This is a genomic window from Verrucosispora sp. FIM060022, assembly GCF_003977705.1.
Lineage (GTDB): Bacteria > Actinomycetota > Actinomycetes > Mycobacteriales > Micromonosporaceae > Micromonospora > Micromonospora gifhornensis.
In genome coordinates, this window is sequence record NZ_RQIV01000001.1 from 230,687 (window position 1) to 288,145 (window position 57,459).

At 70.2% G+C, this 57,459-nt stretch carries 57 protein-coding genes and 1 tRNA gene (2 of these 58 only partly in view); 35 read left to right on the top strand and 23 right to left on the bottom strand.

Annotation, left to right across the window (positions count from 1 at the left end):
• The 7 genes from gltB to EG812_RS01040 all read left to right on the top strand — a co-directional run.
• On the top strand, positions 1-661 hold the end of the coding sequence (gene gltB / locus EG812_RS01010; RefSeq protein ID WP_126710481.1) for a glutamate synthase large subunit. The gene continues 4,079 nt to the left of window position 1, outside the view; only the last 661 of its 4,740 coding nucleotides appear in the window; its start codon lies off the left edge, out of view; it ends in the stop codon at positions 659-661.
• Positions 654-2,162: a glutamate synthase subunit beta gene (locus tag EG812_RS01015; protein WP_126710482.1), complete on the top strand. Its 1,509-nt coding sequence runs from the start codon at positions 654-656 to the stop codon at positions 2,160-2,162. Before gltB ends, EG812_RS01015 begins: the two co-directional genes overlap by 8 nt.
• A gap of 200 nt (positions 2,163-2,362) precedes the next feature.
• Positions 2,363-3,166 carry an SGNH/GDSL hydrolase family protein gene (locus tag EG812_RS01020; RefSeq protein WP_102660591.1) on the top strand — a complete coding sequence of 268 codons (804 nt, stop codon included), beginning with the start codon at positions 2,363-2,365 and terminating at the stop codon, positions 3,164-3,166.
• 155 nt (positions 3,167-3,321) lie between these two features.
• Positions 3,322-5,934 carry an FtsK/SpoIIIE domain-containing protein gene (locus tag EG812_RS01025; protein WP_126710483.1) on the top strand — a complete coding sequence of 871 codons (2,613 nt, stop codon included), beginning with the start codon at positions 3,322-3,324 and terminating at the stop codon, positions 5,932-5,934.
• Between the two features lie 2 nt (positions 5,935-5,936).
• Entirely contained in the window at positions 5,937-6,812 is an 876-nt protein-coding gene (locus EG812_RS01030) for a hypothetical protein (protein ID WP_126710484.1), read from the top strand.
• Between the two features lie 154 nt (positions 6,813-6,966).
• Positions 6,967-7,230 (top strand): DUF6244 family protein, encoded by a 264-nt coding sequence (locus tag EG812_RS01035; RefSeq protein ID WP_126710485.1) that lies wholly within the window; start codon positions 6,967-6,969, stop codon positions 7,228-7,230.
• Between the two features lie 34 nt (positions 7,231-7,264).
• Positions 7,265-7,672, top strand: a complete 408-nt coding sequence (locus EG812_RS01040) for a hypothetical protein (RefSeq protein WP_126710486.1) — start codon at positions 7,265-7,267, stop codon at positions 7,670-7,672.
• Between the two features lie 21 nt (positions 7,673-7,693).
• Here the strand turns inward: EG812_RS01040 and EG812_RS01045 are convergent, their stop codons facing one another.
• From EG812_RS01045 to EG812_RS01065, 5 genes are all read right to left on the bottom strand, one after another.
• Positions 7,694-8,179, bottom strand: a complete 486-nt coding sequence (locus tag EG812_RS01045; protein ID WP_126710487.1) for a hypothetical protein — start codon at positions 8,177-8,179, stop codon at positions 7,694-7,696.
• A gap of 134 nt (positions 8,180-8,313) precedes the next feature.
• Positions 8,314-8,859, bottom strand: coding sequence for a Fic/DOC family protein (locus tag EG812_RS01050; RefSeq protein WP_126710488.1), 546 nt, complete (start codon positions 8,857-8,859; stop codon positions 8,314-8,316).
• A 28-nt stretch (positions 8,860-8,887) separates the two neighbouring features.
• Positions 8,888-9,484: a type II toxin-antitoxin system antitoxin SocA domain-containing protein gene (locus EG812_RS01055; protein ID WP_126710489.1), complete on the bottom strand. Its 597-nt coding sequence runs from the start codon at positions 9,482-9,484 to the stop codon at positions 8,888-8,890.
• Positions 9,485-9,642: 158 nt separating this feature from the next.
• Entirely contained in the window at positions 9,643-9,894 is a 252-nt protein-coding gene (locus EG812_RS01060) for a flavin reductase (protein WP_233579330.1), read from the bottom strand.
• A gap of 2 nt (positions 9,895-9,896) precedes the next feature.
• Positions 9,897-10,292, bottom strand: a complete 396-nt coding sequence (locus EG812_RS01065; protein WP_233579331.1) for a hypothetical protein — start codon at positions 10,290-10,292, stop codon at positions 9,897-9,899.
• A gap of 235 nt (positions 10,293-10,527) precedes the next feature.
• On the opposite strand from EG812_RS01065, the gene EG812_RS01070 reads away from it, so the two are divergent.
• Together EG812_RS01070 and EG812_RS01075 are read left to right on the top strand one after the other, a co-directional pair.
• Entirely contained in the window at positions 10,528-11,337 is an 810-nt protein-coding gene (locus tag EG812_RS01070; RefSeq protein ID WP_013735025.1) for a helix-turn-helix domain-containing protein, read from the top strand.
• On the top strand, positions 11,325-11,519 hold the full coding sequence (locus EG812_RS01075; RefSeq protein ID WP_126710491.1) for a DUF397 domain-containing protein: 195 nt from the start codon (positions 11,325-11,327) through the stop codon (positions 11,517-11,519). The genes EG812_RS01070 and EG812_RS01075 overlap by 13 nt, the downstream gene beginning before the upstream one ends.
• An 81-nt stretch (positions 11,520-11,600) precedes the next feature.
• On the opposite strand, the gene EG812_RS01080 is transcribed toward EG812_RS01075, so the two are convergent.
• Together EG812_RS01080 and EG812_RS01085 are read right to left on the bottom strand one after the other, a co-directional pair.
• On the bottom strand, positions 11,601-12,704 hold the full coding sequence (locus EG812_RS01080; protein WP_126710492.1) for a M14 family zinc carboxypeptidase: 1,104 nt from the start codon (positions 12,702-12,704) through the stop codon (positions 11,601-11,603).
• A 556-nt stretch (positions 12,705-13,260) separates the two neighbouring features.
• Positions 13,261-13,899 carry a TetR/AcrR family transcriptional regulator gene (locus EG812_RS01085; protein WP_126710493.1) on the bottom strand — a complete coding sequence of 213 codons (639 nt, stop codon included), beginning with the start codon at positions 13,897-13,899 and terminating at the stop codon, positions 13,261-13,263.
• A gap of 128 nt (positions 13,900-14,027) precedes the next feature.
• Between EG812_RS01085 and EG812_RS01090 the strand changes: the two genes are divergently transcribed.
• The 3 genes from EG812_RS01090 (at position 14,028) to EG812_RS01100 (ending at position 16,856) form a co-directional block, all read left to right on the top strand.
• A complete protein-coding gene (locus EG812_RS01090; RefSeq protein ID WP_502697169.1) occupies positions 14,028-14,867 on the top strand; it encodes an SDR family NAD(P)-dependent oxidoreductase in 840 nt (279 codons plus the stop codon).
• 107 nt (positions 14,868-14,974) lie between these two features.
• Positions 14,975-15,778, top strand: a complete 804-nt coding sequence (locus tag EG812_RS01095; RefSeq protein ID WP_126710494.1) for a TerC family protein — start codon at positions 14,975-14,977, stop codon at positions 15,776-15,778.
• A gap of 226 nt (positions 15,779-16,004) precedes the next feature.
• Positions 16,005-16,856 (top strand): esterase/lipase family protein, encoded by an 852-nt coding sequence (locus tag EG812_RS01100; protein WP_126710495.1) that lies wholly within the window; start codon positions 16,005-16,007, stop codon positions 16,854-16,856.
• 191 nt (positions 16,857-17,047) lie between these two features.
• On the opposite strand, the gene EG812_RS01105 is transcribed toward EG812_RS01100, so the two are convergent.
• A complete protein-coding gene (locus tag EG812_RS01105; RefSeq protein WP_126710496.1) occupies positions 17,048-17,920 on the bottom strand; it encodes an aldo/keto reductase in 873 nt (290 codons plus the stop codon).
• 194 nt (positions 17,921-18,114) lie between these two features.
• Between EG812_RS01105 and EG812_RS01110 the strand changes: the two genes are divergently transcribed.
• The 5 genes from EG812_RS01110 (at position 18,115) to EG812_RS01130 (ending at position 23,140) form a co-directional block, all read left to right on the top strand.
• Positions 18,115-18,483 (top strand): YciI family protein, encoded by a 369-nt coding sequence (locus EG812_RS01110; RefSeq protein WP_013735016.1) that lies wholly within the window; start codon positions 18,115-18,117, stop codon positions 18,481-18,483.
• A 243-nt stretch (positions 18,484-18,726) separates the two neighbouring features.
• On the top strand, positions 18,727-20,175 hold the full coding sequence (gene pyk, locus EG812_RS01115) for a pyruvate kinase (protein WP_043721498.1): 1,449 nt from the start codon (positions 18,727-18,729) through the stop codon (positions 20,173-20,175).
• Entirely contained in the window at positions 20,172-21,056 is an 885-nt protein-coding gene (locus EG812_RS01120; RefSeq protein WP_013735014.1) for an acyl-CoA thioesterase, read from the top strand. The genes pyk and EG812_RS01120 overlap by 4 nt, the downstream gene beginning before the upstream one ends.
• An 84-nt stretch (positions 21,057-21,140) precedes the next feature.
• Positions 21,141-21,602: an RrF2 family transcriptional regulator gene (locus EG812_RS01125; RefSeq protein WP_013735013.1), complete on the top strand. Its 462-nt coding sequence runs from the start codon at positions 21,141-21,143 to the stop codon at positions 21,600-21,602.
• A gap of 569 nt (positions 21,603-22,171) precedes the next feature.
• Positions 22,172-23,140: a sulfite exporter TauE/SafE family protein gene (locus EG812_RS01130; protein WP_013735012.1), complete on the top strand. Its 969-nt coding sequence runs from the start codon at positions 22,172-22,174 to the stop codon at positions 23,138-23,140.
• 21 nt (positions 23,141-23,161) lie between these two features.
• Here the strand turns inward: EG812_RS01130 and EG812_RS01135 are convergent, their stop codons facing one another.
• Complete coding sequence (locus tag EG812_RS01135) at positions 23,162-24,589, bottom strand: pyridoxal-dependent decarboxylase (RefSeq protein WP_232510839.1); 1,428 nt, start codon at positions 24,587-24,589, stop codon at positions 23,162-23,164.
• A 212-nt stretch (positions 24,590-24,801) separates the two neighbouring features.
• Between EG812_RS01135 and EG812_RS01140 the strand changes: the two genes are divergently transcribed.
• Positions 24,802-27,084, top strand: coding sequence for a rhamnogalacturonan lyase family protein (locus EG812_RS01140; RefSeq protein WP_126710497.1), 2,283 nt, complete (start codon positions 24,802-24,804; stop codon positions 27,082-27,084).
• Positions 27,085-27,374: 290 nt separating this feature from the next.
• Here the strand turns inward: EG812_RS01140 and EG812_RS01145 are convergent, their stop codons facing one another.
• Positions 27,375-28,379 carry an LLM class flavin-dependent oxidoreductase gene (locus tag EG812_RS01145; protein WP_013735009.1) on the bottom strand — a complete coding sequence of 335 codons (1,005 nt, stop codon included), beginning with the start codon at positions 28,377-28,379 and terminating at the stop codon, positions 27,375-27,377.
• A 55-nt stretch (positions 28,380-28,434) separates the two neighbouring features.
• Entirely contained in the window at positions 28,435-28,914 is a 480-nt protein-coding gene (locus EG812_RS01150) for an Lrp/AsnC family transcriptional regulator (RefSeq protein WP_013735008.1), read from the bottom strand.
• A 102-nt stretch (positions 28,915-29,016) separates the two neighbouring features.
• Here EG812_RS01150 and EG812_RS01155 point away from each other — a divergent pair, with 102 nt between their 5' ends.
• A complete protein-coding gene (locus tag EG812_RS01155; RefSeq protein ID WP_086011293.1) occupies positions 29,017-30,174 on the top strand; it encodes a trans-sulfuration enzyme family protein in 1,158 nt (385 codons plus the stop codon).
• Positions 30,175-30,207: 33 nt separating this feature from the next.
• Here EG812_RS01155 and EG812_RS01160 read toward each other — a convergent pair whose 3' ends face one another.
• Entirely contained in the window at positions 30,208-30,957 is a 750-nt protein-coding gene (locus EG812_RS01160) for a transcriptional regulator (RefSeq protein WP_126710498.1), read from the bottom strand.
• A 31-nt stretch (positions 30,958-30,988) separates the two neighbouring features.
• Positions 30,989-31,071 (bottom strand) — tRNA-Leu (locus EG812_RS01165).
• A gap of 82 nt (positions 31,072-31,153) precedes the next feature.
• Here EG812_RS01165 and EG812_RS01170 point away from each other — a divergent pair.
• From EG812_RS01170 to polA, 11 genes are all read left to right on the top strand, one after another.
• The gene (locus EG812_RS01170) at positions 31,154-31,774 is read left to right on the top strand and encodes an ANTAR domain-containing response regulator (RefSeq protein WP_013735005.1); all 621 of its coding nucleotides are present in this window, start codon (positions 31,154-31,156) and stop codon (positions 31,772-31,774) included.
• Between the two features lie 51 nt (positions 31,775-31,825).
• On the top strand, positions 31,826-32,977 hold the full coding sequence (locus EG812_RS01175; RefSeq protein ID WP_126710499.1) for a hypothetical protein: 1,152 nt from the start codon (positions 31,826-31,828) through the stop codon (positions 32,975-32,977).
• Positions 32,978-33,250: 273 nt separating this feature from the next.
• Positions 33,251-34,417, top strand: coding sequence for a branched-chain amino acid ABC transporter substrate-binding protein (locus EG812_RS01180; protein WP_126710500.1), 1,167 nt, complete (start codon positions 33,251-33,253; stop codon positions 34,415-34,417).
• A 102-nt stretch (positions 34,418-34,519) separates the two neighbouring features.
• Positions 34,520-35,473 carry a branched-chain amino acid ABC transporter permease gene (locus EG812_RS01185; RefSeq protein WP_043721490.1) on the top strand — a complete coding sequence of 318 codons (954 nt, stop codon included), beginning with the start codon at positions 34,520-34,522 and terminating at the stop codon, positions 35,471-35,473.
• Entirely contained in the window at positions 35,470-36,579 is a 1,110-nt protein-coding gene (locus EG812_RS01190; RefSeq protein WP_013735001.1) for a branched-chain amino acid ABC transporter permease, read from the top strand. The genes EG812_RS01185 and EG812_RS01190 overlap by 4 nt, the downstream gene beginning before the upstream one ends.
• Positions 36,572-37,420, top strand: a complete 849-nt coding sequence (locus EG812_RS01195) for an ABC transporter ATP-binding protein (protein WP_013735000.1) — start codon at positions 36,572-36,574, stop codon at positions 37,418-37,420. Before EG812_RS01190 ends, EG812_RS01195 begins: the two co-directional genes overlap by 8 nt.
• The gene (locus EG812_RS01200) at positions 37,404-38,120 is read left to right on the top strand and encodes an ABC transporter ATP-binding protein (RefSeq protein ID WP_013734999.1); all 717 of its coding nucleotides are present in this window, start codon (positions 37,404-37,406) and stop codon (positions 38,118-38,120) included. Before EG812_RS01195 ends, EG812_RS01200 begins: the two co-directional genes overlap by 17 nt.
• Positions 38,121-38,153: 33 nt before the next feature.
• Complete coding sequence (locus EG812_RS01205) at positions 38,154-39,065, top strand: ABC transporter substrate-binding protein (protein ID WP_013734998.1); 912 nt, start codon at positions 38,154-38,156, stop codon at positions 39,063-39,065.
• 1 nt (position 39,066) lies between these two features.
• On the top strand, positions 39,067-40,047 hold the full coding sequence (locus EG812_RS01210; protein WP_013734997.1) for an amino acid ABC transporter permease: 981 nt from the start codon (positions 39,067-39,069) through the stop codon (positions 40,045-40,047).
• Positions 40,044-40,853, top strand: coding sequence for an amino acid ABC transporter ATP-binding protein (locus EG812_RS01215; protein ID WP_043721485.1), 810 nt, complete (start codon positions 40,044-40,046; stop codon positions 40,851-40,853). The genes EG812_RS01210 and EG812_RS01215 overlap by 4 nt, the downstream gene beginning before the upstream one ends.
• 121 nt (positions 40,854-40,974) lie before the next feature.
• Positions 40,975-43,674 (top strand): DNA polymerase I, encoded by a 2,700-nt coding sequence (gene polA / locus EG812_RS01220; protein ID WP_126710501.1) that lies wholly within the window; start codon positions 40,975-40,977, stop codon positions 43,672-43,674.
• A gap of 58 nt (positions 43,675-43,732) precedes the next feature.
• Here polA and EG812_RS01225 read toward each other — a convergent pair whose 3' ends face one another.
• The 6 genes from EG812_RS01225 to EG812_RS01250 form a co-directional block, all read right to left on the bottom strand.
• On the bottom strand, positions 43,733-43,945 hold the full coding sequence (locus tag EG812_RS01225; protein WP_232510838.1) for a MerR family transcriptional regulator: 213 nt from the start codon (positions 43,943-43,945) through the stop codon (positions 43,733-43,735).
• Positions 43,843-44,478 (bottom strand): SDR family oxidoreductase, encoded by a 636-nt coding sequence (locus EG812_RS01230; protein WP_126710502.1) that lies wholly within the window; start codon positions 44,476-44,478, stop codon positions 43,843-43,845. Before EG812_RS01230 ends, EG812_RS01225 begins: the two co-directional genes overlap by 103 nt.
• Positions 44,479-44,516: 38 nt before the next feature.
• Positions 44,517-44,939: a DUF3140 domain-containing protein gene (locus EG812_RS01235; protein ID WP_126710503.1), complete on the bottom strand. Its 423-nt coding sequence runs from the start codon at positions 44,937-44,939 to the stop codon at positions 44,517-44,519.
• Positions 44,926-45,144, bottom strand: a complete 219-nt coding sequence (locus tag EG812_RS01240; RefSeq protein WP_013734991.1) for a hypervirulence associated TUDOR domain-containing protein — start codon at positions 45,142-45,144, stop codon at positions 44,926-44,928. Before EG812_RS01240 ends, EG812_RS01235 begins: the two co-directional genes overlap by 14 nt.
• 50 nt (positions 45,145-45,194) lie before the next feature.
• Entirely contained in the window at positions 45,195-45,416 is a 222-nt protein-coding gene (locus EG812_RS01245; RefSeq protein ID WP_126710504.1) for a PDDEXK family nuclease, read from the bottom strand.
• A gap of 101 nt (positions 45,417-45,517) precedes the next feature.
• Complete coding sequence (locus EG812_RS01250; protein ID WP_013734989.1) at positions 45,518-46,324, bottom strand: class I SAM-dependent methyltransferase; 807 nt, start codon at positions 46,322-46,324, stop codon at positions 45,518-45,520.
• Between the two features lie 324 nt (positions 46,325-46,648).
• On the opposite strand from EG812_RS01250, the gene rpsA reads away from it, so the two are divergent.
• Complete coding sequence (gene rpsA, locus EG812_RS01255; RefSeq protein ID WP_013734988.1) at positions 46,649-48,136, top strand: 30S ribosomal protein S1; 1,488 nt, start codon at positions 46,649-46,651, stop codon at positions 48,134-48,136.
• Between the two features lie 196 nt (positions 48,137-48,332).
• A complete protein-coding gene (gene coaE / locus EG812_RS01260) occupies positions 48,333-49,514 on the top strand; it encodes a dephospho-CoA kinase (RefSeq protein WP_126710505.1) in 1,182 nt (393 codons plus the stop codon).
• A gap of 7 nt (positions 49,515-49,521) precedes the next feature.
• Here the strand turns inward: coaE and EG812_RS01265 are convergent, their stop codons facing one another.
• Entirely contained in the window at positions 49,522-51,105 is a 1,584-nt protein-coding gene (locus EG812_RS01265; RefSeq protein WP_233579332.1) for a hypothetical protein, read from the bottom strand.
• Between the two features lie 301 nt (positions 51,106-51,406).
• On the opposite strand from EG812_RS01265, the gene uvrB reads away from it, so the two are divergent.
• Both uvrB and EG812_RS01275 read left to right on the top strand, forming a co-directional pair.
• Positions 51,407-53,515 (top strand): excinuclease ABC subunit UvrB, encoded by a 2,109-nt coding sequence (uvrB, locus tag EG812_RS01270; protein WP_013734985.1) that lies wholly within the window; start codon positions 51,407-51,409, stop codon positions 53,513-53,515.
• A 122-nt stretch (positions 53,516-53,637) separates the two neighbouring features.
• Positions 53,638-54,492 (top strand): helix-turn-helix domain-containing protein, encoded by an 855-nt coding sequence (locus EG812_RS01275; protein ID WP_043721481.1) that lies wholly within the window; start codon positions 53,638-53,640, stop codon positions 54,490-54,492.
• A gap of 136 nt (positions 54,493-54,628) precedes the next feature.
• On the opposite strand, the gene EG812_RS01280 is transcribed toward EG812_RS01275, so the two are convergent.
• Positions 54,629-54,922: an antibiotic biosynthesis monooxygenase family protein gene (locus EG812_RS01280; protein WP_013734983.1), complete on the bottom strand. Its 294-nt coding sequence runs from the start codon at positions 54,920-54,922 to the stop codon at positions 54,629-54,631.
• Between the two features lie 244 nt (positions 54,923-55,166).
• Between EG812_RS01280 and EG812_RS01285 the strand changes: the two genes are divergently transcribed.
• A complete protein-coding gene (locus EG812_RS01285; RefSeq protein WP_013734982.1) occupies positions 55,167-56,165 on the top strand; it encodes a TerC family protein in 999 nt (332 codons plus the stop codon).
• Between the two features lie 22 nt (positions 56,166-56,187).
• On the opposite strand, the gene EG812_RS01290 is transcribed toward EG812_RS01285, so the two are convergent.
• Positions 56,188-57,063 carry a serine hydrolase gene (locus tag EG812_RS01290; protein ID WP_126710506.1) on the bottom strand — a complete coding sequence of 292 codons (876 nt, stop codon included), beginning with the start codon at positions 57,061-57,063 and terminating at the stop codon, positions 56,188-56,190.
• A gap of 82 nt (positions 57,064-57,145) precedes the next feature.
• Positions 57,146-57,459, bottom strand: the end of a protein-coding gene (gene typA / locus EG812_RS01295; protein ID WP_013734980.1) for a translational GTPase TypA. 1,555 nt of this gene lie beyond the right edge of the window; only the last 314 of its 1,869 coding nucleotides appear in the window; its start codon lies off the right edge, out of view; it ends in the stop codon at positions 57,146-57,148.

The following is a 57,459-nucleotide window of genomic DNA, read 5'->3' on the forward strand; positions in this document are numbered from 1 at the left end:
GTCGCCGTTCGTCGCCCCCGACGCCGCACCGGGTGGCCGTGCCGAGGACCAGATCATCGCCGGCAACACCATCCTGTACGGCGCCACCGGCGGCGAGGTCTTCCTGCGCGGTCGGGTGGGGGAGCGGTTCGCGGTCCGCAACTCCGGTGCGGCAGCCGTCGTCGAGGGCGTCGGCGACCACGGCTGCGAGTACATGACCGGCGGCACGGTGGTGGTGCTCGGCGCGACCGGGCGCAACTTCGCCGCCGGCATGTCCGGCGGTACCGCCTTCGTCTGGAATCTCGACCGGCGGCGGGTCAACACCGAACTGGTCGACCTGTCCGCGCCCAGCGAGACCGAGCGGGCCCGACTGCACGAGCTGGTGCAGCGGCACTTCGCCGAGACCGACTCGGCGGTCGCCGAACAGCTGCTCAAGCGCTGGCCGGAGGCGGTGGAGGAGTTCACCGCAGTGGTACCCCGGGACTACCGCCGGGTCATGGAGATCATGCAGGCCGCCGAAGCCGCCGGCCAGGACGTCGACGACGCGGTGATGAGCGCCCTGGCGGCGCCAGCCGCCACACAATCGCAGCCGGCGCCCACCGAGGCGTCGCAGCCGACGCCCGGTGAGGTGTCGCTGGCACCCGCGAACCGGGTGGTCGCCCAGGAGGTGGCTCGTGCCTGACCCGAACGGTTTCCTGCGCTACCCCCGCCGGGTGCCGGCGCGCCGGCCGGTGCCGGTGCGCATCAGCGACTGGCGGGAGGTCTACCCACCGGCCGGTGAGGAGCTGATCCGCGAGCAGGCGGCCCGGTGCATGGACTGCGGCATCCCCTTCTGCCACAGCGACACCGCCGGATGCCCGCTGGCGAACCGGATCCCGGACTGGAACGACCTGGTCCGCACCGGCAACTGGGACGCGGCGGTGGATTCGTTGCACGCCACCAACAACTTCCCCGAGTTCACCGGTCGGCTCTGCCCGGCGCCCTGCGAGGCCGCGTGTGTGCTCGGCATCGCCGGGGGTGACCCGGTGACCATCAAGCAGGTCGAGGTGGAGATCGCCGACGCCGCGGTGGCCCGGGGGCTGACCCCGCGTGCGGTGCCGCCACCGACCGGGCGGTCCGTCGCCGTGGTCGGTTCCGGCCCGGCCGGGCTCGCCGCCGCGCAGCAACTGGCCCGCGCCGGTCACGCCGTCACCGTGTACGAGCGCGACGACGCGATCGGCGGCCTGCTGCGGTACGGCATCCCCGACTTCAAGCTGGAGAAGCGGCACATCGACACCCGGCTGGCCCAGCTCACCGCCGAAGGGGTGCAGTTCCGTACCGGGGTCAACGTCGGCGTCGACATCACCGCCGAGCAGTTGCGCGAGCAGCACGACGCGGTGCTGCTGGCCTGCGGTGCGTTGCAGGGCCGCGAGACCGACACCCCGGGCCGGCAGCTGCGGGGCGTACACCAGGCGATGGCGCATCTGGTGGCGGCGAACCGGGTGGTGGCCGCGGCCGGTGAGGGGCGGCCCGCCCTGGCCGTCCTGGCCGACGGTACGCCTATCGACGCGGCCGACAAGCACGTGGTCATCATCGGCGGCGGCGACACCGCGGCGGACTGCCTCGGGGTGGCCCACCGGCAGGGTGCGGCCGGCGTACACCAGTTGGACCTGTACCCGCAGCCACCTCGGGCCCGCGACGAGGCGCGCGACCCGTGGCCGACCTGGCCGTGGATCCTGCGCGAGTACGCGGCCCACGAGGAGGGCGGCGAGCGGGTCTTCGCGGTGGCGGTGCAGGAGTTCGTCGACGACGGCACCGGGGCGGTCCGGGCGGTACGCATCGCCGAGGTGACAGTCGAGAAGCGCGACGGCCGGCGGATCGTCACCGCCGTGCCGGGCACCGAGCGGGAGTTGCCCGCCGACCTGGTGCTGCTGGCGATCGGCTTCGAGGGCACCGAGGAGCAGCCGCTGCTGGCGCAGTTCGGGGTTGCCCGCAACGCCCGGGGCGCGATCGACTCGCGGGCCGACTGGCAGACCGGGTCCGACGGTGTCTTCGTCGCCGGTGACATGCACCGGGGCGCCTCGCTGATCGTCTGGGCGATCGCCGAGGGCCGGGCCGCCGCCGCGGCGATCCACACCTACCTCGGCGGGGTGGGCGCGCTTCCTGCGCCCGTGCACGCCGGCTCCCGCCCACTCGCGGTGTAAGGAAGGGCCCCCTTTTAACGTCTCGTGTAGAGCAGGGGTCCCCTGTTAACAGCACACCGACGGCACCCGGCTGGATCAGGCGGGTGCCGTCGGCTATTCCCTTCATTCACTTGTTTCGATAGCATTACCGCCCAGTAACAACCCTTGGCCACGCGCGCGGTTCTCGGGCTCCACCACCACCCCCCTGTGGAGGTCCGTCCATGCCCCACCGTCCGCTGGCCCGCGCCCTCGCAGCGCTGGTCGCCCTCGCCACCGCCACCCTCGGCGCGCTGGCCGTCCCCGCCGCCGCCCAGGCAGCCGCCGCCCCCATCCACTATGTCGCCCTCGGCGACTCGTACTCCTCCGGGGTCGGCGCCGGCCCGTACGACCTGTCCACCTGCCTGCGCAGCCAGAAGTCGTACGCCCCGCTGTGGGCCGCCGCCAACAACGTGGCCAGCTTCCGCTTCCCCGCCTGCGGCGGCGCGGTCACCGCCGACGTGCTCAACAACCAGCTCAGCTCGCTGAGCAGCACCACCACCATGGTCACCATCACCATCGGCGGCAACGACGCCGGGTTCGCCGACGTGATGACCAGCTGCCGCTTCGGCAGCACCTCCAACTGCACAAACGCGGTCAACGAGGCGAAGGCCTTCGCCACCGGTACGCTCCCGGCCCGGCTGGACCGCACCTACGCCGCCATCCGCGACCGGGCCCCCAATGCCCGGCTGATCGTGCTCGGCTACCCGCGTCTGTTCGAGACCGGCTCCTGTGGCCTGCTGGCGATGAGCAGCCAGAAGCGCATTCTGCTCAACGAGGCCGCCGACGTGCTCGCCCAGGTGACCGCCGACCGGGCCGCCGCAGCCGGTGCCACCTTCGCCGACACCCGGCCCACCTTCGCCGGTCACGGCGTCTGCGCCGCCCAGCCGTGGATCCGCGACGTCACCGGCGTCATCGAGGCGTACCACCCGAACGCCGACGGCTACCGCCACGGCTACCTGCCGGCGCTCAACGCGGTCACCGGCTGACCGCCCACCCTCGACGGCCGGCGGTCCGCACCCGCGTACCGCCGGCCGACGTCGTCCACCGTGGAGCCGACACGTCCGGGTGCGGACACGTGCCCGCCTCGCCGCGGTCCGTTAGGGTTTCACCGACCAGACGGCCGTCGGCGGAGGGGCAGACGTTGGGCAGGCTCGCGTCGGCGTACGGGCAGGCGATCGGCGCACACCGGGCCGCCCGGGCCCACCTCGACGCCGCTCGGCACGCGTTGCAGCAGAGCACACCCACCGCCCCGACGGTCGACCCCGACCTGCTGGCCCTGCTGGCCCGGGTCGGTGGCACCCTGGCCACCCCGACGCCGGGCACCCCGCTGGCCGGACAACCGGTGCCGGTACGCCTCGGCGAGGCGGTCACCGCCGGTGGCGGCTTCCCCGTCCTGGTGCCCCTCGGCGCCGGACATCATCTCGCCGTCGACACCGACGCCCGCGACCCGGCCGTGGCCGCACTGCTGCGCGCGGTCGTGCTGCGCCTGCTCGCCACCGCCGCACCCGGCGGCGTCCGGGTCGCCGGGTGCGACAGCGCCGCCCTCGGCGCCACCTTCGGTCCACTGCGACCCCTGCTCGACGCCGGCGTCATCGACTCACCGGCCACCACCGAGCCGGAGGTCGCCGCGCTGCTCGACGCCGCCGAACAGCACGCCCGTACCGCCCGGCAGGCCGCCCGGCCGGACCAGGAACTGCTGGTGCTGGTCGCCGCGTCGGTGCCGTCGCCACGGGACGCCGCCCGGCTCGCCGCGCTCACCCACGCCGGTCCGGCCGCCGCCGTCTGCGTCCTGCTCGCCGGCTGGCGGGCGGCCGGTCCGGGCGAGCCGGCGCCGCCGCTGGGCGCCACCACCGTGCTCCGGATGATCGACGAGTACGCCCGCGTCGGCGACCCGCCGCACGCACCGTTCAGCGCCGACGGCAGCGGCCTGGCCGTCCCGGTACGGCTCGACGGCGACCCGCCACCGGCCTCGGTCGCGGCGCTCGCCACCCACCTCGGCGAGGCGGCCCGCCGGGGCGCGACGATCGGCTTCGCCGACCTGCTGCCGTCGCGACGATGGGCTGACTCGGCCCGCGCCGGACTGCGTACCGTGGTTGGTCGGGCCGGTCGCGAACCGTTCACCATCGCCTTCGACGACACCACCCCGCACTGGCTGGTCGGCGGGCGCACCGGCGCCGGCAAGACGGTGTTCCTGCTCGACGTGCTCTACGGGCTGGCCGCCCGCTACGCCCCGAGCGAGTTGCAGCTCTACCTGCTCGACTTCAAGGAGGGGGTGAGCTTCACCGAGTTCGTCCCCACCGGCCGCGACCCGTCCTGGCTGCCGCACGCCCGCGCCGTCGGCATCGAGAGCGACCGCGAGTACGGCGTGGCCGTGCTCCGCGAACTGCGCCGCGAACTGCAGCGGCGGGCCACCGCGCTGAAACGTCACGGCGTCACCAAGCTGGCCGACCTGCCCCCCGACACCGCAGTGCCACGGATCATCGCCGTGATCGACGAGTTCCAGGTGCTGCTCGCCGGCAACGACCCGATCTCCCGCGAGTCGGTGGACCTGCTGGAGGAGTTGGCCCGCAAGGGCCGCTCGTACGGCGTGCACCTGGTGCTGGCCAGCCAGAGCACGACGGGCATCGAGGCACTCTACGGCCGCGCCGAGGCGGTGTTCGGGCAGTTCGCGTTGCGGGTGGCGCTGCCCGGCGGCGGGGGAGTGCTCGACCCGCTCAACGACGCCGCGGCCACCCTGCCGGTCGGCTCGGCCGTGATCAACACCGCCGCCGGCGTGACCGGCGCGAACACGGTGATCCGCTTCCCCGACGCCTACGCCGCCGTCGACGAGTTGACCCGACTGCGGCACGAGCTGTGGCAGGCCCGCCCGTCGGATGCCCGGCCACCGTCGGTGTTCCGAGGCTACGAGACCGCCCGCGTCGAGGACGACGCCACCTTCACCGGCCTGCGCCCCGGCGGCCGACGCCCCCTGGCCCTGGTCGGCCGCACCGTCGACGTGGACGGCACCAGCGCCCTGTTCATCATGGACACCGCACCCGGCCGGCACCTGGCCGTGGTGGGCACCTCCGCCGCCGGTGCCGAGGTGCTGCGCGCCGCCACCCTGAGCCTGGCCCGGCAGCACACCCCCGGCGAGGCGACCTTCCTGCTCGCCCCGCTGGTCGCCGCCGCCGACCCGGCGGCCGACGACACCGCCGCCAGGCTGACCACCGCCGGCCACCCCGTGGTACGCCTCGACGCCGCCGCCCTGCGCCGGCACCTCGCCACCCTGGCCGCAGCCGGCGGCCCCGGCCCGACCGCTGAACCGACGGTGGCGAGTGGATCGGCAGGGGACGCCGGGGCGGTCGGAAGCGACATGCCTGGTGCCGCGCCGGGGCGTAGCTACCTGGTGGTGTTCGGGATGGACGCGGCAGCCGGGCTGCTCGCCGAGTCCGATCCGGCCACCTTCCGTTCCGGCCACGACGACCTGCGTACCCTGCTGCGCCAGGGCCCCGGCCACGGGGTGCACCTGCTCGGCTGGTGGCGTGGGCTGCGCCGGCTCGCCGACGACCTCGGCGGGACGCAGAACCGCGACGACGTCGCCTGCCTGGTCGCGCTGAACGTGCCCGGCGCCGACCTCGGCCTGCACCTCGGGGTGCACGACCTGGCGTACACGCCCCGAGCCGACCGGGCCCTGCTGGTCGACCGGCACGATCAGCGGATCCGGCTGATCGTGCCGTTCGCTCGCGATGGGTACACCGCCGAGGGGCAGGAGTGAACGTGTCCACCTTCGACGAGTACGCCGCGCTGGTCCGTCACCTGTCCACCCAGCAGCGCGCCAGCGAACAGGGTGTCGCCGCCGACGAGCAGCGGCGACGGGATCTCGGCGCGACCGTGGAATACCTCGATCGTCGACTGCTCGCCCAGGGGCAGCGCCTCGACCAACTCGGCCGCACCATCGGCGTCACCTCGCCACCCCCCGGCCCACCGGGCAGCGTGCCCACCTCCGGCCCGCCAGGTCCACCCGGCGTGCCCACCTCCGGTCCGCCTGCGCCGTCTGGTCACGCGGGAGCAGGTGGCTCGGGACCGGGGACGGGGTGGGACGGCGGCGCAGCCGCCGCGCCGGGGCGGTCGGGGGTCGGGGCGTACCCCCAGGTGGGTGTGGGGGAGGCGGAGCGGGCGTTGCCGGTGGCGGTGAGTGCGACGGCGGCCGGGGTGCCGGGGCAGCGGGCCGGGGAGGTCGATGCGGCGACGGAGCTGGAGATGGCCCGGCGGTGGGCCGACGAGGCCGACCGGTACGCGCAGCAGACGGAGGTGCTCGCCCAGCAGCCGGCGCTGCTGCCGACCTGGTCGCCGATAGCCCGGGCGTTCGCCGTCTACCTCGCGTTCGCCGCCGTGTCGGTGCTGATCATGCTGGTGATGGTGCTCGCCTCCGGGGTCGGCGTGGTCGGCGGATGGACGCTGTTCTCCTGGATGTGTGCCGGCCTGCCCGCTGCCTCGCTGATCGGTGGCTGGCTGGTGCTCGGCCGCTGGGGTCGGCCCGCTGTCGGCGCGATGACCGCACCCCGCTACCCGGTGATCGGCTTCCTGCTCTGCTTTCTCGCCGTCCCGCTCGCCTACTGCGGCTACCTCATCCTGATCCGCACCCTGCGGTGAACCTCCGTCGAGATCTTGGAACGTCAGCGCCCCTCCAGGGGCACTTTCGTACCAAGGTCTGCGCGGAGGTTCAGGGTGTCGCGGCGGGTGCGGGAGTCTCGTAGGCTCCTCTGTGGTTGCTCGTGGTGGCAAAGGGTCAGGCGGGGGAGGGCTTGTGAGTGCAGCGGAGATGATCGCCAGGCTGGCGGCAGCGGCGCAGAAGCTGGACGAGGCGAAGGCGAAGACGGCCGCCGCCGCGCAGGACGCGGCCGAGGCACGGCAACTCGTCGCGGGCGCGTTGCAGGGCGTCGCCGCCGGGCCGCTGATCAACATGATCGATTCGTACCGGCAGGCGCTCGCGCAGGCCGCCCAGGGCGGTGAGCCCGCCAAGCAGCAGGTCCAGGAAACCATCGCGAAGGTACGCGCACTGGGCAACTGACCGCCGACGGCGGGACGAGGGTGGAGGTGGCGCAGTGGGTGACGGCGGGATGCTTGACGGGTTCCACATCGGACATCTGCCGGACGGGCTGGGCGATCTGGTCTCCGACTTCGCCAGCGAGTGGGAGGACGTGCAGATCACCAGCCGGGTCTGGGAGCGGCAGACCGCCGACGGATACCGGGTGGATCTGCGGGTGCATGTGCTGCGCGGGCCGCGGCTGAGTGACCTCGATGGGCTACGTGAATTCCTCGTCGACTATCACGAGCGGGAACTCGACGATTCGCAGTTGGTCGACTTCCCGCACCCCGACGGGCCCGGTCGGGCGACCGATGCGCAGGCGTTCTGGCTGACCGAGCCGGGGGTCGCGGTGACCGTGCTTGTCGACCCTGAGCAGGTAGGTCAGGACGACCTGTTCACCGTTGCGCGGGGCATCGTCCGGTAGGGCGCGCCGACGGCTTGAGCGCTACGCCGACGGCTCGTACCGGTCCTCGGCGGCCTCCGTCAGGTGACACCGGACGATCGCCCGGCAGGAGGTGGCCAGCAACAACCCGATGCCAGCCGCCATGATCGGCAGCCCGACACCGAAGGACCGCTCGGCCACCGCATTCAGGCTGCTCTGTTCGCCCAACATGGCGAAGCTCGCCGCCACCACCGCAAGCGCGTTGACCAGGGTGCCCACGGCGGCCACCATGCCGGTCATCGCCGCCACCACGCTCCGCCCTGCCCACAGTGCCGCCCCGGCAGCCAGCAGCAGCCACGCGAAGGTGATCAGAGTCCAGCCACCCCCGCTGCTGAGCGACGCGTACTCCCAGCCGGAGAACGACCACACGGCCCGATTCTTCTTGAACCAGGGCATCAGGTATCCGATGAGAGTGACCAGAGTGGCCACGAGCATGCCCGTGTCGACGGCGACCAACCGGAGCGATGAGGCCTGCGGTGTCGTGGACATGATCCTCCTCGTCATCGAATTACGGAGCAGCATCGTACGCGCGCTCCATGATCGCGACTTGGTCGCGCGTGGCCTCGGCACCTGGCGGAAGTGAAAGCACTGTGGACACTGCCTTGGTCACGCTGCGTGATGCCTCAGGTCAGCCGTCGCACGACAGGGCGCAGCACTGTGATCAGCGGGTCGAGGTCGGCCGTGATGAGGTGCTGCTGGCAGGCGGTGATGTTCGCTTCCGCGTTCAGTTCGGACCAGTCGAGCAGGTAGCCGGCTGCCGCCGCTAGCTGCCGCAGGAACGAACGGATGGTTCGTCCGTTGCCTTCACGGAAGGGGTGACACACGTTCAGCTCACCGTAGTAGTGCGCGAGGGCTTCGACGAACGCGTCCGGACGCAGACCGAGCAAGAAGCTGTCCTCGGGGAGCCGGCTGAGGATGGCGCTTACTTGATCGTCGATGAAGCGCCAGTGACAGAACCTTGCACCGGGCTTGCTGATGTCTACTGTCCTGGTTTCTCCGGCCCACGGGTACACGGCCGCGAAGAGGTGTCGGTGAAAGTCTTGGAGGTGCTCCAAGCCGTAATTGCCCGGAAGGATCATCCGGGAGGCTTGGACCTCACGGATCGAGGCCAGCCTGGATTCGACCTCGTTCAGTTGCTTGATATCGGAGATGCCCAGCTTGTTCTTCAAGCAGTCTGAGCCTGGCCAGCAGTACGGGTCAGTCTCGGTCACCGCAGATCCGGGCGATCTCTTGAGCGATCAGCTCGTCGGCGTCGATGACGCCGGAGGCGACATCGCGAAGCTTGTCCTGCCAGTCCTCGTCGAACTCGACGCCTTCAAGTGCGGCGTTCGCGGATGCGAGGGTGACGGCGGTCTCGACGCTTGCCACCTGCCGGGCGAAGTATGTCCGCATCAGGTCGGTGCTGAGTTGTTCGGTCGAACTAGCGGACTCGGGAAGGGCGCCGCGGGCGACGCGCCAAGGAAGCTCGTTGTGGGTCATGGTCGACAGTTCGGTGGCTGAGAATTTGCCGTAGCTCTCGGTCACCCAACGGACCGTGGCCGCCTGGGCCGGTGTCAATTGAGACGGCTCGCCGTGCGGCCACTCGGACACGATGAGCTGCCGTCGGTGGTGGCGGTAGAGGAGCGGCACCACCGGGCCCTCGCGCCATGCCTCGATCGGCTCCTGAAAGAGGGGGTGGCCCTCGCGCGCCAGGTGCCAGCCCTGGCAGTAGTAGACGAGCTTCTCCAACTTCATGGCGGTCATGGGGCCGAGTTCGCTCAACACCGCCGCCGCAACGTCGTGTGCGTTGGCCATCGGCGGTACCTCCTTCCCAGCTCCTCAATTCCCGCCCTGAGCCTGCTTGCCACAAGCCTAGCGACCAGGGGAGACAATTCCGCCCCACCCTGGCCGACCATCTTCTCCGACCTGCTGCGTCACGGCGGCAATCAGCCTTATTCACCTGGACTGGCCGTTTAAGGCTCGGTGTGGACCGGGACCCAGTCGGTGAAACGTTGGTGCAGGTTCGTCGGGTAGGCGTCGGGGTGCAGGTCGGCGAGCTGTTCGGTGGCCTGTTCGCGCAGGGTCACCAGGTGGACCAGCAGCCCTGGCATGTTGTTGCGGTACTCGGCGAGCAGGCGCAGCTTCGCCGGGGAGCAGGGCCAGGCGGCCCCGCAGCCCCGGCAGCGCCACGTCGGGCGGGACGGGACGTGATCACGCAGGTGCACCCTCACTGCGCGGCCTTCGCAGTGGGGTGCCGGGCCGCAGCGCCGGTTGCGGTCGACGGTGGTACGGGTCGCAGCCCGTCGGGGCGTACGTAGAGTTCGCGCCGGTCGACCGCGGTGCCGCGGGCGTCGAGTTGGTAGACCTCGATCCACGTCCACCCGCAGTAGGGATGCCGGTCGGTGCGCTCGCGGATCAGCCGTACCGTGATCGGCTTGCTGAACTGCGGCGACGCCGCACTGGTCAGCAGGTAGACCCCGGGGGCCACCCGAGGCGTGCCGTCCTCGCGGACCGGCGCTGCGCTCGGGCGTGCCGGTGCTGCGGTCGAGCGTGCCGGTGTTGCGCTCGGGCGGGAGGCCCAGCGGGACGCGGGCACGGCATTCGTGGGCCTCGGCACGGCCACGGGCATTCTCCTTCCACCGGGTCTGGAGCGGGGGTCGCTGCGGTGGGGACATCCGGCAGCGACCCCCGGGACGTACGCGCCTGCCGGGTCGGGGGGATCGACCTCCACCAGGCACGCCGTGCTACTTCCACCTTGGACGTACGCCCCATACGGTGTGAATAGTCAGCACTCGATCGCGGAACGTAGCGGCCGGGTCCGGGTTTGGGTGGAGTCGGGCAGAGCGTCGGGGAAGGGTGTGGAAGTCGTGGGAATCTCGCCGTCGGAGTACCTACTTCGTGAGCTGCGGCGTCGGCGTGGGGCCGCCGGGCTGACTCAGGCGCAACTCGGCGAGCGGGTCTTCTGCTCGGATTCGCAGGTGAGCGCCATCGAGACCGGCACGAAGCCGCCGACCCTGCCCTACCTGACCGCTGTGGACGGCGCGTTGGAGACCGGCGGCTACTTCGCGACCCTCTGGGACGAGTTGGTCAAGGGCGATTCCTCACCGGTCTGGCTGCGCGAATGGATTCAGATCGAGCGGGAGGCGACGGCGCTGCGCTGGTACGAGCACTCGTTCGTGCCGGGGCTGCTCCAGACCGAGGCGTACGCCCGCGCGACGTTCCGGGCGGCGCGGACGCCCGCTGCCGAACTGGATCGGCGGGTCGCGGCACGGTTACAGCGACAGGCGGTGCTCGCCCGTGACCCGAGTCCGCAGTTGTTCGTGGTGTTGGACGAGATGGTGCTGCGGCGGGCCTGCGGTGGCCCGGAGGTGATGGCCGAGCAGGTCGCCCACCTGATCAGTTGCGCCGAGCAGCCGCATATTCAGTTGCAGGTCGTCCCGCTGTCGGCTGGCATCTATTCGGGACTGGCCGGGGCGTTCATCCTGGCCGATCTGCCTGACGGAGCCCGTGCGGCCTGCGTGGACCATCAGCTTGAATCGCAGACCACTGGGCAGCCGGATCCGATAGCGCGCGTCGGTTTGGAGTGGGACGCGGTCCGGGGCGAAGCGCTCCCGTTGGGGCAGACACTCCACATGCTCAAGGAGGCGGCGAAGACATGGACAACCTGACCGGCGCACGGTGGCGTACCTCGTCGCGCTCCTCCACCAACGGCGGTGTCTGCGTCGAGGTCGCCGACAATCTGCCCGGGGTGATCGGCGTACGCGATTCGAAGGATCCGACCGGCCCGGCGCTGACCTTCACCCCGGCCGCCTGGCGGGCTTTCCTCACCCGGTTCCCCGCGCGTCCCTGACCGCGCGCCCTCGGCCCACCGGCTGCTGAAACGGGTGTCGCCCCGGCCGCGACGGCCGGGGCGACAGTGTTGCTACTCGGTTCAGGTGCGCGGGACGTTGCGGCGCTCGGGGATGAGCTCGTACCGCTCCGGGTCGATGGTGTTCAGGGTCCCGTCGGTGATCGCGTTGAAGATGCCGAAGAGGCCGTCCTCGACCTGCTTGGTCAGCATGCCGTGCTGCTTCTGGCCCCAGGACTGGGTCTGCCCACGGGTCTCGAACAGGATGGTGGCGCTACCCCGCAGGGCGAACGAACCAAGCGCGGTGCCCGGCAGGTTGGTGTTCTGCGGGTAGAGGGTCACCTTGCTCTGCGGCGAGTTGCCGGACTGGAGGGCGTCGTACACCGCGACGTTCACCCGACGCGAGGCGTCGTAGTTGAACTTGGGCCAGTTGCCGTGCTGGGCGGGGTTGTTGATGAAGCGCCCGGAGATGGAGAGGGTGGTGTAGTCGTCCATCCCCTCACCGGTGTAGCAGGCGGCCTGGTTGTGCAGGTCGGCGAAGACGTCGACAGTGCCGAACTCCTGCTCCAGCGCGCGGTACACGTCCCGGGCGGTCTGCGCCTCGGGGGTGATGTACCAGCCGGTGGAGGCGCTGTTGCCCGGGAAGTGGGCAGCCTGCGGAACGTAGTCGAGGTTGGGGTTGAAGTCGCGGTTCACGTCGAACCCGCCGACCCGGGTGTTGTAGTTCCACGCCGTGCGAGCGTCGGCGAGCTGCGGGAAGTCGGCGACGACATCGCTCCAGGTGCGCTGGTTCTGCCGAACGTCCGCCTCGCTGCCATCCGGGTTGAGCTTCGGAATGGCGACGATGGTGACGGCCTTGCGGATCTCCTCGGACCGCTTCGAGTTGTTGCCCAGGGTACGCAGGGCGTCGAGGACGGCGGCAGTGCCGTGCATCTCGTTGCCGTGGATCTGGCTCTGCACCAGGACTACGGTGTCGCCCTCGCCGACCCGGGCCGTCCAGATCTCGCGGCCCTGGTTCGAGTAGCCGGCGACGTCGACCTGGACCTTGCCGTTGCTGGTGTGCTCGATCTGCTGGAGGCTGCGGCGCAGTTCCTCGTGGCTGATGAAGCCCTGGACCGACTTGCCGCCGGTCTCGTTTCCGCAGTGCGATTCGAGCGGTTGGGCGGCTGCCGGAGCGGTAATTGACACCGCCATTCCGGGAAGGCCGATGAGCAGCGCGGCGGCGACTGCGACGTGACGCTTTACCCGACTTGGTGACGCTGACGGAATAGCTTGACGCATGGATAGCCCTCCACAGTGATCGGGTGGATCTAGTTCGCCACCTAAGCACAGTTGGGTGCGGCTAGCAATGGATCGCTTTGACCGGGGCACCGCTTTCCGGCGATTCCCGGGACCGTGGCGACGCTGCATGAAGCGCCGTTTTGCCGTGCTCGTCGTTATGGCGACATCGCCAATCTCAAGATTTCCTCAACTGTTGGCAGTCAAGCCTGTCGAGAACTGCCGGCGCGTTTAATGTGCCGCATCCGGTCGCCTGTCACGACTCTGAAAAAATTAAAGATCCGTGCGATCGAGCCCGACGATTGTAGGAGATTTGACGAGCAGATCTGGACATCTGTCCAACAGCGAATTCACGGGCCGGTTCTGCGCAATGGTCGCCCCGGTCGCTGGCCGGGGCAACTCCCCGCTCAGGCGGGCCGCGACCGGAGTCGGTGCGGGCAGCCGGCGCTGTTGGTCAGTAGTGCGGTCAGGCGCTGCGGGGTCCGGCGCCCGGCGCTCGGGCCGCATGGAGTGCGTTGGTGACGAGGCGGTCGGCGAAGTCCCGGTCGAGTGGTCCGGTCCCGAGCAGCCAGCGCTGGGTCAGGGGTGCGTAGAGCATCTCCACGATGAGGTCGAGGTCCGCGTCCGGGTGGAGTTGTCCCTGCTCCTGCGCAGTGCGCAGGCGGCGACGTTTCGCCTCGTTGATGGGGGCCGCCATCCGGCGGCGGTAGTCCGCGGCGAGGTCGGCGTCCGTGATCATCTCGATGTAGAGGGCGCGCAGGGGCGCCTCGAATGCCGGGTCGGCGAACTCGGCGACGGTGGCTCGCAGGACGGTGCGCAGGTCTGCGTCGATGTCCCCGGTGTCGGGCAACTCGACGGTGCCGGGCGTGCCGGACTCGGCGCCCTCGGGCGTCTCGCTCAGCGCGAGTAGCGCGTCGAACACCACCGCGCCCTTGGACGGCCACCACCGGTAGATCGTCTGCTTGCCCACCCCGGCGCGTGCCGCGATCTTCTCGATGGTCAGTGCCCGGAAACCCGCCTCGGCGAGGAGTTCGCGGGTCGCCGCGAGGATCGCGGCGCGCGACCGTGGGTTGCGGCGGCCCGGGTCGGGTGCTCGGGAGGTCATGAGAACGCAGTTTAGGCAAGACGAGACGTATCGGATTGCTTGCCGCGCCCTCGTGTGGCACTCTCAAAACGAGACGGTACGTATCGTCTTGTCTTTGGCCGCGAGGGCGGCCCGGATTGGAGGAATCGGTGACAGTGGATACGGATGCCAAGGGCCGCATCTGGTTCATCACCGGCGCGAGCCGGGGCCTGGGGAGGGCGTTCACCGAGGAGGCGCTCGCCGCCGGGGATCGCGTCATCGGCGTCGCCCGGGACGTGTCACCCCTTGCCGAGTTGATCGACCGGTCGGACGGGCGGCTGGTCGCGTACCCCCTGGATGTCTCGGACCGGGCGGCGGTGATGGCCGGCGTGCGACGTGCGGTGGCGGTGTTCGGCCGGCTCGACGTGGTGATCAACAACGCCGGCGGCGCGCTGCTGGGGATGATCGAGGAGGTCTCGGAGGAGCAGGCCCGGCGGCACCTGGACACGAACCTGTTCGGAGTGTTGTGGGTGGCCCAGGCGGTCGCACCGTACCTGCGCGAGCAGCGCTCCGGGCACCTGCTGATGATCTCGTCGATGGGATCGGCCGGCGGATTCGCCTCGACCGGGCTCTACGGCGCGGGAAAGGCCGCGGTCGGGGCGATCTCCGACGCCTTGGCGATGGAGCTTGCCGACTTCGGTGTGCACGTCACGCTGGTCGGTCCCGGCGGGTACGAGACCGGTCTGTTCACCAAGGGGCTGACCCTGGCGGACCCGAATCCGGCGTACGCCGAGTTGCGGGCCCGGCTGGAGCGGCTGTGGGGGGAGTCCCGCGACTTCGATCCGGCCGACGCGGCGCGGGTGCTGCGGGAGATCGTCGACCTGGCGTCCCCGCCGCGCCGGATCGTGCTCGGTGGCGTGGCGTTCGACATGGTCGCCGAGTTGGAGCGGACTCGCTGGGCCGAGTACGCCCGCTGGGAAGCCCTCAGTCGCCGCGCGGACCGGCCCTGATCCGGCCGGGGTTGCGGAGCGGGGGGTGACGCGGTACGCCATGCTTGCGCAGATCGCCGATGGTTCCGGGTGCCCCGCCCGGCGGTGGTCTGAGAGTCGAGGATGGAATGGAATTCTTGACCAGTCCCGAGCTGTGGATCGCGTTCGCGACCCTGCTCCTGCTGGAGATCGTGCTGGGCATCGACAACGTCGTGTTCATCTCGATCCTGTCCGGCCGGCTACCCGAGCATCAACAGGCCCGAGCCCGTACGATCGGCATCTCGCTGGCCCTGGTCACGCGGCTGCTGCTGCTCGCCTCGCTGTCCTGGATCATCGGGTTGACCGCGCCCCTGTTCACCGTGCTCGGGCAGGAGATATCCGGGCGGGATCTGATCCTGTTGCTCGGCGGCTTGTTCCTGGTCGGTAAGGCGACGTACGAGATCCATGAGCACCTGGAGGGCTCCGACCACGGCCGGTCGAAGAAGAAGGTCGTGTCCTTCGGCGCGGTCATCGCGCAGATCCTGGTACTGGACATCGTCTTCTCGCTGGACTCGGTGATCACGGCAGTCGGCATGGTCGACGAGCTGGCTATCATGATCGCCGCCGTGGTGATCGCGATGATCATCATGCTGGTCTCGGCCGCGGCGGTCAGCAACTTCGTCAACCAGCACCCGACGGTGAAGATGCTGGCCCTGTCGTTCCTGCTGATCATCGGTGCGAGCCTGATCGCGGAGAGCCTCGACCAGCACATTCCGAAGGGCTACGTGTACGGGCCGATCGCCTTCTCCATCTTCGTGGAGTTCCTCAACCTGCGGGTACGGGCGCGGCAGCGCCGCGAGCAGGAGACGAAGCCGGTGCAGTTGCACCCGACGTACGTCAAGAACAGCCCGGCCCGGCCCGACCCCGAGCCGGAGGTGACCCCCGCCAGCTGAGTCTGCCCCGCGACCGTGCGCCGCCCGTACCCCGGTGGGTACGGGCGGCGTCCGTCGTCTATGGACAGTCGACATCCTGGATGCCTGGTGAAGGTCGTTGCTACCCGAGCGTAACTTTTCATTGACGTTTCTAGATTGTGACGGGATCATCATTGCACGGTCGATCGGACACACCCCCCACCCTTGCCCCGGCAACCCCGGGGCTCTCCCCTTGGGAGGTGCAGCGATGCTGCTCCGAAAGGCTGTCCCCGTCCTCGCGCTGACCCTCGCCGTCGTCCTGTCGGCACCCCCCGCCTCGGCCGCCGTGACCTCGGCCGGCGCGGTGGCTGCCGAAGCACCGGCCAGCACCGCCGCCGTGACCACGGCAGCCGACGCGTCGGTCGCCAGTGCGGCCGGCGACGGGCTCGGTGCCCTCGCCAATGCCAACCCGGTGATCGTGGTCGGTGGGCTCAGCGGCATCGCCGCGGTGTACCAGCCGCTGGCTGCCCGGCTGCGCGCCGACGGCTACCGGGTCTGGGTCTACGAGTTGCCGAATCTGGGGCTCGGCGACATCGCCGCCTCCGCCGGCAGCCTGCGCACCTTCGTCGGAACGGTCCGCTCCAGCACCGGCGCGGCCAAGATCGACCTGGTCGCTCACTCCGAGGGTGGCCTGGTCAGTCGGTACTACATCAAAAATCTGGGCGGTGGCGACACCATCGGTCGCTACGTCAGCCTCGGCACCCCCCAGTACGGCACCTACGTCGCCAACATGCTGGCGTTCCTCGGCCTGGGCAGTTGCGCCGGAATCGTCGCCTGCCAGCAGATGACCATCGGTTCGTCGTTCCTCGCCGCGCTCAACGCGGGTGACGACACTCCGGGCTCGGTCCGCTGGACCACCGTACGCACCTGGCAGGACGAACTCGTCCGCCCGGTCGACAACGCCACGCTGGCCGACGGCGCGACGAACGTCCTCATCCAGGCCAAGTGCCCCCTACGCGTGGTAGGTCATCTCGCCCTGGTCGTGGACGGCACCACGTACTCGATCATCCGCCAAGCCCTCCGCGACCACCCCATCAACCCCTCCTGCCTAGCCCTCTAACCCTTCCCCCACCCCACCCCCGTCCCACCCCCGCCCCCTCGTCGCGTCGCCCCCGCCCTCTCGCATCGTCGATCTTGCACTTATCGACGGGACATTAAGGGCATAGGGCGCATTCAGGCGACCAAAAGTGCAAGATCGCGGGGCGGGGGGAGGGGGTGGGCGGGGGAGGGCGGGGTGGGTGGGGGAGGGGGTTAGGTGGGGGTGGAGAGGGTTTCGTATTCGGTGTTGGTGAGGGTTACCTGGGCGGCGGCGACGTTCTCCTCGAGGTGGGCTACCGAGGAGGTGCCGGGGATGGGGAGCATGACGGGGGAGCGGCGCAGCAGCCAGGCCAGGGCGAGCTGGGCGGGGGTGGCGCCGTGCTCGGTGGAGATCGCGTCCAGCGGGCCGCCGGGGCGGGCCAGTTCGCCGGTGGCGATCGGGTACCACGGGATGAAGGCGATGTCGTTGTTCTCGCAGTAGGTGACGACGTCCTCGGCCTTGCGGTTGACCAGGTTGTAGAGGTTCTGCACGGAGGCGATCGGCGCGATCTGGCGGGCCGCCTCGATCTGCTCGACGGTCACCTCGGACAGGCCGATGTGTCGGATCTTGCCCTCCTCCTTGAGCAGCACCAACTCGCCGAGCTGATCGGCCAGCGGCACCTTCGCATCGATGCGGTGCAGCTGGTAGAGCCCGATGCTCTCCAGGCCCAGGTGGCGCAGGCTCAGCTCGCACTGCTGCCGCAGATACTCCGGCCGACCGAGGGGACGCCAGTCACCCGGGCCGCTGCGCGACAGGCCGGCCTTCGTCGCGATGAGCAGATCATCGGCGTACGGGTGCAACGCCTCCTTGATCAGCAGTTCGGAGACGAACGGCCCGTACGAGTCGGCGGTGTCGATGAACGTCACGCCCAGCTCGTACGCCCGGCGCAGGACCCGTACCGCCTCGGCCGGGTCCTTCGGGTCGCCCCAGACGCCCGGGCCGGTGATCTGCATTGCCCCGTATCCGAGCCGGTCGACGGTCAGGTCTCCGCCGATCCGGTAGGTGCCGGCGGCCTTGGCGGGTCGAGTGTCAGCATTGCTCGCCATGTCATTCCCATCGCGTCGATCGTCCTCGTCGGCCAATCTAGTCGTCATTGCTGCTCCCTGCTCCGATCGCGACACCATCGTGGTGCGCCCCGGATCTGCTGAGCGCCCGGTGCGGCCTGCCGGTTCATGGAAGGCTGGACGGTACCGCCGCGTGTGCCGCCGTCGGGCGCGGACGGGCCGCGAAAGGGAGCGTCATGACCGCAGAGCCGAACCTCGACTTCGCGCTTGACACGTACGAGTGCGTCGTGCTTTATCCCGGCACGGCCGGACGGGCGCTGCCCGCCGAGACCATCCAGCGGTTGCAGGCCGAGCACGCCGAACACATGCAGGCGCTCCAGCGGCGGGGGATCATCCTGGTGGCCGGAGCGGTCGACGGCAACGAGGCCCGGGAACCGGACCCGCCGCTGGGCTTCGGTCTGGCCCGCACCGGTTCGGTCGACGACGTGCGCAGCGTGATGGACGCCGACCCGGCGGTGCAGGCCGGGCTCTACCGGGTGGACGTGATGACCTTCCTCTGCCCGGCCGGTTCGCTCGAGTTTCCGCTGGCCAAGACGGAAAGCTGAACCGCAGCGGGGGTTGACCTTCGGCAATCGTGCGGTCACGAGCGGTTGGCGGAGCGGAGCGGCTCGGCGCACCCTGGCATGGGAGGCGTACCATTCCCGGCGCGCGGTCGCTGATGCCCGCCATCGACGTTCCGGCGTGGCTACGCCCGCCGGCAGCGCGCGTACGTCGCGCGCCGTTGGACAATTGTTCCGCTTTGCGCAAGGGGTCGGCCCGTGGTCCGACCCGGAGGAGAGACTAGCCTGATGGGCGTGACACGCCGCGCGAAGATCGTTTGCACTCTTGGTCCTGCCACCTCGTCGCCCGAGCGCATCCGTGGGCTCGTCGAGGCCGGTATGAACGTGGCGAGGCTGAACTTCAGCCACGGCAGCCACGCCGATCACGAGGCGGTCTACCACCTGGTCCGCGAGGCATCGGAGGCGACCGGCAAGCCGGTGGCGATCCTGGCCGACCTGCAAGGGCCGAAGATCCGGCTGGGCCGCTTCGCCGACGGCCCGCACGAGTGGCGCACCGGCGACTCCGTGGTGATCACCGGAGACGACGTCGTGGGTAGCAAGGAGCGGGTCTCCTGCACCTACCGCAAGCTCCCGCAGGAGGTCAAGCCCGGTGACCGGCTGCTGATCGACGACGGCCGGGTGGCCGTCGAGGTCACCGACGTCACCGGCAACGACATCCGGGTGCTGGTCACCGAGGGCGGGCCGGTCAGCAACAACAAGGGCGTCTCGCTGCCCAACGTGGCGGTCAGCGTGCCGGCCCTGTCGGACAAGGACGCCGACGATCTGCGCTTCGCGCTCGGCCTCGGCGTCGACCTGGTCGCGCTCTCCTTCGTCCGCTCCGCCGAAGACATCAAGCTCTGCCACGCGATCATGAACGAGGTCGGCGTACACCGGCCGGTGCTGGCCAAGGTCGAGAAGCCGGAGGCGGTCGACCACCTGGAGGCCATCGTGCTGGCCTTCGACGGGGTGATGGTCGCCCGCGGTGACCTCGGCGTGGAGCTGCCGCTGGACGAGGTGCCGCTGGTGCAGAAGCGCGCCGTGCAGCTGTGCCGGGAGAACGCCAAGCCGGTCATCGTGGCCACCCAGATGCTCGACTCGATGATCGAGAATTCGCGGCCCACCCGCGCCGAGGCCTCCGACGTCGCCAACGCGGTGCTCGACGGTGCCGACGCGGTGATGCTCTCCGGCGAGACCAGCGTGGGCAAGTACCCGGTGCTCACCGTCAGCACCATGGCCAAGATCGTCAGCACCACCGAGTCGGGCTCGATCGCCGTCCCCCGCCTCCAGCACGACCCGCGTACGCACGGTGGCGCCCTCACCGTCGCCGCGTCCTCGATCGCCCGGGCCATCGGCGCCAAGGCGCTTGTCGCCTTCTCGCAGACCGGCGACACCGTGCGCCGGCTCAGCCGACTGCACTGCGACCTGCCGCTGCTGGCCTTCACCCCGGTTCCGGAGGTACGCAGCCAGCTCGCCCTCTGCTGGGGTGTGGAGACCTTCCTGATGCCGTTCGTGCAGCACACCGACGACATGTTCCGGCAGGTCGACCAGGCGCTGCTCGGCCTCAACCGGGCCACCCCGGGCGACTACGTGGTGATCGTGGCGGGCAGCCCGCCCGGCACCCCCGGCTCCACCAACACCCTGCGGGTGCACCAGCTCGGTTCGCTTGTCGACGCCGCCTCGGCGCGGGCCCTGCAGTGACCGACGACCAGGTGCTCGTCGGTCAGGCCGCCGTCGACCAGCTGCTGGAGGTCCTCGACCTGGTGCCGACCGGCACCAGGTCGTTCCGGGGGATGAGCCCCCCGGTCGGACCCCAGCGGGTGTACGGCGGACAGGTCGCCGGCCAGGCCCTGGTCGCTGCCGGCCGCACCGTCGACCCGGAGCGGGTGGTCCACTCGCTGCACGGCTACTTCGTGCGCCCCGGTGACCCGGTCGAGCCGATCGAGTACGAGGTGGAGAGCATCCGGGACGGACGGTCCTTCTCGGTACGCCGCTCGGTGGCGCTGCAACACGGCGAGCCGATCTTCTTCATGTCGGCGTCGTTCCAGCGCCCCGAGGAGGGGCTGGACCACCACGCCCCTGTCCCGCCGGACGTGCCCGCGCCCGACCAGGTGCCCACCATGTCCGACCGGCTGGCCCGCTACCCGGAACGCCTCGGCGTCTGGGGGCAGATCCCCCGGCCCATCGACGTACGCTACGTCGGCGAGCCCGGCTGGGTACGCCCCGGCGACCGCCCCGCGGACCCGCACCAGCGGGTGTGGATGCGCATCGACGGCAAGCTTCCCGACGATCCGCTGCTGCACGCCTGCGCCCTCACCTACGCCTCCGACCTCACCCTGCTCGACTCGGTGCTCTCGGTGCACGGCGAGGTGTGGGGCCCCGGCGGGGTGGTCGGTGCCAGCCTCGACCACGCGGTGTGGTTCCACCGGCCGTTCCGCGCCGACGAGTGGTTCCTCTACGACTGCTGGAGCCCGTCGGCCTCCGGCGCCCGGGGCCTGGCCACCGGCAGGTTGTTCACCATCGACGGACGGCACATCGCCAGCGTCGTCCAAGAGGGACTGCTGCGCCGCGTCGGCGCCTGATCCGGCGGCCGTACCATCCGGGTCAGCCGATCGGTGCAGGGGTGATCGTCCGGGTGGAGCCGCGGGCCGACTAACCTGTCGGGCATGCGACTCTCCGCCCGGGTGGACTACGCCCTTCGAGCGGTCACCGAGCTGGCCTCGGTGACCGGGGCCGGGCGTGGCCGTCCGGTGACCGCCGACCAGATCGCCCGCGCCCAGGACATTCCACCGAAGTTCCTGGAGAGCATCCTGCTGCAGCTGCGCCGCGGCGGCATCATGCAAGCCCAGCGGGGCCCCGAAGGCGGCTACTGGCTGGCTCGCCCCGCCGAGGAGATCTCCCTGGCCGACGTGATCCGGGTGATCGACGGCCCGCTGGCCCACATCCGGGGCCAACGGCCCGAGCAACTCGGCTACCAGGGTGCCGCCCGGGCGTTGCAGGACGTCTGGATCGCGCTACGCGCCAACGAACGCCAGATCCTCGAACTGGTCACCGTCGCCGACGTGGCGCAGGGCACGCTGCCCGAGCAGGTCACCAAGCTGGTCTCCGACCCCCGCGCCTGGACCTGACCGCCACTTTCGGACCTGACCCCGGTACCTGGCATGTGTGCGGTCCGGTGTCGCGGTGGATGAGGATGCTGACGACGGCGCGCGGGCTGGACCGCCCCGATTTCGGGTGGCATTGGTTCCGGCTTCCGGCTTCCGGCTTCTGGATGACACGCCGCTCCTGGATCCGGCACCCGCTCCTGGGCCGGCCGCCCGCACTTCGCCTGGCTCCAGCCGCCCGGCCACCGGTAACCGGCGTAATCCGGGCGTCACCCCACGACGTGTGCCCTACTCGGCCGCGCAGGCAGAGGTACCCCTCGCCCCCTTTGCTCTGCTTCAACCGACGCACCGATTTGCCCCCAGATTTGGTGCGTGGAGTGAAGCAGAGCAAAGGGCCCCAGGTGGGGAGTGGTGCCCAGGTGGGCAAGCGATGGTCCGGGTGGGGGAGCGGTGGCTCGGGTGGGGAGGGGCCTGAGGCGGGGGAGCGGGCGAGGGTGTCGTCTCATTGACTGATCGGGGGCTTGACCGCGGGCCCTTCAATGCCGCATTGTCGACCAAGTTGATAGGAGTTGCCGAAAAGTTGGGGGGCGGCCGTGCGCAAGCTGCTGGTCATCGCGCTCGTCGGGCTTGCCGCCCAACTGGTCGACGGGGCACTCGGCATGGCGTACGGGCTGACCTCCTCCACGTTGCTGCTCCTGGTCGGGGTTGCGCCGGCAGCCGCGTCCGCCTCGGTGCACCTGGCCGAGATCGGCACCACCCTCGCCGCCGGCACCGCCCACTGGCGGTTCGGCAACGTCGACTGGCGAGTGGTGACCCGCATCGCCATCCCCGGCGCGGTCGGCGCGTTCGCGGGTGCCACCTTCCTCAGTTCGCTCTCCACCGAGGCAGCCGCCCCGTGGATGGCCGCGATCCTGTTCACGCTCGGGGCGTACCTGCTGGTGCGCTTTTCCCGGCCGTTGCGCCGCAATCCGGCGGCCGGGCAGCTGCGCGGGCGGTTCCTCGGGCCCCTCGGGCTGGTCGCCGGGTTCGTCGACGCCACCGGCGGCGGCGGATGGGGGCCGGTCGCCACGCCGGCCCTGCTGGTCAGCGGGCGGATGGAGCCCCGCAAGGTGATCGGCTCGGTGGACACCTCCGAGTTCCTCGTCGCGGTCTCGGCCAGCCTCGGCTTCCTCATCGGCCTGGGCACCGAGGGGTTCCTGCTGCCGATCGTGCTCGCCCTGCTCATCGGTGGTCTGATCGCCGCACCGATCGCCGCCTGGCTGGTGCGCATCGTCCCCGCCCAGATGCTCGGCGCGGCCGTCGGCGGCGTGATCGTGTTGACCAACGCCCGCATCCTGATGCGCACCGCCGAGCTGGAGGGCTCCCTGCCGGTGCTGGTCTACGTGCTGCTGGCGGCCGGTTGGGTCACCGCCCTGGTGCTGGCGGTGCGGCTGGTGCTGCGGGCCCGCCGTCAGCGGGCGACCGCCGCAGCGGCCAGCCTCCAGACGGCCAGCACCGACGGAGCTGACCCGGGTGCGGCGGCGGCCCAGGAGGTCACCGCACTCTCCGGCGCCGACCGCTGATCCGACCATCCCCGCAGGGCGTCAGTCGGCCAGGGCTGCCGCCTGCGAGATCAGCTCCCACGCCTCGTCGACATGGGTCTCGGTGGTCTGCGGCGCGCCGACCGCCAGGCGTAGCGTGTGCCGGCCGGCCACCCGGGTGTGCGTCAGATAGACCCGGCCGGTGCTGTTGACCGCCGCCAGCAGGCGTTCGTTCGGCCCGTCCGGGCCGCGCAACCGGAAACACACCAGGCTGTACGGGTGCGGGGCGACCAGTTCGAACCGGTTGTCGGCGCGTACCCGGTCGGCGAACCGGGCGGCCAGTGCCACCCCGTGCCGGATGTGCGCGCGCAGACCCTCGACGCCGTACCAACGCAGCACGAACCACAGTTTCAGGGCACGGAACCGTCGACCCAGCGGCACCTGCCAGTCCCGGTAGTCGATCACCGCACCGGATTCGGTGGCGGCGTTGCGCAGGTACTCCGGCAGCACGGTCAGCGCCTGCACCAGCTCAGCCGCGTCGGCCACCCAGAAGGCGTCGCAGTCGAAGCCGGTGAGCAGCCACTTGTGCGGGTCGAAGCAGTAGGAGTCGGCGTACTCCAGACCGGCGTGGCCGAACCGCAGCTCCGGGCAGATCGCCGCCGCCCCGGCGTACGCGGCGTCGACGTGCAGGAACACTCGGTGCTCGGCGCAGATCGGGCCGATCTGCGGCAGCGGGTCGATCGCCGTGGTGGAGGTGGTGCCCACGGTCGCCACCACCAGGGCCGGCACCACCCCGGCGGCCCGGTCCGCCTCGATCGCCGCCCGCAGCGCCGCCGGTGACATGGCCCGGGTCACCGGATCCACCTCGATCAGCCGTACCCCGTCCACGCCCAGCCCGGCGATCCTGGCCGCCTTCTCGATCGACGAGTGCGCCTCGGTCGACGCGTACACCCGGTAGCGGCGGTCGACGCCCACCTCGCGCCACCGCCCGCCGCCGGCCCGGTGCAGGGCGACCAGGGTGGCGACAAGCGTGGCCGACGAGGCCGAGTCCTGGATGACCCCGCCGCCGGTGCCGGTGGAGCGGAACCGGGCCGGCAGGTCCAACGCCTGGGCCAGCCAGTCGAGCATCACCGTCTCCAGCTCGGTGCAGGCCGGTCCGGTGGCCCAGAGCATGCCCTGTACGCCGAGACCCGCACTGACCAGGTCACCCAGCACGCTGGGACCGCTGGTGTTGGCCGGGAAGTACCCGAAGAAGCCCGGATGCTGCCAGTGGGTCAACCCGGGTGCGACCAGCTTGTCCAGGTCGGCGAGGACGGACTCGACGGGTTCGCCCTCAGCCGGCGCAGCGGTCGGCAGCCCGGCCGCCACCGTGCCGGGCCGGTCCTGGGAGGTCACCGGGCGCTCGGCAACGGTGGCCCAGTAGTCGGCGATCCAGTCGACGACCGCGTACCCGGCCTGACGGAACTCCTCCGGTGTCATGTGCGCTGCCACGGGGGAAGTTGACCAAAAGGGCTGGGCCTGGGGCAAGCTGTGGCCGACCGATTGTGTGCCGAAAACGCGTGCCCTAGCATCGCAGCTGCGCGGGAACCAAACTACCGACGTCGATGCGTCGGGATCTCTGCCGCCAGCGCGGCACCCGCCGGCAACGGGCACGCCGGCGACGCCACCACTGCCGCGCGCCCGACCTCCACCGGAGGACCTTCATGCCCCGCACCGTCCGTCGGGTCATCGTGCTCGCCACCGCCACGGCAACCACCCTCGCCGCCGGCGTACTGACCACTCTGACCGCCTCGGCCGCCGCCACCGGCTGCCGGGTCGACTACCGCATCACCAACCAGTGGGGCGGCGGCTTCGGCGCCGACGTCACCGTCACCAACCTCGGTGACCCGCTCAACGGCTGGACGCTGACCTGGGCCTGGCCCGCCGGTCAGCAGGTCACCCAGGCGTGGAACGCCACCGTCAGCCAGTCCGGCGCGCAGGTCAGCGCCCGCAACGTCGACTACAACGCCACGATCGGCACCAACGCCAGCACCGGCTTCGGGTTCAACGGCTCGTGGACCGGCACCAACCCGGTGCCCACCAGCTTCGCCCTCAACGGCACGACCTGCACCGGCGCCACCACCCCGACCACCCCGCCGCCTCCGACCACCCCACCGCCTCCGACCACCCCACCGCCGACGACTCCACCACCGACCACCCCACCGCCGACGACTCCACCACCGACCACTCCGCCGCCCGGGTCGATGCAGGCGGAGAACCTGGACCGGGGACTGGTCAGTGTCCGTTCCGGGTCGGCCAACCTGGTCTCCTGGCGGCTGCTGGGCACCGAGACCACCGGGGTGGCGTTCAACCTCTACCGGGGCGGCACCCGGGTGAACGCCAGCCCGATCACCGGGGCCACCAACTACCTGGACAGCGGGGCTGCCGCCGGTGCCGCGTACACCGTGCGGGCCGTGGTGGGCGGCGTCGAACAGGCCGACTCCGCCCCGGCGGTGCAGTTCCCGGCCGGCTACCTCGACGTACCGTTGCAGGTCCCGCCGGGCGGCACCACACCCAGCGGTGAGGCGTACAGCTACTCGGCCAACGACGCCAGCGTCGGCGACCTCGACGGCGACGGCCGGTACGAGTTCGTGCTCAAGTGGGAGCCGTCCAACGCCAAGGACAACTCGCAGTCCGGCTACACCGGCAACGTCTACGTCGACGCGTACACCCTCACCGGCGCCCGGCTGTGGCGCATCGACCTGGGTCGCAACATCCGGGCCGGCGCCCACTACACCCAGTTCCAGGTGTACGACTACGACGGTGACGGCCGTGCCGAAGTCGCCATGAAGACCGCGGACGGCACCCGCTCCGGCACCGGACAGGTCATCGGCAACTCCAGCGCCGACCACCGCAACTCCAGCGGCTACGTGCTCGCCGGTCCGGAGTACCTGACCATGTTCGACGGCCGTACCGGCGCCGCCCTCTCCACCGTCAACTACGACCCGCCCCGCGGCACCGTCTCCTCCTGGGGCGACTCGTACGGCAACCGGGTCGACCGGTTCCTCGCGGCCACCGCCTACCTCGACGGTCAACGCCCCTCACTGATCATGGCCCGGGGCTACTACACCCGCGCGGTCATCGCCGCCTGGGACTTCCGCAACGGCAGCCTCACCAAGCGGTGGACCTTCGACTCCAACGCCAGCGGCAACGGCGCCGCCGCCGGGCAGGGCAACCACAACCTGTCCGTGGCCGACGTCGACGCAGACGGCCGACAGGAGATCGTCTACGGTGCCGCCACCATCGACGACAACGGTCGACTGCTGCACTCCACCGCCACCGGCCACGGCGACGCCATGCACGTCGGCGACCTCGACCCGTCCCGCGCCGGCCTGGAGGTCTTCAAGGTCAACGAGGACGGCAGCAAGCCCAGCTCCTACCTCGCCGACGCCCGCACCGGGCAGCTCATCTGGTCCACCCCGGCCGGCGGGGACAACGGACGGGGCGTCTCCGGCGACATCTGGGCCGGCAGCCCCGGCGCCGAATCCTGGTCGTCGGCGGTCAGCGGCCTGAGCAACACCCGAGGCCAGAACGTCGGCCGCAAACCCTCCTCGACCAACTTCCTGATCTGGTGGGACGGCGACCCGGTACGCGAACTGCTCGACGCCACCCGCATCGACAAGTACGGCCCCAACGGCGACACCCGCCTGCTCACCGGGGCCGACGTGGCCTCGAACAACGGCACCAAGGCCACCCCCGCACTGTCCGCCGACATCCTCGGCGACTGGCGGGAAGAGGTCATCTGGCGCACCAGCGACAGCCGGGCGCTGCGGATCTACAGCACACCCACCCCGACGAACACCCGCATCCACACGCTTATGCACGACCTGCAGTACCGGGTCGCCGTCGCCTGGCAGAACACCGCCTACAACCAGCCGCCGCACCCGAGCTTCTTCCTCGGCGACGGGATGGCCGTCCCGCCCGCTCCGCGCATCTACCTGCGCTGACGCCGGAAAGCTGACGCCGGAAAGCTGGGGTCTGGAGAAAGGGACAGGCACCGGGCCGCAATCGCGGAATCCGCTCAACTGCGGCCCGGTGCCCCACACCGCGGCACCCCCGACCCGTCCCGACCGGAGAGTGCCGTACCACCACCGGATATGAATCTAAGCGCACTCCGCGTCGCGGGGGTGACGCTCCCATGAAGATCGTGTTTCACGGCACAGAACCGCTGTGACCTGGGCCACCGTCACCGGCACGCCAGACCTGCCCGCCCCGCGCCCCACGCCTGTGCCTTCACTCAGCGTCGCAGGCCCCCGGCGACCCGCTCGGCGATCAACTCGAACGAACGCACCCGGTCGTCGATGTCGTACACCATCGTGGTGAGCATCAACTCGTCCGCCCCGGTACGCGCCAGCAGATCGCCCAACTGCCGGGCCACCGTCTCCGGCGAACCGGTCGCCTGCCCCTCACGCCGCTGCGCCACGAACTCCCGCTCCAGATCGGTGTACGGGTACGCCGCCGCCTCCTCGGGCGAGGCCAGCGGCTCCGGCCGCCCGGCACGCAACCGCAGGAACGACAACCCGGCCGGCCCCGCCAACCACTCGGCCCGCTCGTCGGTCTCCGCACAGACCGCGTTCACCGCCACCATCGCGTACGGCTGCTCCAGCCACCGCGACGGGCGGAAACTCTGCCGGTACAACGCCAACGCCGGCAGCGTGTGCTGCCCGCTGAAGTGATGCGCGAACGAGAACGGCAACCCCAACGCGCCGGCCAACTGGGCGCTGAACCCGCTGGAGCCCAACAGCCACACCGCCGGCCGCTGACCGCGCCCCGGCGAGGCCATGATCCGCCCCGACCGGTCCTCGTCGAAGAAGTCCATCAACGCGGCCAACTCCTGGGGGAACTTCTCCGCCGACAGCCCCTCCATCGTCCGGCGCAACGCCAGCGCGGTCACCTGATCCGTGCCCGGCGCCCGCCCGATGCCCAGATCGATGCGGCCCGGATGCAGCGCCTCCAGGGTGCCGAACTGCTCGGCCACCACCAGCGGCGCGTGGTTGGGCAGCATCACCCCACCCGAACCCAGCCGGATCCGACTGGTGTGTGCGGCCAGATGCGCGATCAGCACCGCCGGCGCCGACGACGCGATCGCCGGCATGTTGTGGTGCTCGGCCACCCAGAACCGGTGATAACCCAGTTCGTCGGTGCGCCGCGCCAACTCGGTGGTGTGCCGCAACGCCTCACCGGCGGAGGCGCCGGCGGCGACGGGGGCGAGGTCCAGAACAGAAAGCGGTACGTCGATCACAGCGGCTGCCAACCCGCGAGATGCCGGTTTTGTTCCCGCCGGGACCTGGACGTGATCAGCCCGACCCGCGCGCCTGCTCGAAGATCAGGCTGGTCTGGGTGTGCTGCACCGCCGGATCCACCGCCAGATGATCCAGTACGAAGTCCCGCAGCGCCTCGGCCGAGGCGGCCCGCACATGCAGCACGTAATCCTCCGCCCCCGCCACGTGGAACACCGACACCACCCCCGGTAGCCGTACCGAACGGGCCCGGAAGGCGTCCACCGCCGCCCGCGCGTGCTCGGTCAGCCGTACCGACACCAGCGCCTGCAACGGCAGACCCAGCGCGGCCGGATCCACGTCCGCGTAGAACCCGCGGATCGCCCCGCTCTCCCGCAACGCCCGGGTACGCGCCAGACAGGTCGACGGGGCCACCCCCACCCGCTCGGCCAGGGCGTTGTTCGGCAGCCGCCCGTCGGCGGACAACTCCGTCAGGATCGCGCGGTCGGTGTCGTCGAGGCCGGTGAACGGCCGTAGAACATTCGATGCGGGGGGCATGAAGTGATCTTCCATCGAACAAGTGCGCACCGGGAAGGGGGTCGTTACGAATTAGTTTCGAATCTGTTGCCAAAGATGAACCGGTCATTCGATCCTTGCGGCATGACGACCGTGGACACCCGAGCCGTGCACGCCGGCCGTGAAGACCTCACCGGCCTCGGCGTCCACGTGCCGCCCATCGACCTGTCGACCACCAACCCCCTGCCCTCGGTCGACGGCGGCGGCGACGCGTACGAGGCACTCGCCACCGGCAACCCACTACCCGCCGGCGCCAGCGCCGTCTACCAACGGCTCTGGAACCCCACCGTGGCCCGCTTCGAAACCGCCCTCGCCGAACTGGAAGGCACCGCCGAGGCCGTCGCCTACGCCAGCGGCATGGCCGCCCTCACCGCCGCCGTACTCGCCGCCACCCGCGACGGCAGACGCCACCTGGTCGCCGTACGCCCCCTCTACGGCGGCACCGACCACATCCTGGCCACCGGCCTGCTCGGCACCGAGGTCACCTGGGCCCGACCCGACCAGGTCGCCGCCGCCATCCGCCCGGACACCGCCCTGGTGATCGCCGAAACCCCGGCCAACCCCACCCTCGACCTGCTCGACATCGCCGCCCTGGCCGAAGCCGCCGGGGACGTGCCGCTGCTGATCGACAACACCGTCGCCACCCCGATCCTCCAACAACCCGCCCGGCACGGCGCCCGGCTCGTGCTGCACAGCGCCACCAAGAGCATCGGCGGCCACGGCGACGTCCTCGCCGGAGTGGTCGCCTGCGACACCGAATGGGCCGCCCGGCTACGTCAGGTCCGCGCCGTCACCGGCGCCATCCTGCACCCCCTCGGCGGCTACCTGCTGCACCGTGGCCTGCAGACCCTGCCGCTGCGGGTCCGCGCCCAGCAGGCCGGTGCGGAGAAACTCGCCGCCTGGCTCAGTGAACACCCCGCCGTCACCCGGGTACACCACCCCGGCCTCGACGACCCCGCCGGGCTCGTCGGCCGGCAGATGTCCGGCCCCGGCAGCCTGCTCGCCTTCGAGGTACGCGGCGGCGCCCCCGCCGCCGCAGCCGTCGCCGGCACCTGCCAGCTCATCACCCACGCGGTCTCGCTCGGCGGAGTCGACACCCTCATCCAGCACCCGGCATCGCTGACCCACCGACCCGTCGAGGGCGACGCCAAACCCGCCGCCGCCCTGCTGCGCCTCTCCGTCGGCCTGGAGGACCCCGAGGACCTGCGCGAAGACCTGGCCCGGGCGCTCGCCGCAACCTGACACCCGGCCGCGCCGCCACGGACGGTCCGGGGTTCACGACTTCGGGCCGACGTGGCGGTCCAGTGCGGCGACCGCCTCACGACGCGCGACCGAGAGACTGTTGCGGCGGTTCATCGCCCACGCGACGCCGAGCAGGTCCAGCGCCCACTGGCACAGGCCCATGATGTCGGAGGACTCGTTGACGAACATGTAGCGGGGGTAGGCGTACTCCCGGCCCCTGACGGTGACCCGGTTCGACACCCGACAACCGTCGGAGTGGAAGAGCCCACGTACGAAGTGGCCTGCCTGGGGGGTCAGGATGTCGCGCTGCCAGGCGGTGAGGACGATGGGTCGCTGGTGCTTCTTTCCCGGGCCGTGCTGCGGGATGAGGCACGGCCAGTGCTTGCCGGTGCTCTGCACCGCCACACAGCCCTGCTTCTGAATCCGTTGGATCCGGTTCGCGAGTACGGCTCTCATCGCGGCATCGCATGCCTCGATCAGGTTCGGCCAGGTGTCGGTGCAATAGATGCGCAGCACCGGCACCCGGTCACTCGTGACGAGATGCCCGTCGCCGAGGTAGAGGCCGAGCAGGTAGGCGTACGCGGTGGGATCGGTGGGACCCGTCAACTCCGGCCGGCAGCGGAAACAGCGGACGGCGCTGTTGACCTGGGTCGGCTCGGGCCGGTCGACGCACCAGTGCCACACCGTGGTGTAGGGCAGGTCCAGGCTGCGGGCTACCGAGCGGATGTTGTGGCCTCGGGCGCGGAGTGCACGAACCCGCGCCCGGATCTCCGGTGGATGCACATCGACATCCTCGAACGCCTGTATGACAAAGTGCCGGGAGCGGGATTCGAACCCGCAAGCCCTTTCGGGCAGAAGTGTTTGAGACTTCCGTGTATGCCGTTCCACCATCCCGGCGAGTGAGGCTTACTGTACCCGACTACTCTCGTGCGAGAGCATGGGTGGGTAGCCGTGCAGGAAACGATGGTGGGAGTGGCTCGTGGCCGAGACGCAGACGGATGCCGCGCGCAGGCGGGTACTGATCGCCGAGGACGAGGCGCTGATCCGGCTGGACCTGGCCGAGATGCTGGCCGAGGAGGGCTACGAGGTGGTCGGGGAGGCCGGCGACGGCGAGACCGCCGTCCGGCTGGCCGAGGAGCTCAAGCCCGATCTGGTGATCCTCGACATCAAGATGCCGATCATGGACGGGCTGGCCGCCGCTGAGCGGATCGCCGGGTCCCGGATCGCTCCGGTGATCATTCTGACCGCCTTCAGTCAGCGTGACCTGGTCGAGCGGGCGCGGGCGGCAGGTGCGATGGCGTACCTGGTCAAGCCGTTCCAGAAGAGCGATCTGGTGCCGGCGGTGGAGATCGCGCTGTCCCGCTACTCGGAGATCGCCGCGTTGGAGGCCGAGGTCGCCGGGCTGACCGACCGGTTGGAGGTCCGTAAGACCGTCGAGCGGGCCAAGGGTGCGCTGATGACCACGTACAACATGACCGAGCCGCAGGCCTTCAAGTGGATCCAGCGTACGGCGATGGATCACCGGATGACCATGAAGGAGGTCTCCGAGCGGATTCTCGCCGAGACCGCCGGCGGTGAGGTGACGCAGCCGGCTCCCTGAGTCGGCTTTGCGACGGGCGCGGCGAGGGGCCGGGGTCGATAGCATCGATCCGTGGTGATCCGGCGGTGGGTCGCGGTCGTCGCCGCCGTGGCGGTGACGTCGGCCGGCTGCTCCCGACCGGCCGCCGAGCCCGCCGAGCCGGCGCCGGTGCGCCCGGCCTGGCAGGCGATGGCCTTGCCGGCGACGTCCGGGGACTCCGCCCGGCTCCTGGTTCGGGACGCGACCGTCTGCGCCGGGCGGTGGTACGCCGTCGGTGCGCTCGCCGATCCGGCGGGACGGAACGCACCGGCCGTCTGGTCCACGGTGGATGGTCTGATCTGGTCACCGATCCGGCTTGTGCCGTCGAGTGTGTACGGTGCCCGGCACGTGCTCTACGCGGTGGCCTGCCGGGATGCGCGGTTGGTGGCGTTGGGCGCGGCGAGCGGTGGCGCGCACGGGAATCCGCGTACCGCCACCTGGATGCTGCACCCGGACGGCGCGTTACGTGAGGTGGGGGCCGGGTTCGAATTGTTCGGCGGGCCGCGGGCGGTGAGTGTGTCCCGGGTGGCGGCCGGGCCGCGGGAGTGGCTGCTGGTGGGTGCCCGGGTGGCCGGGGCGGCGGTGTGGAGTTCCGGTGATGGTGAGCGTTTCGCGGTGCACGAGGCGTTGCCGGGGCTGGCCAGCGATGATCGGGGTCGGACGGTGGCGTACGACGCGGTGGCGGTGCCCTCGGGCTGGGTGTTGGTGGGTGCGGTGTTGACGCCGGGTGCCGTGCCGGTGGCGTGGACGTCGTCGGATGCGCGGGTGTGGCGGCGGGCGGTGTTGCCGGGAGTGGACGGTCCAGGTCAGGCGCAGCGGGTGGTGGCCGCCGACGGTGCGGTGCTGGCGGTCGGTCCGGTGCGTACGGGCTTCGGGGTGTGGCGGTTGGCGGAGCCGGGTTGGCGGTGGGTCGGCGGGTTCGGTGGTGGTCGGGGTGCGTTGTCGGTGCGTGCTCTGGTGGCTTCGGCCGGCCTGGTCGTGGCGGTGAGCATCGACGCTGATGGTCACCGTCTGTGGTGCTCGGATGATCTCGGGGAGTCGTGGCGCCCGGTGAACCTGCCGGTGGCGGTGCCGTCGGGGGATACGGGGCTGGTGGTGGCGCTCGAAGAAGGTCGGCTTATGGTGTTTGCGGATACGGGAGTCGGGTCTCGCGCCTGGTGGGCGCACCTCCCGGCGGGTTGCTGAAGGAAGATCATTCGGCAGCGGTTGTCACCGATAAAACGAAGGCGAATTGGCCTCGTGGCCGATCAATCAACGGTTCCCTCTTACAGCGATCGCACCCTATCCACCACGGCGTGTAACGGTTCGGTCAACGGCCCCTTCCGGGGCTTACGTCGTGCCTGCACCGTGGGATAACGTCCGGCCCCAGACCGGCGACGACGGTCTGGTTCGTCCGCCCCCGCAATGGCCAATTGGTAGCGGGTGGTTCGGGCCATGGGACTGAGGAGGGTTCGGGCCTTGAGGCAGAAGCTCGCACGTTTGGTCGGTGGGGTGGCGATCGCCGCGCTCGCCCTTGGCGGTACGGCCGCCTGCAAGTCTGACAGTGGAACCGACGAGGCCAGCGGCGGTGACGGCTGCGGCAGCAAGATCGCCTTCTTCGGCGCGCTGACCGGCCCGAACGCGGCCCTGGGCATCAACATGAACGGCGGCGTCAAGCTCGCCGTCGACAAGTACAACAAGGAGAACGCGGACTGCCAGGTGACCCTGGTGCCGCTGGACTCCCAGGGTAACCCGGAGCAGGCGCCGGGTCTGGCCCAGCAGGCGATCGACGACACCAAGATCCTCGGCATCGTCGGTCCGGCGTTCTCGGGTGAGTCGGAGGCGGCCAACCCGCTGTTCTCCGAGGCCGAGCTGGTGCACATCACCCCGTCGGCGACCCGGCCGAGCCTGGCCGACCAGGGCTGGAAGACCTTCTTCCGGGCGGTCGGTAGCGACTTCAGCCAGGGCCCGGCCGCCGGTCGGTACATCAAGGACGTGCTGAAGGCCGAGAAGGTCTTCGTCATCGACGACCAGTCGGCGTACGGCGCCGGTCTGGCCGACGAGGTCAAGAAGGTCCTGGGCGCGGCCGTTGTCGACAGCGACAAGGTCCAGGGCGACGGCAAGCAGAACGACTTCTCGGCGACCGTCACCAAGGTCAAGTCCTCGGGCGCGACCGCGATCTTCTACGGCGGCTACTACCAGGAGGCCGGCCTGATCCGCAAGCAGCTCACCGCTGCTGGCGTCACCGCCGTCCTGGTCGCCGGTGACGGCGTCAACGACGCCGCCTACATCGAGGGCGCCGGTGCGGCGGCGGCTGAGGGCACCATCCTCACCTGCCCCTGCCAGCCGGCCACCGAGGCGCGCGGCAGCTTCGTCGACGACTTCAAGGCCCTCAATGGCAGCGACCCGGGCACCTACAGCGACACCGCCTTCGACGCGGCGAACATCCTGCTGGCCGGTATCAAGGCCGGTAACACCACCCGCACCAAGATGCTGGAGTTCGTGAAGGGCTACAGCGGCGAGGGCGTGGCGGCGAGCTACAAGTTCACCGAGACCGGTGAGCTGGACCCGGCTCAGGTCAAGGTCTGGGCGTACAAGGTCGAGGGCGGCAAGGTTGTTCCGGACCAGGAGGTCCCGAAGGCCTGACCGGTCCCGTAACGGTTCCGCTGTGATCGTGGGGTGCGGCCGGGGAGCACCTTTCCCGGCCGCACCTTCACTGTCTTCCCTTCCTGTACGGAGTGCCCTTCCTTGAACTTCAACGCCCTATTCTCCGATTTCGGGGGATATACGATAACCGGGCTGACGGTGGGCGCCATTTATGCCCTCGTCGCGCTGGGTTACACGCTGGTCTACGGCGTGCTGAGACTCATCAACTTCGCCCACTCCGAGGTTTTCATCGCCGGTGCCTTCGCCGCGATCTGGGGTTGGGCCGCACTCGGTCTGGATCGTGACTCGGTAGCCAGCGGCTTCGGCTCGATCATCCTTTATCTTCTGGTCGGTGCGCTGATAGCCGCGGTGGCGTCCGCGGGCACCGCGACGGTGGTCGAACGGGTGGCGTACCGGCCGTTGCGTAAGCGCAACGCCCCACCGCTGGCCTTCCTGATCACCGCGATCGGCGCCTCGATCGCGATCGCCGAGGCGTTCGGCATCTACACCCGGCGGCTCCCGGTCGGTGCGCCCACCATCGTCAAGCCCGACCTCGTGCTGTTCGAGGTCGCCGGTACCGAAGTGACCGTGGTGCAGGTGCTGGTCATCGTGTCGGCGCTGGCGATGATGGTCGCGCTGGACCTGTTCATCAACCGCAGCCGGATCGGTCGGGGCATCCGCGCGGTCGCGCAGGACCAGAACACCGCGGCGCTGATGGGCATCAACAAGGACCGGATCATCCTGGTGGTCTTCATCATCGGTGGTGTGATGGCCGGTGTCGCCGGGATGCTCTACGACATCCGGATCGGCACCCTGACCTACAGTGTCGGCTTCCTGCTCGGGTTGAAGGCGTTCACCGCGGCGGTTCTGGGCGGCATCGGCAACCTGCGCGGTGCGCTGGTCGGCGGCCTGCTGCTCGGCCTGGTCGAGAACTACGCGTCGGCCTTGTTCGGCGCGAACTGGAAGGACCTGGTCGCCTTCGTCGTCCTGGTCGTGCTGCTGATGTTCCGGCCGACCGGTCTGCTGGGCGAGTCGTTGGGGAGGGCCCGCGCATGACAAGCGTGAGGGAATGGATCGACTCGGGTCGCCACGCGGTCAGTGACCGCTGGCACAACGCACCCCGCTGGATGCGATGGGCCGTCATCGCGGCAGTGATCGTGTTCTTCTACGCATTGCCGAACCGGGAGTTCTACCAGTGGCTCGGGCCGATCCCGACCACCGGGTCGAACTTCGGGCAGGTGCTCTTCACCATCTCCATCTACGTGCTGCTGGCCGTCGGTCTGAACATCGTGGTCGGTTTCGCCGGCCTGCTCGACCTCGGCTACTTCGGCTTCTTCGCGGTCGGCGCGTACACGGTGGCGGTGTTGACGTCGCCGAGCAGCGACCTCAAGACGCTCTGGCCGTGGCTGTTGGCCCTGCCGGTGGCGCTCGTGCTCACCATGATCTCCGGCGTGATGCTGGGTACCCCGACGCTGCGGCTGCGGGGCGACTACCTGGCCATCGTGACCCTCGGTTTCGCCGAGATGATCCGGGTGGCGGCGACCAGCTCCGAGTTCCTCAAGGGGCAGCGGGGCTTCAACCAGATCCCGCACCCGCCGGGCAGCTACTCCGACGGCAAGCCGATCTTCGGTGTGCTGGACCCGCGGCCGTACTACTGGCTGGTGCTGACGCTGATCATCCTGGTGGTCATCGGGGTGCGGAACCTCAACCGCAGCCGGGTCGGCCGGGCCTGGATCTCGATCCGGGAGGACGAGGACGCGGCGCAGCTGATGGGTGTGCCGACGTTCAAGTTCAAGCTCTGGGCGTTCGCCTCGGGTGCGTTCATCGGTGGTCTGGCCGGGGCGCTCTTCGCCGGCAAGCAGAACTTCGTCAGCTCGCAGAACCTGGAGCTGCTCAACTCGATCATCATTCTGGCCGCGGTCATTCTGGGCGGCTCGGGCAACATCGTCGGCGCGATCGTCGGTGGCGGCCTGGTGGCGTACATGATCGAGCGGTTCCGTGGCATCGAGTTCTTCGGCGTCGAGCTGTACGAGTACCGATTCATGTTCTTCGGCCTGGTGCTGGTGGTCATGATGATCTTCCGGCCGCAGGGCTTGATTCCGAACCGACGAAGGGCGGCGGAGTTCAAGGACCGTCGCAAGGAGGTGATCGTCGGTGGGTGAGACCGTGCAGAAGCCGACCGTTCCTGAGCAGGCCGGTGCCCCGGCGGTGGAGTCCACCGCCAAACGGGAGCCGCTGCTGGAGGTTGACCACGTCACGCTGCGTTTCGGTGGCGTGGTGGCCCTCAACGACGTGAACTTCACCCTCTACAAGGGTGAGATTCTCGGTCTGATCGGCCCCAACGGCGCCGGCAAGACCACCTGCTTCAACGCGATGACCGGCATCTACCAGCCCTCCGAGGGTGAGATCCGGTTCCGTGGTGAGCGGATCACCGGCAAGAAGAAGCACCACATCACCAAGATGGGCATGGCGCGGACGTTCCAGAACATCCGCCTGTTCCCGGAGATGACCGCGCTGGAGAACATCCAGGTGGGCGCGGACGCGCACCACAAGACCAGCGTCCTGTCCGCGCTGTTCCGGCTGCCCCGGCACCGCCGGGAGGAACGCGACGGGCTGCAGAAGGCCGAGCGGCTGCTGGAGTTCGTCGGCATCCCGCACCGGATGCACGACGCCGCCCGCAACCTGTCGTACGGCGAGCAGCGCCGGCTGGAGATCGCGCGGGCGCTGGCCACCGACCCGGTACTGCTCTGCCTGGACGAGCCGGCTGCCGGCTTCAACCCGGCCGAGAAGGAGGAGCTGCTCCAGCTCATCCGCAAGATCCGGGACCAGGGCATCACCGTGCTGCTCATCGAGCACGACATGCGTCTGGTCATGGGAGTGACCGACCGGATCGTCGTGCTGGAGTTCGGAAAGAAGATCGCTGATGGGCTCCCCGCCGAGGTGCGTGAGGATCACCGGGTGATCGCGGCTTACCTGGGGGTGCCGGATGACGACGCTGCTTGAGATCGAGGACGTCAGTCTGCTCTACGGGCGGATCAAGGCGCTGCACGGCATCAGCCTGACCGTCAACGAGGGTGAGATCGTGGCCCTGATCGGTGCCAACGGCGCCGGCAAGTCCACCACGATGCGGGCCATCTCCGGCATCCGGCCGATCGCCTCCGGGCGGATCGTGTTCAACGGTGAGGACATCAGCAAGCTCCGGGCCGACCTGCGGGTACGGCGTGGGCTGTGCCAGGCACCCGAGGGTCGGGGCATCTTCCCCGGCATGACGGTGATGGAGAACCTGGACATGGGTGCCTACACCCGGCGGGACCGCGCCGAGGTGGCCAAGGACCTGGCGAAGGTGCTGGATCTGTTCCCCCGGCTGGCCGAGCGGCGCAAGCAGGTCGGTGGCACGCTCTCCGGCGGTGAGCAGCAGATGCTGGCGGTGGGTCGGGCGTTGATGAGCCGGCCCAAGCTGCTGCTGCTCGACGAGCCGTCGATGGGTCTGGCGCCGATGCTGATCCAGCAGATCTTCAGCATCATCACGGAGATCAACCAGCAGGGCACCACGATCCTGCTGGTGGAGCAGAACGCACAGCAGGCTCTGGCTCGGGCGCACCGCGCGTACGTGCTGGAGACCGGCCGGATCGTCAAGGAAGGCAGTGGGGCCGACCTGCTGCACGACCCGGCCGTCAAAGAGGCCTACCTCGGCGTGGCCTGAACGGGCGTCACCCCTCTTCGCAAGGAGTACGACATGTTCAACCTCAAGGGTCGTCGCCGGGCCGTCATCGGTGTCGCTGGTGCGGCGCTGCTCACCCTCTCGATGGCGGCCTGCGGCGAGCAGGAGAGCAGCAACGAGCCCGGTACGGGTCCGTCCGTCTCGGCCGCGCCGGACAACGATCTCGCCGCCAAGGTGCCCGACGCGATCAAGGCCGACGGTGTGATCAAGGTTGGCACCGATGCGACGTACGCCCCGGCGGAGTTCCTGGACACCGACGGCAGCACCGTGATCGGCTTCGACGTGGAGCTGTTCAACGCGGTCGCGCAGAAGCTGGGCCTGAAGGCGGAGTACGAGTCGGCGCCGTTCGACGCGATCCTGCCGGGCGTGCAGTCCGGGAAGTACGAGATCGGGGTCTCCTCGTTCACCATCAACGCCGACCGGTTGCAGTCGGTGAACATGGTGAGCTACTTCTCCGCCGGCACCCAGTGGGCCACCAAGGCCGGTAACCCGGCTCAGGTGGACCCGGACAACGCCTGCGGCAAGAAGATCGCCGTGCAGGTCGGCACCGTGCAGCTCGACGACATCACCGCCCGGTCGAAGGCGTGCACCGACGCCGGCAAGCCGGAGATCACCATCGATCAGTACCAGGCGCAGAGCGACGCGACGGCCGCCGTGGTCAGCGGCAAGAACGACGCCATGCTGGCCGACTCGCCGGTCGGGGCGTACGCGGTGAAGCAGAGCAACGGCCAGCTGGAGGTGCTCGGCGACATCTACGAGTCGGCGCCGTACGGCTACGCGGTCCCCAAGGACCAGACCGCCTTCGCCGAGGTGCTGAAGGAGGCCGTGCAGGCGGTCATCGCCGACGGCAGCTACAAGGCGGCGCTGGAGAAGTGGGGCGTCGAGGGTGGGGCCATCACCACGTCGGAACTGAACCCCGCCGGCTGACATGTCAGTCGACACCGATTCACCCGAACGGGCACGGCCGGAACCCATCCAGGCCGTGCCCGTGCGGCATCCCGGGCGGTGGGTAGCCGTCGCCGTGATCGGGGTGCTGGTGGCCATGTTCGTGCACCTGCTGGTGACGAACGAGGCGTTCAACTGGTCGTTCATGATCGACAACATGTTCCGGCCGCCGATCATGGCCGGTGTCCGCGGCAGCCTCGCGCTGCTGGTGACGTCCATGCTGATCGGCATCGTGCTGGGTGTGGTCATCGCGATCATGCGCCTGTCGGGGAACCCGATCCTGCGCGGCGTCGCGTGGGCGTACACCTGGTTCTTCCGGGCGGTGCCCCGGTTGGTGCTGGCGATCCTCTTCGGCAACCTGGGCCTGCTGTGGTCCCGGATCGAGTTCGGGTTGCCCTTCGACCGGCAGATCGGCGCGCTGTTCGGGGTGCAGGACTTCCAGGCGCGGCTGTTCGGCTTCTCGGCGAGGGACCTGCTCACCGGTTTCGTCGCCGGCATGCTCGCGCTCGGGCTCTCCGAGGCCGCCTACATGGCGGAGATCGTCCGGGCCGGCATCCAGTCGGTCGACGAGGGACAGACCGAGGCGGCCCAGGCGCTGGGCATGACCCAGGGGCAGATCCTGCGCCGGATCGTCCTGCCGCAGGCCATGCGGGTGATCGTCCCGCCGACCGGCAACGAGACCATCGCGATGCTCAAGGACACCTCGCTGGTGGCCTTCGTGCCGGTCTCCACCGAACTGTTCTTCCAGCTGAGAGCCGTCGGTAGCCGAACCTTCCAGGTCTTCCCGATGCTTGTCGCGGCGACCCTGTGGTACCTGCTGTTGAGCAGTGTGCTGCTGGTCGGGCAGTACTACCTGGAGCGGCACTTCGCCAGGGGCAGCGGTCGCGCCGGTCAGGCCAAGGCCCGGCTGCGGGGCATGGCGGTCGGTGGCGGCGGCGCCGCCGGAGGGGCGGGGGGCGTATGACGCAGGCGAGCGTGCCGGCCCAGGCCGGCGTCCCGGCCTCCGAGTCCGGGCCGATGGTACGAGCCGAACAGGTGCACAAGTCGTTCGGCTCGATCGAGGTGCTCAAGGGCATCGACCTTGAGGTACGCGCCGGGGAGGTGTGCTGCCTGCTCGGGCCCTCCGGCTCGGGCAAGTCGACCTTCCTGCGCTGCATCAACCACCTGGAGAAGATCAACGCTGGGCGGATCTGGGTGGACGGCGACCTGATCGGCTACCGGGAGCGGGGCGGCAAGCTGCACGAGATGCGGGAGAAGGAGGTCGCCGCCCAGCGTCAGGCCATCGGCATGGTGTTCCAGCGGTTCAACCTGTTCCCGCACAAGACCGCGCTGGAGAACGTCACCGAGGCGCCGCTGCTGGTGCGCAGGGAGAAGCGGGCCGAGGTCCGCGACCGGGCGGTGGCACTGTTGGAACGGGTCGGCCTGGGTGACAAGCTGGGCAACTACCCGAGCCAGCTCTCCGGTGGGCAGCAGCAGCGGGTGGCCATCGCCCGCGCCCTGGCCATGCAGCCCAAGCTGATGCTCTTCGACGAGCCGACCAGCGCGCTGGACCCGGAGCTGGTCGGCGAGGTCCTCGACGTGATGAAGGACCTGGCCCGCGACGGCATGACGATGATCGTGGTCACCCACGAGATCGGCTTCGCCCGCGAGGTCGGCGACTCCCTGGTCTTCATGGACGGCGGCGTGGTGGTCGAGCAGGGCAACCCCCGCGAGGTGATCGCCAACCCGCAACACGACCGCACCAAGGCCTTCCTGGCCAAGGTGCTCTGACCTGCCCTGCGTCGATCGTGGGGTTGGCGGCAGTTCATTGCCGCCGACCCCAGGATCAGCGGATGAGGGTGCCGCGAGGCGGCGGCGGGAGTTGTCGGCGGTACGGACTAGAGTCGCCACCGTGACAGCTACGACGCCGCGCCTGCTCCTCGTCGACGGACACTCCCTGGCATACCGGGCATTCTTCGCCCTGCCTGTGGAAAACTTCTCCACCACGACGGGGCAGCCGACCAACGCGGTCTACGGCTTCACCTCGATGCTGATCAACGTGCTGCGCGACGAGCAGCCCACCCACATCGTGGTCGCCTTCGACGTGTCCCGTCGCTCCTTCCGCACCGAGAAGTACGCGGAGTACAAGGCCGGCCGCAGCGAGACCCCGACCGACTTCAAGGGCCAGGTCAGCCTGGTCAAGGAGGTTCTCGCGGCGCTGCGGATCCCGGTGGTGGAGAAGGAGGGCTACGAGGCCGACGACATCATCGCCACCCTGGCCTGCCAGGCCCGCGACCAGGGCATGCCGGTGCTGATCTCCACCGGCGACCGGGACGCCTTCCAACTCGTCGACGAGCAGATCACCGTGCTCTACCCCCGCAAGGGCGTCTCCGACCTGGCCCGGATGGATCCGGCCGCGGTCGAGGCGAAGTACGGTGTCGGCCCCGGCCGCTACCGGGATCTGGCCGCGCTTGTCGGCGAGACCAGCGACAACCTCCCGGGCGTGCCCGGCGTCGGCCCGAAGACCGCCGCCAAGTGGATCAACACGTACGGCGGGGTGGAGGGCATCATCGCCCGCGCCGACGAGATCAAGGGCAAGGCCGGCGACAGCCTGCGGGAGCGGCTCGCCGACGTGATCCGCAACTACGAGATCAACTGCCTGGTCGCCGACCTGGACCTGCCGATCCGCCCCGAGGACGCCCGCTGGCAGGGGTGGGACCGGGAGGCGGTGCACCAGGTCTTCGACACCCTCCAGTTCCGCATCCTGCGCGACCGCCTCTACCAGTACCTCGACGCCGTCGAGCCGGAGGCCGAGGCGGGCTTCGACCTGACCGGTGAGGTGCTCACCGCGCCCGGTGCGCTGACCGGCTGGCTGGAGACGCACGCGTCGCCGGGCACCCCGGTCGGGGTGGCGGTCAAGCTGGACACCGGCCCCAACCGGCGGCACACCGCCACCGTCACCGGCCTGGCCCTGGCCACCGCCGACGGCGCGGCGGCCTGGTTCGACCCGAGCAGGCTCGACGAGAGCGACGAGGCGGCGCTGGCCGGCTGGCTGGCCGACGAGACCCGCCCCAAGGTGTTGCACGACAGCAAGCCCGCCGTACTCGCCTTCGCCGCGCACGGCTGGTCTCTGGCCGGCATCGCCCGGGACACCCAGATCGCGGCCTATCTGGCCCGCCCCGACCAACGCTCCTACGACCTGACCGACCTGGCCCTGCGTTACCTGCACCGGGAGCTGCGGGTCGACGTTCCCGACGACGGCCAACTCACCCTCGACGGGCTCGGCGGCGACGGCGAGGCCGAGCAGAACCTCATGCTGCACGCCCGGGCCACCCTCGACCTGGCCGACGCGATAGACGCCGAACTGTCCCGTGACGGGGAGCAGTCCGCGCGGCTGATGGCCGGGGTGGAGCTGCCGTTGATGCGGGTGCTGGCCGGCATGGAGCGCGTCGGCATCGCCGCCGACACCGACTACCTGTCCGAGTTGGAGGCGCACTTCGCCGCCGAGGTGAAGGCCGCCGCCCAGGCCGCGTACGCGGTGATCGGTCGGGAATTCAACCTGGGCTCGCCCAAACAGCTCCAGGAGATCCTCTTCGGTGAGCTGAACCTGCCCAAGACCAAGAAGATCAAGACGGGTTACACCACCGACGCCGACGCGTTGCAATGGCTCTACGCGCAGACCGAGCATCCCCTGCTGCACCACCTGCTGCGCCACCGCGACGTGGCCCGGCTCAAGTCGACGGTGGACGGTCTGCTCAAGTCGGTCTCCGACGACGGGCGCATCCACACCACCTTCAACCAGACGGTGGCCGCCACCGGCCGGCTCTCCTCCACCGAGCCCAACCTGCAGAACATCCCCATCCGCACCGAGGAGGGACGGCGCATCCGCCGCGCCTTCGTGGTGGGGGAGGGCTACGAATGCCTGCTCACCGCCGACTACAGCCAGATCGAGATGCGGATCATGGCGCATCTCTCCGGTGACGAGGCGCTGATCGAGGCCTTCAACTCCGGGCACGACTTCCACGCGGCCACCGCCTCCTCGGTGTTCGAGGTGGCGGTCGCCGAGGTCACCCCGGACCAGCGGCGCAAGATCAAAGCAATGAACTACGGCCTGGCGTACGGGCTGAGCGCCTTCGGCCTGTCCCAACAGCTCGGCATCACCGCCGAGGAGGCGCGCGGGCTGATGGAGGTCTATTTCGCCGGGTTCGGTGGGGTCCGCGACTACCTTCAGGAGGTGGTCGCCCGAGCCCGTCAGGACGGCTACACCTCCACCATCCTGGGCCGCCGCCGCTACCTGCCCGATCTGGTCAGCGACAACCGGCAGCGCCGGGAGATGGCCGAGCGGATGGCCCTCAACGCCCCGATCCAGGGCTCGGCGGCCGATATCATCAAGGTCGCCATGCTGCACGTCGACACCGCCCTGCGTGACGCCGGGCTGCGGTCCCGGATGCTGCTCCAGGTGCACGACGAACTCGTCTTCGAGGTCGCCCCGGGGGAGCGGGCAACCCTGGAGGAGTTGGTCCGCCGCGAGATGGGCGGGGCGTACCCGCTCTCCGTACCTTTGGAAGTCTCCGTCGGCGAGGGCCGCGACTGGAACAGCGCCGACCACTGACATCTCGACCAGATCTTGGTACGAAAGTGCCCTTATGGGGGCGGTTTCGTACCAAGGTCTAATCGACGCCGTCGAGAGCGGCGGCGAGCAGGTGTCGGATGTTGCGGACCCGGGTCACGGTGCTCGCGTCGTAGCACCGGTAGCCGTTGGCGGCGCGGCGCGATTCGATCAGACCGTGCTGCTCGTAGTGGCGCAACGCCCGAGGGGTGCTGCCGGTGGCCCTGGCCAGTTCCCCGATCCGCATCCGTCGACGCCGTTCCCTTTGTGCCATCCCGCCGACCTGCCAGCCGAGCTCCCGTCTGTGGGCCCAGCCCCGTCTGTGGGCCGAGCCCCGTCTGTGGGCCCAGCCTGTCTGCCAGCCGAGCCCGCGACGGGCGAAGCCGGCTGAGCGGAGCGAGCCTGTCGGCACTGACGTATCGTCGTCGCGGGCCCGAGACGGGGAAGCACGGGGCGACCAGGCACCGCTGCGGCGAGCAGGTTCGTGGCGAGCTGGGCGTGGGTCGCTGCCTCGTCCAGGCCCGCGAGCCGGCCGGCACCGGCGATCCCCGCGTTGTTGACCAACACGTCCAACCGGCCGTACCTGTCGAGTGCGGCGTTGACCACCCGGCGGGGCGCGTCGGCAGCGGTCACGTCGACAGCCAACGGGGCGATCAGCGGGTGGCCGGTCGCGGTGTCGGCGAGCGGCGCACCTCGGCGGCCGACCGCCAGCACCTGGGCGCCGTCGGCGCTGAACCCTCGGGCGGTGGCGCGGCCGATGCCGGTGCCGGCACCGGTGACGACGACTCTGCGCGGCACATCGTTCATGCCGTCGATCCTGCGACCCTGCGCCTGCCCGTCAGTCGTCAGGCCGGTCGGGGCCGGCGGGCCTCCGGCGGGGCCCCGTGCCGTTGGAGGGCCTTGCGGGAGGGGCCGCCGGGCGGCGGCAGTTTGGCCTTGACCGGGTCGTGGCCCCAGTTCATCAGGGAGTAGCGCCACCGGGTCGCCCGTACGTCGCCGCTGGGTCGTTGGGCCATGTGTCGCCGGACATACCCGACGACCTTGCGCATGTGTTTGTAGTCGGCCTCGGTGAGCTGGTCGCGTTTGCGCCGCAGCAGGTCGATGATTCTCCGGCCGGACTGGTGGCCGACCGACTCTCCGCCGCCCTTGTGCCAGCCGACCTGTTTGGACTCCTCGGTCTCCAACCAGGTGGACAGCTCACCGGGCTTCATGTTCACCGCCTCGGTGAACTCCCGGTAGGTCTGGTCGGGATCGTCACGACCGCTCACGACGCAACACCTCCGGCCGGTGGGCGACGTCCCTGCCCGAGTCGTCGTTGGTGATCCGGTACTGCGGGTCCTCCGGGGAGGCGTTCACCGGGTGTCCTCGGACGTGGGTGCGTTCGGTGAGCTTCTCCTTGACGACCCCGTACGCCCGGCCGCTGTGGCTGGCCCAGGAGACATGGTCGCCGGTGTGGAACTCCGTGTCGGCCATGCCGTCGGGTTACCCGAGGTCGGCGGAGGAAAACGACCAGCGGGTACGGGCTACGGGACGATCTCGGCGCTCGGCAGTTTGATGTCGAAGGGTTCGGTCAGCTCGACCAGGTCGGCGCTGTCCGCGGCGAGTTCGTACTCTCGCTCCCCGCCCGGCCCGATCCGGTACGCGTACAGGTGCACCGGGTCCTGTTCGATGCGCCAGTAGAACGGGATGCCGGCGGCGGCGTACTCGTGCAGTCGGCACGCTGCCGCCGCATCGGATCCGGACACCAGGGGCCAGGTGATGTCGGAATGGGCTCGGCGCCCATGAGGCCGAGCGTACCGCCGCTGATGGCCCTCCAGGTCTTACCGGGAGTGCGGTGCGGCTCCGCTCAGTCGGTGGGTTTCTCGCTGACGAAGATGGCGGTGCCGGGGAAGAGGCGGCCTCGCAGCGGGCTCCACTGCCCCCAGATCCCCTCGTGCCCCTCCGGCCACTCCGGTTCCACCAGGTCCAGCAGCCGGAAACCGGCGCCGACCAGCTCGCGGACCCGGTCGCCGAGGGTGCGGTGCTGCTCGACGTAGCTGGCCGCGCCCTGCTCGTCCTGTTCCACGTACGGGCGGGTGTCGAAGTACGAGTGCACCGCGGTCAGCCCGCCCTCGCCCGGGTCGTCCAGGAAGATCCAGCGCATCGGGTGGGTGACCGAGAAGACCCATCGGCCCCCGGGGCGCAGCACCCGGTGCACCTCGCGCATCAACGCCGCCGAGTCGGCGACGAAGGGCACCGCTCCGAAGGCGGTGCAGGCGAGGTCGAAGCTGGCGTCGCGGAAGGGCAGCGCCAGGGCGTCGGCCTGGGCCAGGGGTACGCGTACCCCGGTGCGCTCGGCGGCCTGGACGGCGTGGCGCAACATGCCGGCGGAGAGGTCCACGGCGACCGGCCGGGCGCCCTCGGTGGCCAGCCAGCGGGCGCACGAGGCGGCTCCGCAGCCGACCTCCAGCACCCGGCGTCCGGCCACCTCGCCGAGGAGCCGGGCGTCGGCCTCGCGCAGCCCCTCCGGGCACCAGACGAAGTCCACCTCGCCGAGGAAGTGTCCGTGTTCGGCCTGGTACGCGTCGGCGTCGGCGTCCCACCAGTGGCGGTTGGCGCGGCGTGCCTCGGTGTCGTCCACCCGGCGCCGGGTCACCCGGTTGTCGTCGTCCACCCGTTCACGCTAGGCCCCTGGGCCGCGCGGGCTCGGGGCGGCCCGGCGTCGGCTGTGGCCCTCCGGGCGAAATCTCCGCTTTCGCGGGTGGTGCGGTGATGAGGAGACGGGAGGGCTTGCACGCTGTGGTAATGCAGCGGGTAGGGTATTGGATGCGCTCGCGGATCGTGTGCCTCGGCAGGGAGCAGGTGCGCGGTCGACGGAGTCACATCAAGAACTCGTTACGCGATTTTTGGGTGGGCCCGCCGGCGGATCCGTTGGCGCGCACAGGTCACCGCGACACCAGCCTGCTGTGACACACATCCGACCGGAGCAACCGCCCACATGACGAGCAGCATCGAGGCCCCCTCGAGCGCCACCAAGGTCACCGTCGACGACCTCGGCTCCGAGGAAGCTTTCCTCGCCGCGATCGACGAGACCATCAAGTACTTCAACGACGGCGACATTGTCGAAGGCACCGTCGTCAAGGTCGACCGGGACGAGGTCCTGCTCGACATCGGCTACAAGACCGAGGGTGTCATCCCCTCTCGGGAGTTGTCGATCAAGCACGATGTGGATCCGGCAGAGGTCGTCTCGGTCGGTGACCACATCGAGGCCCTGGTCCTCCAGAAGGAGGACAAGGAGGGGCGGCTGATCCTCTCCAAGAAGCGGGCGCAGTACGAGCGGGCCTGGGGCACGATCGAAAAGATCAAGGACGAGGACGGTGTCGTCCGCGGTTCGGTCATCGAGGTGGTCAAGGGTGGCCTCATCCTCGACATCGGGCTGCGCGGCTTCCTGCCGGCCTCCCTGGTCGAGATGCGGCGGGTGCGCGACCTGCAGCCGTACGTCGGCCGCGAGCTCGAAGCCAAGATCATCGAGCTGGACAAGAACCGCAACAACGTGGTCCTGTCCCGCCGGGCGTGGCTGGAGCAGACGCAGTCCGAGGTGCGCACCGAGTTCCTCAACAAGCTCCAGAAGGGGCAGGTCCGCAAGGGCGTCGTCTCCTCGATCGTCAACTTCGGCGCGTTCGTCGACCTGGGCGGCGTGGACGGCCTGGTGCACGTCTCCGAGCTGTCCTGGAAGCACATCGACCACCCGTCCGAGGTCGTCGAGGTGGGCCAGGAGGTCGAGGTCGAGGTCCTGGACGTCGACCTGGACCGCGAGCGGGTCTCGCTGTCGCTGAAGGCGACCCAGGAGGACCCGTGGCGGCAGTTCGCCCGCACCCACGCGATCCAGCAGATCGTGCCGGGTAAGGTCACCAAGCTGGTGCCGTTCGGTGCGTTCGTCCGGGTGGACGACGGCATCGAGGGCCTGGTCCACATCTCCGAGCTGGCCGAGCGTCACGTGGAGATCCCGGAGCAGGTCGTCCAGGTCGGCTCCGAGGTCATGGTCAAGGTCATCGACATCGACCTGGAGCGCCGCCGGATCTCGCTGTCGCTCAAGCAGGCCAACGAGGGCTTCGTCGAGGGCGAGGAGCACTTCGACCCGACCCTCTACGGCATGGCCGCGACCTACGACGCCGAGGGCAACTACATCTACCCGGAGGGCTTCGACCCGGAGACGGGCGAGTGGCTCGAGGGGTACGACAAGCAGCGCGAGGCGTGGGAGAACCAGTACGCCGAGGCGCGGCAGCGCTGGGAGGCGCACCAGAAGCAGGTGCAGACCTCTCGGGCCGCCGAGGCCGAGGCCGCTGCCAACCCGCAGCCCGCCGCCACCGGCACCACCACCACGACCAGCGCGGCACCCAGCCGCCAGGCCGAGGAGCCCGCTGGCACGCTGGCCACCGACGAGGCGCTCGCCGCTCTGCGCGAGAAGCTCGCCGGCGGTAAGTGACCCGCTAGGCAACACCGCAGGGCCCCGCTTCGACCCGGATCTCCGGGTCCGAGGCGGGGCCCTCGCCATCTGCGGATGCGGGTGGGGCGCACCAGGCCCACCTCGGGGCACTCGCGGCTGTGAATGAGGCTCGCCGGGCGCGGACATGGCGGGCTCCTGTTTGGCGGTGCGGCGATGATCGGGTTGACTGAGTGCCGTGCTGAAGGTGGGGTTGACCGGCGGGATCGGTTCGGGCAAGAGCGCGGTGGCGCGGCGGCTGGTCGAGCGCGGCGCGGTGCTCGTCGATGCCGACCAACTCTCCCGGGAGGTGGTGGCCCCGGGCACCGACGGGCTGGCCGAGGTGGTGGCCGCCTTCTCCGCGCGGGTACTGGACGCCGACGGCGCCCTCGACCGGGCCGCGCTCGCCGACGTGGTCTTCACCGACGAGGCTGCCCGCCGCCGGTTGGAGGCGATCGTTCACCGCCGGGTGCGGGCGCGTACCGCCGAGCTGGTCGCTGCTGCGGCACCCGACGCCGTGGTGGTCAACGACGTACCGCTGCTGGCGGAGGTGGGGCTGGCACCCACGTACCACCTTGTGGTTGTGGTGCAGACGGCGCTGGCGACCCGGTTGCAGCGGCTGACCCTCGACCGGGGGATGAGCCGCGCGGACGCCGAGCGGCGCATCGCCGGCCAGGCCGACGACGCGAGTCGGGCCGCGGTGGCGGACGTGCTGCTCAGCAACGACGGCACCCTGGCGCAGCTGCACACGGCGGTCGACGCGCTCTGGGACGACCGCCTGGTGCCCTACGAGGAGAACGTGCGGCATCGGCGGGCGGTCCGGGCGCAGCGGGTGACGCTTACCGAACCGGATCCGACCTGGCCGCAGCAGTACGCCCGGCTGGCCGCCCGGATCCGGCACGCGATCGCCCCGGCGGACCTGCGGATCGACCACATCGGCTCCACCGCGGTGCCGGAGCTGGCAGCCAAGGACGTCATCGACATCCAACTCGGCGTGCCGTCCCTGGCCGAGGCCGATGGGCCGCTGGCGCAGCGACTCGCCGACGCCGGTTTCCCCCGGATGCCCGGTGACTGGTGGGACACCCCACGGCAGGCGGGCACCGGCCGGTGGGAGAAGCGCCTGCACGGCAGCGCCGACCCGGCCCGTCCGGTCCACCTGCACCTGCGGGTGACCGGGTCACCCGGTTGGCGGTACGCCCTGCTGATGCGCGACCACCTGCGGGCCGATCCGGACCGGCGGGCCGCCTATCTGATGCTCAAGCGGGAACTGGCGGCCTCGGCACCGGACAGCGGGACGTACGCGACGGCGAAGGACCCGTGGTTCGACGAGGAGCACCTGCGGGCGGAGGCGTGGGCGGCCAGGACCGGATGGCGTCCGTAGCCTGCGGTCAGCGAGCCTTGGTCGGCCTGGTCAACGAGGGCACCCGGCCGGGTGTCAGGTCGAGTTGGGCCCAGGCGCCGGCCTTGCTCGGCAGCTCCAACCGGCGGAGCAGGCCGGACCGGTCGATCCAGTAACGGGTCCGGCCGGCGCCGGTGCCGACCTCGACGACGTCGACCACGGTGCCGGCGAGGTTGTCGCCGCGTACCCGGTGCGGGTTGCCGGTCGGACCACCGCCGCGGGCGGCGCGTAGCGCCCGCGCCACGAGTGGGTCCAGCGCGTCGGTGCGGTGCGCGCCGGCCCGCCATCCGGTGGCCGGTGGTGGCAGCGGCGGTGGGCCCGCCTGGTCGTCCGACGCTGACGCGTCGATCCGGGTGACGCCGGTGCGGTCCCGGCGGACCAGGGTGCGGGGGGAATCGGGGCTGTCCAGGTCGGTGACGCCGAGGTAGGCGGTGCCCGAGGTCCAGCTCAACCAGCCGGTGCCGCGTAGGTTGGCGTCGGCCGACGCGGGCAGGGTCAGGGTGACGGCGGCACCACCGGCGGCCCGTAACCGGGCGGGTAGGTGCAGCCATCTGTCGCGTTCGGCGGTGGTGAGGGCGCGGGGCAAGCCGGGACGGCCGCCCAGCGCGTCGACCGGCCGCAGGGTCGGCCGATCGGTGCGGTTCAGGTGTACGGTGACCCGCCCGAGCGCGGCGACCGTGGTTTCCAGCCGGTGCAGCCGTCCGGCGCTGTCCAGCCAGTAGCGGGTGGTGCCCGCTGCGCCGGTGCCCGGCGGGGCGGCCTCCAGGATGTCGACGTCCTCCCCGTTTCGTCGGTCCCGACCGACCCACCGGCCCGACAGGTCCTCGGCCGGGTCGGGACGTTCGGCGCTGAGCGCGAAGATCATGGTCAGCAGCGGGGTGAGCCGTTGCTCCGCAGGGATCCGCCAGCCGTCGACCGGAGGGATCAGCGGCGGCATTGCGGGTGCCGGTACCGCGGTGGGGTCGGGCCGGGACACCAGCACGGCGGGGCTGGCCTGCGCCAGACCGCGCAGCGCGCCGGCACCGGGCCCACCCACGTCGACGTAGACCAGTTGCCGGGCCCAGTCGACCCAGCCGAGCAGGTCGGTGCGGTTCGTGCCGGTGCCGATCGTGATGTGCAACCCGGCGCGCAGGTCGCGCTGGTTGGTCACCCGCATGACCGCCAACCGGTCCCGTTCGGCCGAGGTCATGTCGCGGGCCGCAGGCTCGTCCGGGGGCCAGGTGACCAGGGTGAGCACCAGCATGACGGCGGAGAGCACGGCGGTGAGCGCGAGCCCGGTCAGGGTGAGCCGCCGTCGCCGGGCGGACCTCTGCCGGGCCTCGTCGGCCTCCTCGTCGGCCCCGGCGAGGTCGTCGTCGGCTGCGTCGGCGCCGGTGGGGTCGGTGGCTGAAGCGAGCAGGCGGTGGGAGAGCGCGGCACGGCGGGTGCCGGCACGTCCGGGCAGGCCGGCGGCCGGCGATCCGTCGAGTCCGATGCCGGCGGGGGGCCCGATGCCGGCGCGATGTCGGCGTGGGCCGGCGCGGTGCCGATTGTCGCTTCGGGCACCGGACGTCGGTCGCGAACTGTTCTCCACGGAGGGTGAACGCCTCGGACCGGGATCGGGTGACGACATAGGGGCGCTCGCGGCGGCCGGTCTGCGCGTCGTCCGCGCGACCACGTCGGGTGCGCACGCCGCAAATCCGGGTGCTGCGACCCCACTGCGCCGGCGGCAGCATGACCTGTGTGGCCCGCCACCTGCCCGGTCGGCCGCCGCGAGCGGCCTACGGGGAAAGGGTAGCCGGGTGAGAAGAACCACACAATGCGAATATTGAGGCCGGTCACGTGCGGTGCGTACTCGCCGCGGAGTGTCAGGCCCCCCGCGTACCGTGGATGGTATGGCGCTCGACATTCCCCGGCTCGACGGTCGCTTCAAGGTCATCAGCGAGTTCCAGCCGGCCGGCGACCAGCCGGCCGCGATCGACGAGCTGGAGCGGCGAGTGCGTCGCGGTGACCGGCACACGGTCCTGCTCGGCGCGACCGGCACCGGCAAGAGCGCCACCACCGCGTGGTTGATCGAGCGGATGCAGCGCCCCACGTTGGTGCTGGCGCCCAACAAGACGCTCTGCGCGCAGCTTGCCAAGGAGTTCAGCGAGCTGCTGCCGGACAACGCGGTGGAATACTTCGTCTCCTACTACGACTACTACCAGCCCGAGGCGTACATTCCGCAGACCGACACCTACATCGAGAAGGATTCCTCGGTCAACGAGGAGGTCGAGCGGCTGCGGCACTCGGCGACGATGTCGTTGCTGACCCGCCGCGACGTGGTGGTGGTGGCCACCGTGTCGGCGATCTACGGCCTCGGCACCCCGGAGGAATATCTCGATCGGGCGGTGCGGGTCGCCGTGGGCCAGGAGCTGGATCGCGACCAGCTGCTGCGTCGGCTGGTCGACATCCAGTACACCCGCAACGACATGGCCTTCCAGCGCGGCACGTTCCGGGTCCGCGGCGACACGCTGGAGATCATTCCGGCGTACGAGGAACTGGCCGTCCGGATCGAGCTGTTCGGAGACGAGGTGGAGAAGCTCTACTACCTCAACCCGCTCACCGGTGACGTGGTGCGCGAGGTGGATCACCTGCTGATCTTCCCGGCCACGCACTACGCGGCCGGGCCGCAGCGGATGGAGCGGGCGATCCGCGACATCGAGACCGAGCTGGCCGAGCGGCTGGCCGAGTTGGAGCGCCAGGGCAAGCTGCTGGAGGCGCAGCGGCTGCGGATGCGCACCACGTACGACATCGAGATGATGCGGCAGGTCGGCTTCTGCTCCGGCATCGAGAACTACTCGATGCACATCGACGGCCGGTTGCCCGGCAGCCCGCCGCACTGCCTGCTCGACTACTTCCCCGACGACTTCCTCACCGTCATCGACGAGTCGCACGTGACCATCCCGCAGATCGGCGGCATGTACGAAGGCGACGCCTCCCGCAAGCGGATGCTTATCGATCACGGTTTCCGGCTGCCCAGCGCCGCCGACAACCGGCCGTTGCGGTTCGACGAGTTCCTGGAGCGGGTCGGTCAGATGGTGTTCCTGTCGGCCACCCCGGGGCCATGGGAGCTGGAGCACGCCCAGGGCGAGTTCGTCGAGCAGGTGATCCGTCCGACAGGTCTGGTGGATCCGGAGGTCGTGATCAAGCCCACCAAGGGCCAGATCGACGACCTGATGCACGAGATCAAACTGCGTACCGAGCGCGACGAGCGGGTCCTGGTCACCACGCTGACCAAGAAGATGGCCGAGGATCTGTCGGATTATCTGCTGGAGAACGGCATCCGGGTGCGTTACCTGCACTCCGAGGTCGACACGCTGCGCCGGGTGGAGTTGCTGCGGGAGTTGCGCCGGGGCGACTACGACGTGCTGGTCGGCATCAACCTGCTGCGGGAGGGCCTCGACCTGCCGGAGGTCTCGCTGGTGGCGATCCTCGACGCGGACAAGGAGGGCTTCCTGCGCAGCGGTCGGTCGCTGATCCAGACCATCGGTCGGGCGGCCCGTAACGTCTCCGGCCAGGTCCACATGTACGCCGACAAGATCACCCCGTCGATGGCGGACGCGATCGACGAGACGAATCGGCGTCGGGCCAAGCAGATCGCGCACAACGAGGCGCACGGCATCTCACCCGAGCCACTGCGGAAGAAGATCCACGACATTCTCGACGACATCTACCGCGAGGCGGAGGACATCGAGGCGACCCGGGCGGGCGGTGCGGTGCGGCAACTGTCCCGGGGCAAGGCGCCGGTGAAGGAGACCCGTAGTCGGGCCCGGGCCGGTGCCGCCACGCCTGCGCGGGAAGGCATGGCGCGGGCGGAGTTGGCGCAGCTCATCCAGGACCTCAGCGACCAGATGCTGGCCGCCGCGCGGGAGCTTCAGTTCGAGTTGGCCGCCCGGATCCGCGACGAGGTCTCGGAGCTGAAGAAGGAGCTGCGGGGGATGGACGCGGCCGGGGTGCGGTGATCCGGGGCCGACGGCACTCTTTCTCGGCGAAAGCTGTTCCGGCCGGAGGGGGTAGCGGAATGCGAGCATCCTATTGCGCTGGGTGATCGTCGTGCGTACTCTCCCTGCGTGGGGAGGCGGGAATGCCGTTGCCAACGAGTCCGGTCATTCGACGAGCGCGGCTCGGAGCCGAGCTGCGACAGCTGCGGCGACGAGAGACATTGACACTGGAACAGGTGTGTGACCGGCTCGGTTGGGCATCCACTTCCAAGCTGTCCCGCATCGAGTTGGGGCAGAGCCGCCCCGATCTGGCCGACGTGCTGGATCTGCTCGACGTCTACCAGGTGCCGCCGTCGCAACGCGATGCGTTGATCGTCATCGCCCGCGACGCCGCGACCAGCCGTGGCTGGTGGAAGGCGCTGGGCGAGATGGGGGAGCGGCAGCGCACCTACGCCGAGCTCGAAGCCGGCGCGGCGGGCATAGTGGAATACCAGCCCTGCGTCGTACCGGGTCTACTGCAGACCTCGGCGTACGCCCGCCTGCGCATCGCCGCCGGTCAGCTCATCGATCCCCAGGTGGATGTGGAGGCCGACCTGCGGGCCCGGGCGGCCCGGCACGCGGTGCTGCGTCGGGTCGAGCCGCCGCGCTACACGGCGCTGATCACCGAGGTGGCCTGCGCGCCGGCCGGTGATCCCGTCGAGGTCTGGCGTGGTCAACTGCGGCACCTGCTCGATCTGACCGAGTTGCCGCACGTGACGATCCGGCTGCTGCCGAGCGGGGCCGGGGCCGGGCCGCTGCCGCTGACTCCGTTCTCCTGCTACTCCTTTCCCGACCCGGCGGATCCTCGGACGGTGATGCTGGAGGCGCTGACCACGGACGTGCGGTTGACCACCGCGATCGACGTCGACCGGTACGAGCGGGTGACGCAGCAACTGCTGGAAGCGGCGTTGCCGGAGAAGGAGACGGCACGGGTGCTGGCCGGCTGGCTCGACGGGTGAGCTGGGTGCGTCGGCACCTCGCCCGGCGCCCCCGTAGCCGTCGGGAGTGGTGCCGACGCGAGGCGCAGGATAAGCGAGGGGTACGACAAAATCCCGACGCCTGAGGTCGGCGTCGGGATCGGTGGTGCCGGCGCGGTCAGGCCGGCAGGTCCACGAAATGCTCGACTCGGGGCGGGCTGGCGAAGTACGGGCCGATCAACTCCCGCCACCGGACGAACCTCTCGCTGGCCCGGAAGTTCTCCTCGTGCGCCTGGACCGAGTCCCATTCGACAAGCAGCACGAAGCGGGAGGGCGATTCGACACCCCGGGTCATCCGTACCGAGCGGCAGCCGGGGGTGCCGGCCAGCACGGGATGTCCCTCGGCGTACGCGGCGGCGAAGGCGTCTTCCTGGCCGGGTACCACGTCGATCAGCGCGACCTCAAGAACCATGTCGGCAGCCTGCCATGGCGGGACGCCCCTCGGTGGGCGGCCGCCGCGATTCTCACACCCCGGTCAGGTGCGGCGATTTACACCTAGCCTCCTAGGAAGCCTAGGGTGGGTGACCGAGGGCAACCCGAGACGGCACCGCTCGACGATCGATGGTTGTCGTACGCCAGAATGGTCGGCGCTCGGCCCCGTCTCCGGCGAGGCGTGCATGTGCCGGTTGCTGGGGTCTGCCAGGAGGATGAGACTGTTGGACGTGTCCGGACTCGTGTGGGCGATCACGCTCGTCGCGCTGACCGCGGTGCTCCTGGTGGATCTGTTCATCATCGGGCGTCGGCCGCATGAGCCGAGCGTGCGTGAGTCGAGCCTCTGGGTCGCCTTCTACGTGGGGCTGGCCCTGCTCTTCGGCGTCGGGCTCTGGCTCACCGCCGGGGGGAGCGTGGCCGGGCAGTTCTACACCGGCTGGCTGACCGAGTACAGCCTCTCGGTGGACAACCTCTTCGTCTTCATGATCATCATGGCCCGCTTCGCGGTGCCCCGGCAGTACCAGCAGAAGGTGCTGCTCGTCGGCATCGTGCTGGCGCTGATCATGCGCGGCGGCTTCATCGCGTTGGGCGCGGCGCTGATCTCACAGTTCAGCTGGGTCTTCTACATCTTCGGCGCGTTCCTGATCTACACCGCGATCAACCTGGCCCGGCAGGGCGAATCGGCCGAGGACGAGTTCCAGGAGAACGTGCTGATCCGGTGGAGCCGGCGAGCGCTGCCGATCTCCCGGGGCTACGACGCCGCGCGGCTGACCACCCGGGAGCAGGGCCGACGGATGTTCACTCCGATGCTCATCGTCATGATCGCGATCGGGACGACCGACCTGCTCTTCGCCCTGGACTCGATTCCGGCGATCTTCGGCATCACCCACGAGCCGTACCTGGTCTTCACCGCCAACGTCTTCGCGTTGATGGGGCTGCGGCAGCTGTACTTCCTGCTCGGCGGACTGCTGAGCCGCCTGATCTACCTGAGCTACGGCCTGGCCGTGGTGCTCGGGTTCATCGGGGTCAAGCTCATTCTGGAGGCGCTGGCGGAGAACTCGTTGTTCTTCCTCAACGGTGGGCAGCCGGTGGGTTGGGCGCCGCACATCCCGATCTGGCTGTCCCTGCTGGCGATCGTGGGCATCCTGGCCGTGGCGACGGTGGCCAGCCTGGTGAAGTCGTCGCGGGACCGGCGACGGGATCTCACCGGGGCGGGACGCTGAGGCGGGGCCGCGCCGGCGGGGCTCAGCGCGGGTCGGCGGTGGTCAGGTCGTGGCGAGCCTGCCAGACCTGCGCCGAGATGTCGGCGACCAGCTCGCGGGCGTCGGCGTCGGTGTCCTGGCTGCGCTGGTCGTCGTCGAGCGGGGTGGTGGTGCAGACGACGAGCAGGTACGGGGCGGCGTCGTCGGGGAAGACCACGGCGGCACCGTGCCGGACGCCGCGTACCCAACCGTTCTTGTGAGCCAGGCGGGTGCCGGCAGGCAGCCCTTCGGCGATGTCCTGCCGGATCTGCTGCCCGCAGAGCACGTCGAGCATCGCCGCGCAGCCGGCCGGTGAGGCGATCGGCCCGGGCCGGGTGACGCCGGTGGCGACGGCGTCGAGCAGGGCCGCCAGGTCGGCGGCGGTGACCAGGTTGCTGATCCCGGCCTCCCGGGCGGCGAAGTCCTCGATGCCCCGCCTGGTGACACTGTGCCGGGCGCCGACGCGAGCCCAGATCTCCGCCACGGCGGGCAGCCCGACCTGCTCGATGAGCAGGTTCGTGGCGAGGTTGCTGGATCGTACGATCATCCGCTCGGCGAGCCACCGCAGCGGCACCCGCTGGCCGAGTCGATCCCACACCTCGGTGTCGTTGTCGTACGCCGGGGCGCAGGAGAAGGGGGCGGCGCCCGCGCGGGCCGAGGTGAACAGGTTTGTCACCTCGACCGGGGTGTCCAGGTCCGGGCCGTCGGTCTCCGCCGTGTGGTGCACCGCGGCGAGCACTGCCAGTTTCATCGTGCTCGCCGCGTAGTGGGTGACCTCGGTGTGCCGGGTCCAGGTGGGCGGCGCGTCGAGTCGACCCGCGTACACCGAGATCGTCCCGGGCACCTCATCGAGTCGCGCGTCCAACCCGTCGAAGATCACCCGCCGAGGGTAACGGAAAGGAAGGGCCCCTTCTTACCGTCTGGTGAGGTGAAGGGGCCCCTTCTTAACATCCGCGCGAGGGTCAGCTGGCGTGCTTGCGGCGGGCGGTGGCGCGGGCCCGCTGGGTCTGGTCGAGGGTCACCTTGCGGATGCGTACAGCGGCCGGGGTGACCTCGACGCACTCGTCCTCGCGGCAGAACTCCAGGGCCTGCTCCAGCGACAGCTTGCGCGGCGGGATCAGCTTCTCGGTCTCCTCGGCGGTGGAGGAGCGCATGTTGGTGAGCTTCTTCTCCTTGGTGATGTTGACGTCCATGTCGTCGGAGCGGGAGTTCTCCCCGACGATCATGCCCTCGTACACCTCGGTGCCGGGCTCGACGAAGAGCGTGCCGCGCTCCT

Excerpts from the sequence above, each read along its gene's own strand:
- EG812_RS01020 (WP_102660591.1), top strand. The coding sequence starts at position 2,363 with ATGCCCCACCGTCCGCTGGCCCGCGCCCTCGCAGCGCTGGTCGCCCTC.
- EG812_RS01045 (WP_126710487.1), bottom strand. The coding sequence starts at position 8,179 with ATGTCCACGACACCGCAGGCCTCATCGCTCCGGTTGGTCGCCGTCGAC.
- EG812_RS01055 (WP_126710489.1), bottom strand. The coding sequence starts at position 9,484 with ATGGCCAACGCACACGACGTTGCGGCGGCGGTGTTGAGCGAACTCGGC.
- EG812_RS01075 (WP_126710491.1), top strand. The coding sequence starts at position 11,325 with ATGGACAACCTGACCGGCGCACGGTGGCGTACCTCGTCGCGCTCCTCC.
- EG812_RS01085 (WP_126710493.1), bottom strand. The coding sequence starts at position 13,899 with ATGACCTCCCGAGCACCCGACCCGGGCCGCCGCAACCCACGGTCGCGC.
- EG812_RS01095 (WP_126710494.1), top strand. The coding sequence starts at position 14,975 with ATGGAATTCTTGACCAGTCCCGAGCTGTGGATCGCGTTCGCGACCCTG.
- EG812_RS01100 (WP_126710495.1), top strand. The coding sequence starts at position 16,005 with ATGCTGCTCCGAAAGGCTGTCCCCGTCCTCGCGCTGACCCTCGCCGTC.
- EG812_RS01105 (WP_126710496.1), bottom strand. The coding sequence starts at position 17,920 with ATGGCGAGCAATGCTGACACTCGACCCGCCAAGGCCGCCGGCACCTAC.
- EG812_RS01110 (WP_013735016.1), top strand. The coding sequence starts at position 18,115 with ATGACCGCAGAGCCGAACCTCGACTTCGCGCTTGACACGTACGAGTGC.
- pyk (WP_043721498.1), top strand. The coding sequence starts at position 18,727 with ATGGGCGTGACACGCCGCGCGAAGATCGTTTGCACTCTTGGTCCTGCC.
- EG812_RS01125 (WP_013735013.1), top strand. The coding sequence starts at position 21,141 with ATGCGACTCTCCGCCCGGGTGGACTACGCCCTTCGAGCGGTCACCGAG.
- EG812_RS01140 (WP_126710497.1), top strand. The coding sequence starts at position 24,802 with ATGCCCCGCACCGTCCGTCGGGTCATCGTGCTCGCCACCGCCACGGCA.
- EG812_RS01150 (WP_013735008.1), bottom strand. The coding sequence starts at position 28,914 with ATGCCCCCCGCATCGAATGTTCTACGGCCGTTCACCGGCCTCGACGAC.
- EG812_RS01155 (WP_086011293.1), top strand. The coding sequence starts at position 29,017 with ATGACGACCGTGGACACCCGAGCCGTGCACGCCGGCCGTGAAGACCTC.
- EG812_RS01190 (WP_013735001.1), top strand. The coding sequence starts at position 35,470 with ATGACAAGCGTGAGGGAATGGATCGACTCGGGTCGCCACGCGGTCAGT.
- EG812_RS01200 (WP_013734999.1), top strand. The coding sequence starts at position 37,404 with ATGACGACGCTGCTTGAGATCGAGGACGTCAGTCTGCTCTACGGGCGG.
- EG812_RS01205 (WP_013734998.1), top strand. The coding sequence starts at position 38,154 with ATGTTCAACCTCAAGGGTCGTCGCCGGGCCGTCATCGGTGTCGCTGGT.
- EG812_RS01210 (WP_013734997.1), top strand. The coding sequence starts at position 39,067 with ATGTCAGTCGACACCGATTCACCCGAACGGGCACGGCCGGAACCCATC.
- EG812_RS01215 (WP_043721485.1), top strand. The coding sequence starts at position 40,044 with ATGACGCAGGCGAGCGTGCCGGCCCAGGCCGGCGTCCCGGCCTCCGAG.
- EG812_RS01225 (WP_232510838.1), bottom strand. The coding sequence starts at position 43,945 with ATGGCACAAAGGGAACGGCGTCGACGGATGCGGATCGGGGAACTGGCC.
- EG812_RS01230 (WP_126710502.1), bottom strand. The coding sequence starts at position 44,478 with ATGAACGATGTGCCGCGCAGAGTCGTCGTCACCGGTGCCGGCACCGGC.
- EG812_RS01240 (WP_013734991.1), bottom strand. The coding sequence starts at position 45,144 with ATGGCCGACACGGAGTTCCACACCGGCGACCATGTCTCCTGGGCCAGC.
- rpsA (WP_013734988.1), top strand. The coding sequence starts at position 46,649 with ATGACGAGCAGCATCGAGGCCCCCTCGAGCGCCACCAAGGTCACCGTC.
- uvrB (WP_013734985.1), top strand. The coding sequence starts at position 51,407 with ATGGCGCTCGACATTCCCCGGCTCGACGGTCGCTTCAAGGTCATCAGC.
- EG812_RS01275 (WP_043721481.1), top strand. The coding sequence starts at position 53,638 with ATGCCGTTGCCAACGAGTCCGGTCATTCGACGAGCGCGGCTCGGAGCC.
- EG812_RS01280 (WP_013734983.1), bottom strand. The coding sequence starts at position 54,922 with ATGGTTCTTGAGGTCGCGCTGATCGACGTGGTACCCGGCCAGGAAGAC.